We start from the raw sequence: 57,671 nt of genomic DNA on the forward strand, positions 1-57,671 counted from the left end.
ATGGACCCTCAGGAGGATTTAGAAATGGTATTTTGAAGTCTATTTCTTTGTTTGAACATGTTAAGTGTCCAATAATCTTTGATGATGTAAACAGAAAGGAGGACATGGAAATAATGAAACTGTTTTGCGAAAAACTGAATCTGGCATTTAGTATATTTAAGGGGAGAGAGAAGGACTTCTCCATATGCTTTTCGGCCACATAGGCTCTGAGTAATTAGGCTACTTGTCCTTCTCTCTAACCATTCTTACCATGATCTGTATCCCCACAGAACATCCAAAATTTACCAGAGTCTGTTTACACAAATCACCAAAAGATTAAACTACTATCGGCTAAAGACTGATAGGTTTGGTTTTGCCAAAAGGCGACTAAAGTGCATCCGAGACTTAGTGTTCTCTGTGAAAAGGTCTTCGCCTAAATGCGAGGTATTTCCCCCCAGAGTGAGGCATAAAAAGGACAATAGAAAAATAAAGCTTTGCTTGAATTATAATCAATAAAAAAACACCGAAGAAAACCCCGGTGTCTTTATTCAACTAAACTAATTAACCCTATTAACAAAACATAATTTACACTATTACCTTTGTAGTCCCCCCACCTTTGAGTGTGATATCTAATGGCTTATTGGTTTTCCATGAACCACCGGTGAAATCAGGGACATCGATGGAATTGGATCTATGTGCTACTGACCACTCACTCAATGGCGACAGTGCCGACCACAAAGCTGCATCATATACGTCCTGATCCAATGGAAGGCCATTTCTCAGGCAATCCACCAATCTCCACTCCATCATAAAATCCATCCCCCCATGACCACCAATAGTTTTGGCCAACTCCCCTACTTTCTTCACAATCTCCGGAGTGTATTTTTCCTGTAATACTTTCATTTCATCATCTTTGATCCATCCATGGCCACTGGATATTTTCTGCAAGGGATATTTCTGGGCAAACGCCTTTGTACCACTCAATGCATGTAACCTCGAATAAGGTCTTGGGGAGGTGACATCGTGCTGGATCATCATGGACTTTCCATGTTTGGTTTTTACGATGGTGGTATTCATATTCCCACCAAATTTTTTCTCTACGAAGGAAGCATAGAAATTATCTGTTTCAGCCAATTCACGAGCTTTGTCAGCCATATGGAAATCTGCGGATGACAATGAGGTCAAATAATCCATCTGATCTCCCCTATTGATGTCCATCAACTGACAGATTGGCCCCAGACCATGGGTTGCATATAGGTTCCCATCACGGAAATTTTCCTTCAATCTCCACATATCCTCGTAAGCATTTTTTGCAAAATTGAGATCCAACAAATCGTGAATGTACGCTCCTTCTGCATGTAGAATATCACCAAAGAAACCGTCTCTGGCCATATTCAAAGTCATCAACTCAAAGAAATCATAACAGCAGTTTTCGAGCATCATACAATGCTTTTGTGTCCTCTCAGAGGTCTCAACGAGCTGCCAACACTCTTCCAAGGTCTTGGCTGCCGGGACTTCTACAGCTGCATGCTTTCCTGCTTCCATCGCATACACAGCCATAGGAGTGTGCCAATCCCATGGTGTTGCGATATAGATCAAATCCAAATCATCCCGATCCACCATCTTTTTCCAAGCATATGCACTTCCAGAGTATTTTTCTGGTCTATGCTTCGTGTTTTCCAGGGATTTGGCTATTTTATCTACTTTTTCGGGCACTAGATCGCAGATTGCTACAATCTCAACACCTTCTATTTTACTCATTCTATTGACTGCCCCAGGACCTCTCATTCCTAGGCCTATAAATCCTACCCTTACTTTATCCAGTTTGGGGGCAGAGAATCCACTCATATTGAAATGCTGGATGCGTTTCCTTTTTATCATTTCAGGAAGCCTTTCCATCTCTTCGGCGGACTTGAAACTGCTCAATCCTGTCCCGATCAAACCCAATCCAGCCAAACCGGATAGCTTGAGAAAATCCCTTCTATTATTGCTCATGGTTATTTATGATATGGTTAATTTAAAATTTATACATTCGTTTTGCATTGTCGACAAGTATTTTTTCCGACACTTCTTTTGGTAGATCCAAACCCATAAACTCCCCCTGGAATTCTGGAGCAGTCATTTTATCACTTGTGGTAAAATATGCCACATGAAAATCCCATAATTCCTGAAAGCGCTCAGCAAATTCCATCTCAGGCTTTGTACCATCATCAATCACATCAGAACCATAAATAATCCGGTCTTGGTACTTGATGAAAAACTGTCTTACCCGTTCCCTATCCGACATGCTTTGAAGCTGCACATGACAGATTCTTTCTGCCAAATCAACATGGAAATGGGGATACTTGTCCAGTCTTTTCGAAACTTCGTCAAGATTCCATTCCATACTCCCAAGATGTGCCCCTACAAAGACCAATCCCCTATGTTTTTCCAGAATATTATCCCTGGCAGCTATTTGGGCCTCATGGTTGGGTACTTCTGGATTCAGATACATGTGATATTCTGGATGTTTTGAGAAATACTCCCTATCCGAATCCACTGTCATTTGTTCAAGAGGCAGCCAGCAGTTTTTTGGTTCACCCAAATGCGCTATCAGTGGCACTTTTTGATGTGCCAAGAAATCGTATATAGGATCCAATCTTTCATCATCCGCCATGACATATGAGCCATCCTCATTTTGGATAGCCATCCCGAAATTCTTCCAAATCTTGATGGCTGTGGCACCATTTGAAAGTCTTTTTTTAATCTGATCCAAAGCTTGGCCCTGCCATCTTGCAGTCCCAAACCCGGCTGATCCAAATGAGCCTATATACCGGACTTGTTCTGGAAATTGATGTTTTAATTCCAAGACTACAGCCTCTTGCCTGTCCAAAGATTCGAAGAATGGAATATCGGTATTGATGGATACAAATGCAGCTCCCCTCTCCAAGGCAAGTTTCATTTTTGCCTCGGAGCTGGTGTTCAAATGACAGTGTGCATCAATCAAATTCATCTTACCTGTTGTTTATAATGTTCAATTTGCCTTTTACCAATTCGGTAACGGCATTTGTCGCTTTTGGAAATACTTTTCTTAAATCTATTTCCTCGTTTTGGGTTAATATATCCTGAAGGGTCTTCATAAAGATGTTTTTGATCTCCGTAGCCAAATTGACTTTACAGATACCATTTTGTATAGCGGTTCGAAGTTGCTCGTCCGGCACTCCTGAACTTCCATGAAGTACAAAAGTAGCATCAGAAACCTCTTCGACGATTGCTTTCAGTAAATCTATCTGAAGCTTTGGCTCTTCTTTGTAAAAACCGTGGGCAGTACCAATGGAAATTGCCAAGGCATCCACACCTGTTTCTTCTACGAATTGCTTTGCTTCATGTGGTTGGGTAAAACCGTTGTGTGCATGTGATTGTCCCAATTTAGCTACAAATCCCAACTCGGCTTCCACATGGGCGCCATAGGATTTTGCCCTTCGGACTACTTCCTGCGTAATTTTTACATTTTCCGAAAATGGCAATTCAGATCCATCTATCATGACAGAATCAAATCCAGCATCCAAACAACGTTGGGCCAATTCCACCGAACCACCATGGTCCAAATGGATCCAGCCTTCCACGCCAAATTGCTTCAGTCCTTCTCGTCCCAATGCTACCGCAGTATCCAAGCCCATATAATCAATGGAACTCTGTGTCAATTGCAATATCAATGAATCACCTGTCTGCTGGGCTGCTCCCAAGACTCCGTGCAAGGTCTCCAAATTATAGAAATTTGTTGCCAAAAGTCCCCTTTTTTCATCAGTTTGTTGTCTTAATTTATTCTTAAGGTTCATAAATTATATTTCCTGGTTGAAAATTTCTTTTGCTATTTTAATGTAATGTTCTCTTGAATCAAATGCCCCAGTACCTCCTGCTGCGGTGGTATTGATCGCACCTATGAGATTCCCAAAGTTCAGGCAAGCTTCAAGTTTTTCCCCTGAAAGGAATTTTGAAATAAACCCGGCATTGAAACTGTCTCCTGCACCAATCGCGTCTACAAATGAATCATGCAAATACCCTTGGGCAACGGTTTTCCCTTGACCATTGTAGAGTATACTGCCCTGCTCGCCCATCTTTACGACAACTGAATTTGCAAAAGGCTTTATTATCTCCATTGCGTCATCAATGGTATCAGCCTTGGTGATACCCAGCAACTCTGATTTGTTGGGAAGGAAAATATCGACGAATGGCAAACAGGCTCTGTAATCAAAATCAAAAACACCGTCAGGATCGGTTTGGAGATCCAAGGATGTCGTCAGCCCCTTGCTTTTTGCTTTTTCAAATAAGGCTACGATATCTTTTCTAATTTTATTCTGGAGAAAGAGGTTGGAGAAATGCAAATGGCCAAACTGCCCAATATGATCCCAGGGAATATCTTGGATTCCCAACTCTTCCATAGCTCCACAATAAGTCACATTGGCCCTGTCTTGATCGTAATTCATCACTACGGTGACACCGGACTGTTTTTCTTTTAACCTCCTCAAATAAGTACAATCAACACCCTTTTCCTGCAGTTTAGACTCTATAAACCCACCAAAATAATCTTCACCCACCATTCCACAAAAAGCCGTATCGACTCCTAGAGTAGATATATTTGAGGCAAATATGGCAGAACTGCTTCCCAAGGTCAGGTTCATTTTATTGGCTACAATTTCCTCCCCAATCTTTGGGAATCCTTGTATATCATTTAAGATCAAGTCAACATTCAATTCCCCTACTACCAGTAATTTCTTTTTTTCCATCTGTCAGTTTTTAAATTCTACTTGTTCTAAGAGTCTCCCCACATCGCTTTTATACAGCATGCCCAGATCTTCCCTTAGGCAATTGGCCGCCCCACAGGCCACTCCAAATTTTGCCACATCCTGGATTTTCATTTCTTTGGCAATCGCATAACAAAGCCCTGCCGTCAGGCAATCACCACTACCGACAGTACTGATCACATCATCCAAAGTCAGCTTGGCACTGATAAACTCTTGCCGATACCTCAAATCCAACCCTTCCTTTCCCTTTGTCAAAGCCAGGCAAACTACATCTTCCAAGGCTTCAGCCCCCAAGGTTTTGATTGTTTCCTGATATTCGCTTTCGTTCAAATGAAGCCCAAACACTTTCTCTTTCAGGGCATTTTCCAACTGTACACCAGTACAATCCAAAAAGACCTTTACATGCTGTTCATTTGCCAACCTTACCAACTGCTGGCAGGCATCTTTTGGACTACCTAGCGGCCATGAACCTGAAATACAGACAATATTTGCCTTGGCCAGGGATCTTTTAAAATGAGCTTTAAATGATTGGAAATCATCTTGTGCCAGTTTCGGCCCCGGCTCCAGTATTTCTGTATGATCAGAGTTTTCCTCATCGGTGATGAAAGTGAAGCATTTTCTGCTATTCCCTTTTACATCCAGCCCAGAGACTTTCAGCCCAAAGTCAGCGCAGGAGCTTTTGATCCATTCACCAGCTGATCCAGCCCATACGCCTACCAACTCAACTTCTCCCTCCAATTCTTTGATGGCCAATGCAACATGAATCCCTTTTCCCCCTGGAAATTCCTGAATTCGTACGATCCTATTACTTTTTCCCAATTTGATCTTGGGCAAATATGCAAAGGTATCTATAGCGGGATTAGGGCAGACTGTTAGGATCATTTCAGCTCTTGTTATAGATTTTAACACCTTGTACTACTCTGGAAATAGCCCCGCTTACAGATGGACTATCTGGATGAAGTCCCAAAGAAAGGGATTTGTAGAAGCCCAGTAACTGTCCAACCAAAGTGGCTACCAAGACATTGAAATCCCCGCATGAAGTTGGGGCATTGCCATTGGAAATTGCCAAAATAGAATCAAATCCGTCATCGTTCATTGGCCCGAAACTGATCGTTGGGATTCCCCGTGGATCCGATGAAATACTTTCAGCCAAATCTTTTTCATATTGATACACATGTGGATCGTCAGAAAACAGAAAAACTACTATACTTTTCTCGTTTAGGACTGCCCTAGGACCATGCCTAAAACCCAAGAAGGAATCATGCTTACAGACAATTTGACCATCAGTCAACTCCTGTAACTTTAAATGACACTCCCTTGCTATGCCCAAAAGTGGCCCTGATCCCAAAAATATCACTCTCTCAAACATTGAGTCCGCAATTCTCTGAAAATCTTCCGGAAAGTTATTGAGGATATATTCAGCATATTTTGCAGCCGTCTGAACGTGCTTTGTCTTGGCTTCTAAACTATTCAAATCAGTAACAAGCAGTACTGAAAGCAGCATGGAGGTAAAGCTACCAGTCATGGCCAAACTTTTGTCATTGGCATCCTCAGGCAATTGCAGACAAAAAGTATTTGAACTATGATTCCTTGCATACTCAGCAAGCTGCCCCTGTTCATTGCATGTGATGATGAAATGGTAAATATGCTTGCAATAAATATCTGATAACCTTACAGTCTCTACACTTTCCGGACTATTGCCCGATCGTGCAAAAGAGATGAGCAATGTGGGTACATCCTTCATGAAAAACAACTCCGGATGGGTCACCAAGTCTGTGGTCGGCAAAGCCTGGGTTAGTTTTCCTGAATTCTTCTGTACCAAACCCTGCGCGGATTCACCGATGAATGCAGATGAACCTGCACCTGTCAGGATGATCCTTAGGTTTTCTTTTGCAAAAATCGGGTTCAGAAAAGTTGAAATCCCATTTCTATTTGTAGAGATTAAATTCAATACATCCAACCAAAGACGTGGTTGATGTGCAATCTCCCTAGCAGTTTCCTGCGCTCCAGCTCTCTCGGCTTTTTGTGGGTCTAAGTTTAAATAGGTTGTTGATATCATTATTATATAGTTATTCTTTGTCTATTAGTTTGTACATAAAAGCAAATCCGATCATTGATCCTAAAATTAAAATATATCCAAAATTGACTTCTCCCAATACGATTTTCCCAATTCCAATCAGTAACGCATAGATCGCTATCACCCCAATGGCAAATGAAAAAACAGCCTTCTGAAAACCAAATAGATTCTCATCTACAACAACACCTGTATCGTCCATAGCCTTTGCCCGAACCCTCGCCCAGCCTCTTCCTGGAACTTTGGTGGTGTTCAAGAATTTGACCAGTACTTTTTGATCTGTAGGCTTTGTTATGAAAGTTACAAAAACCCAGCTGAATGTGGTAATCGCAACACCGATAACCAATTCAATATGAGTCGCCAATGGTTCAAAATAAACCTGATGGACAAAAGAAAAATACAATGCCACCAAGAAAGACACAATCATAGCTGTCAACTCACTCGCTGCATTGATTCTCCACCAATACCATCTCAGGATATAAAGCAGCCCTGTCCCTGCACCTATCTGAAGTAAAATGCTAAAGCTCTGAAGCGCATTCTCAAGCTGCAATGCTATAAAACCTCCCAAAACCATGATGGTAGCTGTAGCAATTCTCCCTACATTCACCAATGTTTTTTGGGAGCTGTTGGGATTGATGAATCTTTTGTAAAAGTCATTGACAACGTAAGATGCTCCCCAATTCAGGTGCGTGGACAATGTAGACATATAGGCAGCGACCAGTGAAGTCACCACCAAGCCCATCAACCCTACTGGAAGGAAAGAAAGCATTGCAGGATATGCAATATCATCTTGTATGATGTGCGCGGCAGTATTTGGAAATGCTGCGCTGATATCAGACAGGTTTGGGAAAACTATGATGGAACACAATGCCACAATGATCCATGGCCATGGCCTGATGGCGTAATGGACAATGTTGAACAACAAAACAGAACTGAATGCATGTTTTTCATTTTTGGCAGCCAGCATCCTTTGTACTACATAACCACCACCGCCAGGCTCGGCACCTGGATACCAAACAGACCACCATTGTATAAACAAGGGAATAAAAAACACCATCACCGCCAATTCCATATTGCCAAAATCCGGTAGAATATTCAACCTGCTGCTTACTTCCGCATGTGCCAATAACTTTTCCATTCCCCCGACTGCAGGATGGGTTACAGCCACATATGCTGCGGCAATTGCGCCTCCCAGCGACAAGCCAAATTGCAGAAAATCTGTCAATACAACTCCCCGTAAACCTCCCAGGGAACTATAGATCACTGTCACTACCCCAGAGATCAACAGGGTCTGAAGCGGACTAATCCCCAGTAAGATCCCACCAATCTTGATCGCTGCCAATGATACTGAAGCGATGATGACTACATTGAAGAAAACTCCCAAATAAATAGCCCTAAAACCTCTTAAAAATGCGGCTATCTTCCCACTGTAGCGCATTTCATAAAACTCAATATCCGTCAACACACCTGATCTCTTCCAAAGCTTGGCAAAGAAAAAAACCGTCAGCATTCCTGTCAACAAAAAACTCCACCATACCCAGTTTCCAGAAACCCCATTTTTCCTGACTATATCCGTTACAAGATTTGGTGTATCTGTGGAGAAGGTGGTAGCAACCATAGAAATCCCCAATAACCACCAGGACATACTCCCTCCAGCATTAAAGTATTCTTCCTGACTCTTGGATGCTTTCTTGGCAGTGTACAAACCAATGGCCAGTGACACTACAAAGAAGCTTATCAATATGATCCAATCTATTTGTTGTAAAAGCATTATTCTTTCGAATCTTTATGGTTAATTCAATTTTAATATTCATGATCTTGAAATCCCATACCATACAAGTCAAGCCATTGCTCAACTCAACTTGCTTCAGACATCCTTCGGTGCCATTTCATCTATTGTATAGCCTATGAATGTAGCCACTTTAAATGAATTTCCACATTTGAAATCTAAGCAAAATACTTACGAGTTTCGGAATTTATCGAAATATAAAAACTTTCATTATTATATGAAACGAAATTAAAATATTTTCATTTTATTTTTTTGCCAAACAAAAAAAACCATGATAGGCGGTAAGCCCATCATGGTTCTCAAATTGGTATAAAAAACCCGGTTTATTCTATCTCCAAGGTGTATATCCCGCTTTCCCTATTGGCTGGAGTCACGATGATATACTTCAATTTTAGTGGGCCTTGCCCTTCGCCGGGAGAAGGCATCAAAAACTCCCCCCTATACAATTGTGAAGTCCTGTCGGCTTTATGCCCATCATAGGTATAATAGATTTTGCTACCTTTCACACTTGGGGACATGGTTACAGCCTTTTTGCCATTTTTTTCCGTCACCTCTACCTTGGCCTCCGGAATTCTGAAATTCACTTGTTGATGCTCCAATTCTGCCAATCTTTCCGGAAGCCTTGTTGTAAAAAATTCATCGTAATCTTTCTTCTCTTTTGGCAACCAGGCAACTTCGGCTAAAGCCAATGCCCTAGGAAAGACCATGTATTGCATTTTTTGGAATGATGGTACATACTCTGTCCACATATTTGCCTGAACCCCCAAAACATGCTTCTGCTGATCAGCTGAAAGCGATTCTGGTCTCGGGTAATAACTATAAACCTTCTCCAAGGGCAACAAACAGCAGATAAACAACGGCTCATCTGCCTGCTTCCCTTGGCCATGATCTATATACATATGACTGTTTGGGCTCATGATGACATCATGGTTCATCTTTGCTGCTTCGATTCCTCCCGCTTCTCCCCTCCAACTCATCACTGTCGCATTCGGTGCCAATCCACCCTCGAGAATCTCGTCCCATCCGATCAGGTTTCTGCCATTTTTATTCAAGAATTTCTCTATCCTTCTGATAAAAAAACTCTGGAGCTCGTGCTCATCTTTCAACTTGTTTTTCTTGATGAACTGCTGTGCGATGGATGAAGTTTTCCAATGGTCCTTTGGTACCTCGTCTCCTCCTATATGGATATATTCACTTGGAAAAATATCCATCACTTCAGTCAATACATCTTCCAAGAACTTGAAAGTAGCTTCTTTTGGTCCAAAAATATTGTAATGAACACCCCAATAGCCTGGCACTTTAGGATAAATCTCGTTGTTATACGTATTTCCCTTGTCATCTTTTGCAGGAATACTTCCCTGCTGTGCCTTCCCATTTATTACCTCGAAACTTCCAAATTCAGGATAGGCTGCAAGTACTGCCGAGCTATGGCCTGGCAATTCTATCTCCGGAATTACCGTTATCTTTCTCTCAGCAGCATATTGAACCAACTCTCTGGCTTCTTCCTGGGTATAATACCCCCCATGTTTGACCCCATCATAAATAAAAGGCTTGAAATTTCCATACTGACCAATGATGGTTTCATCCCTCCATGCACCGATTTCTGTCAATTTCGGATACTTTTTGATCTCCAATCTCCATCCCTGGTCATCTGTAAGGTGCCAATGCAACCTATTCAACTTGAAGTGCGCCATCAAGTCAACAATCCCCTTCATTTCGTCCAAAGTCCTGAAATGCCTGCTTACATCTATCATCAAGCCTCTATAGCCAAATTCTGGCTTATCTTGGATATTCAATACAGGGACAACCAAGCTTCCATCCCTCTCTTCTATCAATTGCAACAAGGTCTGAAAAGCATAGAATACACCGGCATCTCCACCTTTTATTTCAATCTTGTCTGGATTGATATGTAGTTGATAGGCCTCAGAATCTACATCCTTGTCAAGGGAAACTTCGATCAGGGTATTCGCATTTAACTCTGAAGAAGAGATCAAATTTATCTGATACCTGCTTTTCAATGAGGCCAGAAAGAGTGAGGTAGATTTTCTAAGCTCAGGGCTTGCTGCATAAACCAAAGCTCCATCAGAGAGGGACACTTCCCCTTTTCCAAAGCTTACATCCAATGGATGGGGGATCACAGGGATAGATTCCCGCTGTTGTCCATTGACCAATGTAGTACTGAAAAAAACAGCCAGTATTACTCCGAAATATAATTTCAATTGCATCATTATTTTTAATATTGATTAGTTTTTAAATTGATCTGCTTCCTTATACGCTTTGATAAGGGCTTTTTCCCCGTCTATTCCAGGGCTTGCATTCCCGTGTTCCATCCCTACTATTCCTTCAAAGCCCTTGGATGCTATAAATTTGAATACATTTTTATAATTGATCTCTCCAGTTCCCGGTTCTTTTCTACCAGGATTATCCCCTAACTGGATGTAAGCAATTTCATCCCAGCATTTTTCCATATTTGGTATGAGGTTACCTTCATTCCGCTGCATATGATAGACATCATATAGGATTTTGCAGGAAGGGCTTCCTACGGCCTTGCAGACAGCATAGGATTGATCTGAATACCTTAGAAACAATTCCGGAGTATCACTCAGAGGCTCCAGTACCATAGTCAATCCATGGGGTTCAAATATATCAGCACCTCTTTTGAGCGCCTCGATGACATTTCCAGTCTGAATCCCCAATGGCAGGTTCCTTTCATAAAATCCCGGCACGACAGTCATCCACTTGGCATTGACACGCTTGGCCACTTCCACGGACCTTTTACAGGTATTGATAAAATTTTCCAAAAACTCTTCTTTGCCTGTAGTCAGGGAAGTTTTCCAGTTGTCACCTCCATCTACTACAAATACACCCATGGTCATCTGAAGTCTCTCAAGGGCTTTAGCTATTTTTTTCTGTTCTTCCACAGGCCTTCCCAACATGCCATTATCCTCCAATGCCCGGAATCCTTGTGCAGCCATAAAGTCCAACTGGGAGACAAGGTCTTTGCCGGCATGATTTTGAAACATCCCAAAATGCGGCGCATAGTTCAAATTAAACCCATCTGCATGTTTTGTATTATTCTCAGCAGCAATCAGCTCAAAACCTGTCAATCCACTTATAATGGATCCCAATGAAACGTTCCTTATGAATTTTCTTCTTTTCATCATATCTTATATCACTTTGGTCTTACCAGGAACAGCAAATGGATAAAACCCATCTTCTTTTGGTAGTATTTTTGGATCTGCATCCCATGCCAATTTCTCTGGCATCAAATCTATATCAGAATTGATTGCATCTTCCCAAGAAACTGTCTTACCCGAGTAAGTGGCATAGCGCCCCATGATTGCCGTCATGGTACTTTTGGCAGCATTTTCTGCATCGGAGAATTTGTACTCACCATTGACTATTGCCGCAAAAAGTTCATCATGTTCCTTTTGGTAAGGATTTTTGTTTTCTTTTCCATCATGTTCATATATCGGGTCACCTTTGGCGTCCCAAAGCAATCCTTTGTTTCCCGCATTGAGATAGGCTCTTCCTTTGGTACCCTGAAATGACTCATCAACTCTGTTGTGCGCACCGGGGAAATGTCTGCATTCTCCCAAAATAACCGATCCATCTTCATAAGTATAAGTCACTGAATGATGGTCAAAAATCTCTCCATGGTCTTTTCCCGTCCTGATCATCCGACCTCCAGTACCTTCTGCTTTGACAGGATATCCTCTCTTCACCCAGTTTACCACATCGAGGTTATGTACATGTTGCTCAACGATATGGTCGCCACAGAGCCAATTGAAATAGTACCAGTTTCTCATTTGGTATTCCATTTCGGTCTGCCCTGCTTCCCTTGGTCTTACCCATACGCCTCCATCATTCCAATATACCTGCCCTGAAACGATATCCCCTATGGCTCCATCATGGATCCTATTGATTGTTTGGATGTAATTATCCTGGTATCTTCTCTGAAGACCAACCACCACATTGAGTTTCTTGTTATTCGCCTCCTCTGCAGCTTTCAGTACTTTTCTTATACCTACCGCATCAGTTGCTACAGGTTTTTCCATAAAAACCTGTTTGTTTTGGTTGACAGCTTCTTGAAAATGATCGGGTCGAAACCCTGGAGGTGCTGCCAGTATTACTACATCTGCTTCTTTGATGGCTTGCTTGTAAGCATCAAAGCCTACGAATTTCCTATCTTCCGGAACATCCACCTTGTCCTTCCCAAACTTATCCATAATTGGGTTGAAACTTTGATCCAGCCTATCCCTGAATGCATCTGCCATGGCTACGAGCTTGATGTTATAGCCTGTTTCGAAGGCTTGGAAAACTGCGCCAGTACCTCTTCCTCCACATCCGATCAAGGCTATTTTGATAGTATCAGTCCCTGATGCGTATGCACCGGCAAAATTGTATGGGTTTAGCAATACACCTCCTGTCAGCAATGCGGAGGTTTTTAGAAAATTTCTTCTTTGGTTCATGGTTTGATTGTTTTAATAGTCTGAAATAGGTTGCTTATTGTAATATTGATCAATTTCCTCTGGTGAAGGTGCCTTCAATGGCCTTACAAGTCTCATTCCTACAAATGGTGCTTCAGGAAACCACCATTTACTTTTGGGGATTTGAGGATCAAGCTGTTTCCAAACAGGATCTGAAATGAATCTCTTCGCCACCCTCAACTCCACATCAACACTCTCATAATGTCCTCCCCTCAAAACCTGCGGATATAATTTTTCTGGATGTTTGGTAGGATTCAGTATAACACCCTGGGTAGCCTCATAAGGTTCATACTGATCATAAGTCCATTCCATCGCATTTCCAAGGATGTCGTACAGCCCCCATGGGTTTGGTTTCTTCTTGCCTACTTCATGGGTCGTACCTCCACTGTTTTCCCCAAACCATGCATAATCTTCCAATCGGCTACTATCTTCCCCAAAAAAATACCGCTCGCTGGAGCCAGCCCTTGCCGCATATTCCCACTCTGCTTCTGTTGGTAATCTATAAAATACACCTGTCTTTTCATATAGCCAATGACAAAACTGAATCGCTCCATACTGCGTCATGGCAATAGCCGGTTTATTCTCCTTCCCCATCCCAAATGTCATATCCAAATATGGAGTACTTGGCCTACTCAGGCCATCCACATTATCGGGCAAGGGTTTTGTACTGATTGCTTTTTCATAATCCTTATCCAAAAACATTTCAAAAAGATCCCAAGTAACTTCGTGGGTTCCCATCCAGAAAGCGTCAATGTGGACTTTCCTTTCAGGTGATTCATCTTCCATATGCCCAGTTTCATTCTTTGGGCTTCCCATTATAAAATCACCTCCTGGAATGGCATTCATTCCAAACCCCAAATTCGAATGGGGTATTTCTTGAATATAGTTTTCAAATGGCTCAGTCGCAGTATTTGAGTTCCAAACTATACAAAACATAAAAAGCAACGGCAAAACAACATATTTAAAGCATGTCCTTTTGACTTGTGCCATGTAAATTTTCATCATTTCAATCCAATTAAATATTCATTTATTATGTATATCCGCTTTCTTACCAGTAGCCATTTAAATAATGTATCCATATTGTTTCCAGGGCAAGTTGACTGTCAACCGTCGACTGTTGACAATTATCCGCATGATTACATATGCATAATTTAACTACTGGTGCCATTGCGGATAATCATATCATTTATTTTTACTTAATTTTTTCCAAAATTGAAGGTGTTGTTTTTAGTTCTGACACTATCCAACTCCCGGGTCAGCCTTCGTACTTTCTTTGGATATTCCGCAGCCAAATCATGATTTTCGGCTGGGTCTATTTTAATATTGTATAGCTCTACTTGATTGGATGGGTTTTTCCCTACATCCAACCTGATAACTTTCCAATCACCTTTAAGCAGGGCTTGCTTGCCTCCAAACTCATGGAACTCCCAATATAGGTAATCATGTTTTTTTCTTTGGGAAATGCCTTTCAAGGTAGGCAAAAAAGATATACCATCTCTTTTGTCAACTTGAAATCCAATTATATCCGAAAACGTGGCATAAACATCCCAGAAAGCGGCCCTATGTAAAGTACTGGAGTTTTCCTTAACAATATTTGGCCATCTTATGATAAAGGGTTCCTTGATACCGCCTGAGTACAAATCTCTTTTGACCCCTTTGTGGACACCACTACTTTGAAAGAAATCGACATCCTCGATTCTTCTCCCTCCTTCAATATGGGTACCGTTGTCAGAAGTAAAAATCAGAATGGTATTATCCTTTTTCCCTGATTCGTCCAATGCTTTCATTATTTGGCCTACATAATCATCCACGCTGCTAATCAAAGCTGCATATGCTGCCCTAGGTTTAGATTGGGGACCATAATGCCTTCCTTCAGGCCAATCAATTTCCGAAGGGAAGATACTTTCCCCTTCAAGGTTTAAATATGGTTCCATATATCTATCCGGTACAACCAACTCTGCGTGTGGAATGGTCAAGGAAAGATAAACAAAGAAAGGTTCTTGTCTAAATTCCTCAATAAATGAAATAGCTTTTTCAGTAAACAAATCATTCGCATATGTACCTTTGGGAATTGAGACTCTAGAAAGCTTACCTTCGCTAACCATATCGAGCGTATCAGGTTTTTGGAAATGGGCAGATACATGATGTACATGGCCAAGAAAAATATCCCATCCCCTCTTCTCCGGACTACCCTCTGACCCTTCCAGCCCAAGACCCCATTTACCATACATAGCATTTGTATATCCTGCTTTTTTCAATAATTCCGGCAGGATTTCGACATCTCCAAGAAGTGGATATTCGCCATTTCCTCTAACAAATGTATTCCCTGTATGTTGGCCAGTCATCAAACTGGCTCTCGAAGGTGCACAAACCGTACTTCCGGCATAAAAATCCTCAAATTTCATCCCCTCCAAAGCAAGTTTATTCAAGTTTGGTGTTTTGATAATTTCTTGTCCATATGGTTCGATATCACCTATTCCCAAATCATCAGCCATAATGAATATAATATTTGGCAGCTCTTTTTGACCCATACATAATCTACTCAGGCTAAAAAAAATCATGAAAAACAATAATGATTTGATCTTTAACATTTTACTTTCTGCATTTTTGAAGGTATAGATTTCAATAAAACTCCAAGTTAAAAATTAATAATCCAAATAAAAACGAATTGAAATTTTAAATTTAACTAAAAAAAGCAAATGAAAGATAATTATGTGTTTCAGCTGAATTTGAGTTATCATAGGGTTATATGCCGGGTTTTTAGGAATGTTTCATGTCAAATTTCACGTTTGGATTTTAAGTATTATGATATCCGCTTTCTTACCAGTAGCCATTTAAAATAATGTATCCATATTGTTTCCGGGGCAAGTTGACTGTCAACCGTCGACACTCGTGCGCTCCACCACGGCGGACAGGCGTGGCGTAGTTGACTATTATCCGCAACATGATGGTTTGGTTATTTCAGAGGAATAGGCCAAATATCCATCTGTCTATGAAACTGGAATATGTCTTCATCCCTATACTTCAAACAAATTAAATTATATTTTTTAAAACTTAAAACATATCTCATGTACAAAAAACAATTTTTTAAGCGCTATTTTTCAATACTTTATAATTTAAATTACATTTAATTCAGACATGCTTGTAGCGTTTTGTGAAGTTCGCCCGTATAGGCTGCGTGAGCGCGCCACAAATTAATTCACAAACCAAACTAAAAAAGATTATGAAAAATCTACTAAGAAAACTCCCAACTTTATTAATCGCCGCATTTGTCGTATTCAACTTCAGTAGCTGTAGCGATGATGAGACACCTTGTACAGACCAGAGTCTAATTTCCTTCAAAGTAGTCGTAAATGATGCTGAAGGCAACAATGTATTTGGAGAAGAAAGCGAATGGAATTCTGAAAATGTAATCATCACTTACCTTGATGAAGAAAACGAATTAACGGAAGCAACATTTGAGGTTAAAACTGATTCTGACGATGCTATTTATTTCGAATCAAGTGAAATTTCAGAACTAAGCCTTGATGGGATATTGGATTTCACTTTGGTGCTAGATGAAGAAAACTCAATCAGTTTTGATTACAAAGTGACTGTAGTAAGTGGAACTGACTGTGTAGCATACGAATACGAAGCGAATGATGAAGATGGAGAAAGCTTGGAAACAACAGGATCCAATCCTGTTATCTATATTTTGACGATCGGTGAATCAGAGGAAGAAGAGGAAGAATAAGAATCCATAATCCAATGCCGTTAGAATAGGTTGACTTGCTGTACATTTCATCATTCTAACGGCATTGTTATTGCATTGCTATTTTTTAAAAGACATTCACCATGTACAAATTTATTCTAGGCTGTATAATTTTAGTATGCATTTTTTCTTCTTGCTCCCAAAAAGCCACCCAAAGCGGAAAAGCTTCCTACTACCATGACAAGTATCATGGAAAACAAACTTCAAGCGGTGAAAAATACAGAAAAAGCAAGCTGACCGCTGCACATAAAACCCTTCCTTTTGGCACAAAAGTAAAAGTAATCAACCAAAGCAATGGGAAAAGTGTAAAGGTAAGAATCAATGACAGGGGACCATTTGTAGGTGGACGGATCATTGATTTGTCAAAGCGTGCTGCCAAGCAAATCGACATGATTGATGCAGGAGTTGCTGATGTAAAAATCAAATACAAAAAATAATGCAGAAGGTTTGATTATCTTTGCCATATGACAAATCACACGGAAGCGACCCAAGAAATTCTTAATCACCTTCAAATAGATTCCCTCAATGAAATGCAGTTGGATTTCATTGAAAAAGCCAAGCACTATCAGAACCTCATGCTGTTGGCACCTACTGGTTCAGGTAAAACCTTGGCTTATCTTTTTCCCTTGTTGGAGATACTCCAATCAGACCTAAGGGCTGTTCAGGCATTGATCATTGTACCCTCCAGAGAACTTGCTATCCAGATCGAGCAGGTATTCAAAAACATGAAGACGGCCTTTAAGGTAAGTACCTGCTATGGTGGCCATGCTATGAAAATCGAACAAAACAGTCTATCTGAAGGCCCCGCAGTAGTCATTGGGACTCCCGGAAGACTCAAAGACCATATCGAAAGGGACTCTTTTGACCCTGGTTCAATAAAGGTGGTGGTGCTAGATGAATTTGACAAATCCCTTCAATTGGGCTTCCATGACCAAATCAGAAATATCCTCCGCCCATTGGATGGTGGACAAAAATACTTTTTGACTTCGGCCACTAAGATGGACAGGCTTCCTGAATTCATCCCTTTCAGTACACCCGAGACTGTCGATTACCTTGAAGATGAAAGTGAATCAAAACTGGAGCTCAAACTTGTCAATACACCAAGTATCGAGAAAGCGGAGACTTTGATGCGCCTGGTTGCTGAGTTTAACAATGAAGCCTGCATCGTATTTTGTAACCACCGAGATGCTGTAGACAGAATCAGCACACTCCTTACCGACTATGATTTTCCACATGGGATTTTGCATGGAGGTATGGAACAGATAGATAGAGAGAAAAACCTGATCAAATTCCGTTCTGAAGCACACAATTTATTGATTGCTACAGATTTGGCATCAAGGGGTCTGGATATACCCGAAATCAAGCATGTAGTACATTATCAATTGCCTCCAAAACAGGATGCATTTACACATAGAAATGGCCGTACCGCAAGGATGCATGCAGAGGGACAAGGATATCTGATTCTTGCCAACGATGAGTTGCTACCAGACTATATCGACAAAGAAGTAGAAGAAATATTCCCATCACTTAACTTTATCAGTCCGGAACTCCCTGCCTATGAATGCCTGTACATCAGTGCCGGCAAAAAAGACAAGATCAGCAAAGGGGATATCGTTGGACTTTTGACAAAAAAAGGTGGACTCGATGGGAAAGATATTGGGATGATCAGTATGCTGGATTTTTCTGCCTATGTAGCAGTAAAGCGGGAACTGGCAAGCAAAGTCGTCAAGGATGTCAATCAGGAGAAATTGAAAAAGGTGAAAGTTAAAATTGCCATCGCCAACTAAGGAAAGAGCTTGCCTTACCAAGTTGGAAAAGGAAAAAGGTCAAAGAAGTAAATCTTTGACCTTTTTTGACTTTTAACCTATAGAGTGTTGATACACAAAATGTATTATTCAGAATGAAAAGATGGCTACTTTAGCTCAGCCTCATTTTCTTTTCTGTTTACACTTCAGACTTAATTTGCCGGAAGTACTTTTGCACTTACTTCGCCAAACCCTACACGGATACCATCTTTTTCACAATAGCCCTTCATAATCACGGTATCCCCATCTTCAATAAACTTCCTCTCCTCCCCATCCTCAAGGACCAGTGGCTTGGTTCCTTTCCATGCCAATTCAAGCATGGATCCATAGCTTTGCTCATTGGGGCCAGAGATCGTTCCCGATGCGTACATGTCCCCCACATTTACATTGCAACCATTGACCGTGTGATGTGCAAGCTGCTGTGCGATATTCCAATACAGGTATTTGTAATTGGAACTACAGACTTTATTTTGGTTTTTGCCCTCAGGCTGAATATAAGCCTCTAGATTGATATCAAAAGCATGGTCTTTTTCACACTGCAAATAAGGCAAAACCTCTTGGTCTTGGACAGGACCACCCACTCTGAAATATTCCAAAGCTTCCAATGTCACTATCCAAGGTGAAATACTGGAAGCGAAATTTTTCCCCAAAAATGGTCCTAATGGAACATACTCCCAGGCCTGGATGTCTCTAGCTGACCAATCATTGAACAATACAAAACCGAATATATAGTCCTCTGCATCGGCAGTCTTGATCGAGTCTCCCATTTTAGTAGGCTTTCCTGTGATGAAAGCCAATTCCAATTCAAAATCCAATCTTCTGGTAGGGCCAAACTCAGGCATATCCATGTTTGGGTCTTTAAATTGGCCTTTTGGCCTTATAATTGGATTACCTGACGGGATGATAGAAGAAGCCCTTCCATGATATCCAACTGGTAAATGCTTCCAATTTGGCAACAAAGCATTTTCAGGATCCCTGAACATGATCCCTACATTCGTCGCATGTTCTACACTGCTATAAAAATCTGTATAATCGCCTATTCTCACAGGCAAATGCATGGTAGCTTCTTTTCTGTTTACCATGGCTTTTCCCCTGCACTGATGTTCTTTCAAATCTTCATTTTTCTCATCCAAAAGATCCTGGACACGTTCCCTTACCTTTCTGGTCACTGGCTTGCCCAAAGCAATGAAATCATTCAACGTGTCCCGTAAGAAAATATCATTGGGCAATTGGGTAATATCAGAGAAAAAACCTTCATCATGAAGGACAGAAAGGTCTACTATTTTATCTCCAATGGCTATTCCAGCCCTTGCAGAAATCCTCTTGGTTTCAAATATTCCAAAAGGCAGGTTATAAATGGTGAAATCTGAATTTTTGGGAACTGCTACCCAGCTGTTCTTGGGCTTAATATTCTGGTGACTCATTATTAAAAATTTGTTTCTGAAACAAAGTTAAGATTTAATACCACAAGTTAAAAAATGCAGTTGAAATTCGCAGGAAAATCATTTTTTCAGCCCAAGGTCTACCTCCCTTCCTGTATTTTGATATTGAAAAATAGCAAAGCCTCCTTAAGTGAAGCCAATTACCTTGTCAAGTATATCCTTACCGCTAGAATCCAAGTACCTATATCCACTCAAAAAATCTGTATTGTTTTCATTATTCGAATTACGAGGCAATTGATTTTTCGGTATATTGCATAGTAACCTGAGTTCGACTATTCTCACTTTGTCAACCTGCCTGCCGGCAGGCAGGAACGGCTTTAAATGGTGAGAACTACGAAAAGAAGGTGCGAACTTTTTTATGAAGTAATATTGGGATATTGTGGATTGAAAAAGTGAAGTAGATTGCCGTTTAAAACCGAATAGTCGGCTCAGTCAATAAAAACACCCATTTACTGCGTTAAATTTCTGAGCGATAGCTTAGGATATCCCTCAAAAATTTGCCTTGTAACTGGATATTTTTATTGATTTTGACTTTGTGATAACAATCGAACTCAGGTTAGTAGCATTTTAAAATTACTGTATGAAAAAATTTTTGAATAAAATATCTCTGACAAATTAAATCAAGAACAAAATGAAAGGTAAATCAATACAACTTGTCTTTGCTGCATTTTTTATATGCACTGTATTCACACTTCACGAAACTCTTGCCTGCACAAGAGTAGTCTATCAAGGACCAAATGGGACTATCATAACCGCCCGATCTATGGATTGGAAAGATGACATCCCTGCCAACCTATGGGTTTTTCCAAGAGGGATAGAGCGGAATGGCGAGGTGGGTACTACTTCGGTCAAATGGAAGTCAAAATTCGGAAGTGTCATAACAAGCTCTTGGGATATAGCATCATCAGATGGAATGAACGAAAAGGGGCTAGTTGGAAATCTCCTTTGGCTCGTAGAGTCCACTTACCCAAGTTTTGAGAAAAACAAAGACAAACCTGGCCTTTCCATATCGCTTTGGCTTCAGTATGTTTTGGACAATTTTTCAACTGTGGAAGAAGCCGTGGCCGAATTGGGAAAAGAAGAGTTTGTTGTTGTTTCTTCAGACATCCCAGGTACGGACAAATTCGCAACCATACATTTATCCATTTCAGACAAAACCGGAGATAACGCAATATTTGAATATATAGAAGGGAAGCTGGTAATACACCACGACAAGTCATACGTGACCATGACCAACTCCCCGGTTTTCGAAGAGCAGCTCGCCATCAACACTTATTGGAAGAATATCCCAGGCACGATTATGTTACCAGGGACAAACAGGGCTGCTGACAGGTTTGTAAGAGCTTCCTATTACATCAATGCCATCCCTAAAACTGATAACACCAGGGTTGCTATACCAAGCGTATTCAGTGTGATCAGAAACTGCTCCGTACCTTTGGGTATATCCTCCCAAACAGAACCCAACATATCTTCGACAAGATGGAGAACTGTTGCTGACCAAAAAAACCTAGTCTATTACTTTGACAATGTCCTAAACCCAAATGTAGTATGGGTAGAATTTAGTAAAATTGACTTCAGTGAAAACGGAAAAGTAAGAAAGCTGAGCTTAGACAACAACGAAAACTATTCCGGAGAATCCTCTATGAACTTCAAGAATGCCAAACCTTTCGAATTCTCAGGGCTGTAATAGCAACTTATTTGGCTAAGCAATTGGATTTGCAACACAAAGTTATCCGCTACCTTGATTGGCTTTATCTCTTTTGAGTCAATCAAGGTAGCGGATCATTGTATGAAGCTTCCCCCTATCACTTTCCATGATAGCGCATGATTATTGCCATGATTTTGGTGTAAATCTCTGTATTTTCATAGACTCCCCGAAATTCATCTGCATGTGGGCCATATGCAAATAAAGGCACCATAATCCCTGTATGGTCATCCGTACTGAATTCCAGCTCAATCTGCTTTTTCGAAATATTTCCCTGTGGCAAAGTCAGTCCCCCCGTTTCATGGTCGGCAGTTATTACTACTAAAGTCCCAGGGTTTTTATCTGCAAACTCTAGTACAACAGCCACCGCTTGGTCAAAATCTATTACTTCTTCCACTACTTTTTTTGCATCATTTTGGTGTCCACCAGTATCAATCTGTGCACCTTCCACCATCAGAAAAAAAGGCTTCTTTTTTTGGTTTAGAAATTCCAAAGCCTGTTGTGTAGCTTGGGACAAATACCCCTCCCGCCCTTTCAACACGGATGGAAGTCCATGGTTTGAAGCAAAGTACCCTATTCTCTTCGATTTGGAAGTCCCGATTTCACGCATGGAAGAGGCTATATCAAACCCTTCGGACACCAAGCTGTCCAAAGCGCCATTTTTATACCTTAAAAAATCATTTTTGCCTCCCGCGATAAACAGGTCAATGGCACTGTGGCTCAAATCAAGACCAATACAGTTGATATTATCCCTGTCCTTCTGATGGGCATAAAATGCTGCTGGGGTAGCCCCTGTAACATTATCACTGGAAACCAAGCCATTAGAAAAATTCAAGGCTGCCAGTTCTGTGGTGATATTTTTGTATGGGATTGTATCGTTTTGACCAATTCCCCGATTATGGGTTTTTCTCCCTGTGGCAATGGCAGTACCCCCTGCTGCTGAATCGGTTGTAAAATCATCAGATGCCTGGGTTTTGACCAAGCCGATATTTTTTAGGTTAAAAATATTCAAATGGTTCCCATTCCCGACCATTCCCGCATGTAGTTGGGCCAATCCAGTCCCATCCCCTATCAACAGTATAACCCTGTCCACTTTGGAATGAATTCCATCTGAACTGAAATCGGGAGTATAAATCTCACTGATGGTCTCACCTGTCACCAACCTCTCATTTAGGTTACTTAGATATTTGTTGGCTTCATAAGGCAGATCTGTGTTGATATAGTCTACACCCAGATCATGAAGCGCTTTCCAACCTGATTTGGAATCGGGAGTTGCCCAAAAACGGATAGGTTTCCCTACTTTATGTACCTCTTCGATCACTTGAATCAATTTTTGTCTCTCCTCTTCGACTATTCGACCCTTTCCATTCCATTTGGAATAATTGCCAAATGGAAGACTGATCATGGCGATTTTCCCCAAATCCAACTGCCCTAAACCAGTGAGGTCTTGGTGATCAAACATCATATAGCTTGGGTAATCCTTGTATTGCTTAGCAGGAGGTCTATTGCCGGAAATGACCAACTTAATTCCATCTGGGTTTTGATGGCTGTAAAGGATGTCCCGATATTCCCCACAGATTTCCACCAATCTTCGCAGGGTGGGCTCAGCTTTGGTTTTGATGTCTACCAAGAGGAAATAGGGCTTATGTTCTAGTCCCAGAAGAATGGACTGCCTGATACTTTCCAGATACAGACTTTGAAAGGTCCTGTTGGGATCTATAGATTCCTGTTCATGGGCGACATACAAACTGTCGTTCATCAAAATCAGGTCAACTTCTATGGAAGCTGCCCCGTTGGCAAATGCATTCCAGAAAGGCACAGCTTGTTTGTAGTCATTGTGGCTGTGGATATTGGTTCTCTGTGCCAATGTTGGCAAAGATAAATGAACAAAAAAGCAACAAATAAGAGCGCTTATAATGAGTTTTTTTATATCAAACATTTAAAGGGAATTTAGTAAAATAAATGAACAGGCCAAAGTAGAATCTTTGCCTGTTCATTTCTGTAAAAGGGAAGGTTGAATTATTTCTTATCCTTACCAACCTTGGTTTTGGGCTATCCCTGATACCGACAAAGTATTTGGGGGAATAGGCCATACATGATGGACTGCCGGATTGAAATCCCTCGCTGGCCAAGTCTCATAAACATCAAACCCAGAATCCGGATTGGTTTTGTTGGAATGGTTTCTTCCAGTAGCAGGACGGCTATAGGCTGCCTGTGCATCTTTCCATCTTACCAAATCCAAGTGTCTATCTGCGTATTCACCCGCAAGTTCCACTCTTCTTTCCTGCTTCAAATCAGCCAATGTAGCCCCTGCTTTGGGAGAAAGTCCGGCACGGGCACGAACCAAGTTGATTGGTTCATCTCCATTCTGTCCCTGCATGATAAGTGCTTCTGCTTTCATTAAGAGAACTTCTGCAAATCGGATCAAGGGAGTATTCAGGTCTGTGGTAGGATAATCCCCATTTGGGTTTAGGTGGACATCTTGCGGGAAGCTGTATGGATGCATGTATTTATTGAATTGGATTCCAGTCCAAGAGTTTCCTGAATAATACCTTCTTTCATTACCCAAAAAGCTGAATTCATCACCAAACTCAAGCAAGGTTGCTTTCTTGCGGGCATCCCCTGGCTCAAAGGCATTATAGAGCTCAAGTGTTGGTGAAAATGTCCCCCAACCATTGTACAAGCCCCAACCAGTATTTTCCAACATGACACCGGGCAAAATCTGTCCTCTTTCCTTACTGGATACTGTGGAATACACATATTCAGAAGAGAAATTATTGTTTACATAAAATACACTTGCAAAGTCCTCGCTTGGGTTACCTGTGTTGATCAACTTTCTGTCTGTTGGGGAGTTGATCACCATGTCTGCGTAAGTCACCACGTCTGCCCATTTGTTGTTTTCATGAGCTGCCCAGTACATCGCATTTTTTGCCAGATAAGCATAAGCGGCATCTTTGTGTGCCCTTCCCAATTCATTGGCTGCATAGCTGGTGAAATATGGAAGCATCTCTACAGCCTTCAGAAGATCTTGTTCGATCAATCTGTAGTTATCCAATACATGGGGAGGTCTGGTAAATCGGACATCATCCATATTTTCTACTGTCACTATCGGTATCCCAGCCCTGTGGTCTCCAAATCTCGGCGCCAACCAAATATAGGCATGTGCCCTCGCAAAATATGCCTCTCCCAGCACCCTGTTTTTGATTTCAGGGTTGATGTCCATCGCTGGAACATACCTGAGTATGGTATTGGCTCTTTGGATGACTGTGTAGAACAAAGGATAGATCTGTGCAATTCTCCCCTCTTGTCCTGTAGCTTGGAAATTTCGGATGGCACTTGCTGCGGCATCTATCCTTCCCTGGTGAAAATCATCACTGGCAGCTATTAGGTACATGATCCCCCTGCCAAATAGGTGGTCGCTGTCCCAGTGTTGATAGAGTCCGTTGGCAGCATTTATGGCATCTTCTTCGGTTTGCCAATAGTTTCCAGTAGTGATACCTCCCAATGGAGTAAGGTCAGTGAAATCCCCATTACATGCACTGCCGATGAAAAACAGTGCGATCCATAAATATTTTATATTTTTCATATAGTTTGATTTGAGAGATTAAAGGTTAAGATTCAGTCCCAATGTAAAAGTTCTTGGCACAGGAAAAGTCCCGTTGTCGATCACTGCACCTGTACCGACTTCAGGATCCAAGCCTGAGTACTTGGTGATTGTAAATAGATTCTCTGCCGCTAGATACACTCTTAGGTTTGTCCCAGGCTTGATTTTTCCCAACATTGTTTCCGGGAAGGTATAGCCAAGTGAAAGGTTTTTGATTCGGAAGTAATCTCCACTTTCAAGATACCAGTCAGATGCCTGCCCAAAATTGGCATTGGGATCTTGCGTAGAAAGTACCGGGATAGTGGCATTTGGATTGTTTGGAGTCCAAGCATCCAACACCCTTCTGTCCAGGTTGTATCCCTGCAATCCCGCATTGTAAGCAGAAAACTTGTAACCGTTGAACAACTTCACTCCGGCAACTCCCTGCCCCAATATCTGAAGGTCGAAATTGTTGTATTCCAAACTGATGTTCAATCCATAACTGAAATCTGGCATGGCATTCCCCATAAAGACCCTATCGTCATCACTGATTCTTCCGTCACCATTTGTATCTTGAAAGATCAAGTCTCCCGGTCGGGCATTTGGCTGTATTTTCACCCCATCTGCATTGACATGTTGCTCAATCTGTTCTTGGTTTTGGAATATCCCCAGGTGAGGAACCAAGTGATAAGAGTACAAAGGCTGTCCCGGTTCACTTCTATAAGGATAAATGATACCTCTCACATTTTGGGTATGTGGGATAAAATCGTTCGTAAATCCATCCAAATCCTTTAGGTTGTTTTTGATCGTTGCCAAATTGCCACCAATATTATAATTCACCCTACCTCTTTGACCTGCATAATTCAAGCTAAGCTCAATCCCTTTGTTGGACACCGTACCCACATTGGCAAAAGCACCTGTTGACACACCAGAATGTGGATCTGGTGTAAGTCTATGGATCAAACCTCTGGTATATTTTTCATAATATTCGGCTGCTAGGGTCAGTTTGTTGGAAAACAAAGAAGCATCAATCCCCACATTGATAGTTTCTGAACGTTCCCATAACAGGTTGGAATTGGTCATTTCATTGATCGATAAGTGTCTGTTTCTTAATCCCGGATCGCCCAGAATCACATTGTTTCCAGATGACATAGGCACGTTGAAAGCATAGACATCCAAAGTATTGATATTGCCTATCTGACCCCAAGATCCTCTCAATTTCAACAGATCAATAAAAGAAACATCAAAGAAAGACTCTGAGGATATTTTCCAAGCTGCGGAGGCAGCATAAAAGACATCGGATTTTGTAGCTGATGACAGTCTGGATGATTCATCCCTCCTGAGACTCCCCATCACAAAATACCTGTCATCATAATCGTACATCAGCCTGCCGATCGCCGAAGTAAGGACATCTTCAAAAGCACCACTGTTGGGTATATTCAAAATTGTGCCTGCATTTCCTGCATATTGAAACCAATCATCTTCCCGGTCAAAGTTCTGAACCTGAAAGCTGAATGATTCTTCTTTTCTGTATTGGGCCGTATACACACCAGTCAAGGCGAAGTTGTGGCTTCCAAATGATTTGTTGTAATTGACTTGTTGATCCCAGATCCAACGGCTGCTGTTGCCTGCACCCTGATCCAAGAAATTCATACCGCTTGGCCTTCCTATTTCCGGAGCTCTGGGAGAAAACCTTTTGTCAGTCCAAGACCAAAGATCGATGGAAAAACTAGATCTAAAGGTCAAATCATTGAGGATATCATACTCCCCATAAGCAATGGCATTCAAGTTTAGCCTTGGAGAATTGACCGTAGGTCTCAGCAATAGGGAAACAGGGTTGTAGGTATCTCCATAAGCTCCCGCAAATTGGGATAGGTTGAATGGTACTGTCCCATGAAAATTACCTGCTTCATCATAGACTGGTGCGGCAGGATTCATATATACCGCATTGATGATAGCTCCACTGTAGCTACTTCCAGTGTTCGTTCCCCTGGACAATCCCCTGTTGAAATAGACGTTCTGACCAACCCTAAATTTGTTGGTGATATCATATTCGGATTTCAACCTAAAAGAAAACAGTTCGTAATCTGTGTTCAACAAAAGCCCCTCCTTCTTGTGGTAACCGAATGAAGAACTGTATCTGCCTTTATCCGATCCACCGCTGATCTGTAAATTCAGGTTTGAAACCGCAGCAGTTCTGAATATTTCATCCATCCAATTGGTTCGGGTCACCTGGCCCCAAGGATTTTGTTCTGGATCATGGGCAGCATTTGGGATAGTTCCGGCATGTGTAGCCGCATTTCTGTAGGCTGTTGCGTATTCTACAGCATTAAGTGCTTCTGGTGTCTTGTAGGCAGATTGTACACCTCGATAAACATCCAATGATATTTTCGGTGCTCCCGATTTCCCACTTTTGGTAGTGATTACAATGACACCTGAAGCTGCTTGGGCACCATAAATGGCTGCAGCAGCGGCATCTTTGAGTACAGCAATAGTCTCAATATCGTTTGGATTGATCCTACCACCATAATAAGGCATGCCATCTACCACATACAAAGGAGACTCATCCCCAAGGGTTCCCATCCCTCTTATCATTACCTGGGGTGTACTCCCGGGTTCTCCAGACCCAGATACTACACTGACCCCGGCTATCTGCCCCTGCAGCATTTGGTTTACACTGGATACAGGTCTGTCAACAGTCCTTGCGACATTCTCCAGTTGACCGACTGAAGTGGTTAGATCAGCTCTTTTTGCAGTACCATAGCCAATCACCATAAACTCATCCAGATTGTTCATCATTTCTGAAAGTGTAATGGTAATAAATTCTGCCACGTTATACTTTACTATTTGTGTCTGCATCCCAATAAATGAAACCGTAAGTTCTCCTGTCTCCGAAGGAACATCTAGGGAGAAAGTACCATCTATATCCGAAACAGCCCCCCGATTGGTATTGCCATTGGCAATTATTGTAGCCCCAATGAACGGCTCTTTATCTGAGTCCGAGACTACGACGCCACGGATTGTGTGTTGGGCATGTAGCTCCATTCCTGCGAAAACACACAGAAAAAGGATGATGTAAAATTTGAATTTCATGTGATTTTTAGCTTTTGATTTGAGTGCAATTTGAACACTTCGGCTAAAAAAAAGGTGGGCTAATGATGCAGAAAAAGTGGGGTATTCTTTCAAATTAGTGGTTTGAACTATCGGAAATTAGCTACTTTTATATCAGTAATAATGCCTTAATAATAGCTTAAAGACTGCTTAATAAAATCTTGTTCTTAGCCATCTGATAACTTTTGGGATTCATCCCAAAATGCTTTTTGAAAAGCTTGCTGAAATGCTTCGGGTCATTAAATCCACAGTTATAGCTGACTTCGGATATGTTCATATGGCTATGTTCCAACAGCTGGCTTGCCTTATCCATCCTCAACTGTATGATGATGTCAGAAGGCGCCTTTCCGGTACTTTCCTTAAATATCCTATAAAGCTTCATTTTGGAAATCCCCATTTCTTCACAGAGCGTTTCCAATTTAAAATCCGTAGCGGTGTAATTGGTTTTGATTCTGGTGAAAGCCTCTTGCATCAGTTTTTCATTCGGACTGAGTGAGTATGCAAGTTCTTCCGCATTAAAAATCTTATCCATGATGGTAATCCTTTCGGTCTCTCTTCTCTCTTTCAGTAGATGCTTTATGGTTTTGTTTATAAATGCACGGCTGGTTGGCATTTTGACAAATGTATTGACCCCCATATCCATCAACTTTTCCTGAAAAGGCTGGGAAATAAACTCATAGATATACAACAAAGGGATCGCGGCATAGCTGTCCTTGGATTTGATGCTGTTTAGAAGTAAGGCAACATTTTCCGTCAGTTTTTCATTATAGATGACCAACAGGTCTATTTTCACAGCATGAAGGGCTGAGGTCATCATTTCTATTTCATGCTCCGTGATCAAAAAGAACAGGTTGGGATCAAGGATTTTAACCAGACTATCTGCCTCATGTCTTTTCCCAAACAACAAAACAATCTTTTTCCCTTCTGGTACATGCTCTTTTAGATCCAGATGTTTCCAGTGCCTGTTGTCCAATACCTGCTGATTTTCGGGAAGTAATTCAAATGGAATATCTATCTTCATCTGGATCTCTTCTTCTTTCTTTTCAAGGGACATATTTCCATGCAGCTCCGAAAGAATCGTTCTTGCCGACTTGAGGGAAATATTAAATTGTTCAAATTCAGAAAATGAATCTTTCAGTGAAAGGCTATCTGTGCTGACTTGCAATCCCAAATTATCCTGATAGGAAGAGACCTTTATTTTTAGCAAAGATCCCTGGTCCAAAAACTTCACCAAACCCTTAAAGAGGTATTGCAGATAGAGTTTCAATCGTACAACATCCAGGGAAACCCAGTCAGTACAGAGATTTTGCGAATATTGGTATTGGATTTTGTATTTTCCCAAAGTTGGTTCGAATTCCCTGTTGAGTGAAAGAAATAGGTCTGGCAAAAGGGTAAGCGAAGGGGAAGTTGGTTCTAACTGATAGATCGAAGTATTGTTTTCCAAATCTTCGGTAAATTCCAAAATGGGGGAAATTGTATTCAGGGCATTTGCTTTGGTGGCAGGATCCCTAAATGTAGCTTCATCCAAGATTACTTTAAGCTCTGTCAGGGGTGATTTTATTTTTCTCAACAGATAAGCTACAAACTCATCCATTTCAAAATCAGGATTTTGCTGTCTGTTGTGAAGCTGGAGCAACCTTCCTCTTTGTTCTTCAATTTCTTTGTTTTTAAGATCTAAGGATAGATTTTTCTCCTCTAAAATCTGCTTTTGCTGTGCTATTTTTTCGGTTCTTTGGGCAATTTTGGCTTCCAGCTTTTGCTGTATCTTCTTGGATTGGTATTGACGGTAAAATAAAATCCCGGCAGCGATTACCAAACACAAGAGGATGTAGATATACTTTTTGGTATACCAGGGAGATGTGATAGAAAAGGAAGTAGAGACAGCGGATGCATCAAAACTCGGGCTTGTTTTCACCTCCAATAAGTAATCTCCATCTTTTAAATGATCGATGCTCAACAAATTCGATTCCGGCAAAACCTTCCATCTTGGATCATTGGGCAAAACCCTGTATACAATCGTGTCTTTGGCGACATCCCCGATACCTATTTGCTTTACAGCTACTTCAAATATATTGGCACTGCCATTTTCAAGGATTTGCAAGTCTAGTCTAGGACTAATCTGGCTGAGATCCAAATCATTGGGGTGAAAGTAATTTAAGCCATTGATCCCGCCAAAATACATAGCTCCACTCCCGGTTTTAAAAGAGGCTCCTTCAGAATATTCAGCTGATTGCCAACCTTCTTCCGGCAGCAACACCCTGACGCTCAAGTCGGATTTTTTTATAAACCCAAGCCCTTTTGTGGTACTGATCCAGACTTTATCATCATGACTATGAAGACTATATACCAAATCACTCAAAAGTCCATTTCCCTGGGTAATGTACTTAGTTTCACCAGTGCCTTCATCCCAAATGGTAATCCCCCCATGTGTCCCTATCCAAACAAAACCAGTGTCATCATCCTTATAAATGGCATAGGTGCTGTTGTCCAAGAGACCTTGTTGGTTGTCAAAAGTGGAGACATGGCCATTTTCCCAAACCAAGACTCCGTTCTTTTCTGTTGCCAAATACAGCTTTCCGGAATGGAAATATACACTTCTGATGTGCTTATCTTTCAGTAAATCCTGTCCTTCAAAGGGAATAAAGCGTTCACTGGATTGATCGAATAGCATTGCGCCACCCCAGCAGGCAACCCATAGCTGTTGGTTGGCCAAATCTTCCGCAAAACCATAGTTTCTCTTGATAAACATGGGTTGGTTTGACTCATGATATACTTTGTCAATCTTGTGGTCTCTAATTGTAAATATCCCTTCGTAGGTCCCCACCCAGATTGTACCTTTGCTATCTTCAAAGATTGCCCTTATCCTTTTCCAATTATCACCAGCAAGCTCTTGGGGATAATCCAGAACCTTAAACTCCTTCTGTCCATTTTTTCTGTAATAAACACCTGAAGAATAATATCCCAGCCATAAGGTTCCGTCCGACTGTCTGGATACTGCCCTCACTGTTTCGTTCACCAACTCTGGATGCTCTACGGGATGGGCAAATACATGGTTGATCTGTGCAGAATTTTTGATAACCCTCGAAATCCCTCCATCTTTCAGACCCAACCAAATATTGCCAAAAGCATCTTCCAATATGACTGTAACCTCATTGCTTCTCAAGCCATAAGGATTATAAGAGTCTGATTTATATTGCTGAAGCTTATCAGTCCCTTCCTCATTTAGGCTATAGGGAGAATAAAAAAGCCCTTCCGAAAGAGTCCCCCACCATTGGTTGCCTGTTTTATCCTTGTAGCTACACAGCAGCTTTTCCTTGGATATTGTTTTGGGAATTGGTTTCTTTTGATCGGGCTGTGGTAGTTGGCAGTTATCACATTGAACAAAACCATCTTCTCTGAAACTGTACTTCTTCCCATCAGTAAGTAGAATGAGTATTTCTCCATTTTTATCCAGATTCAAGCTACTAATCCGGTTTTGAAAATGAAAATTTGTAAACCCTTCCTGCTCTGATTTTAAGCTTATGGTTTCCGAATCTGCCCAAACCCACAAGCGGTTGAGTTTGTCTAATTTGATATCGTTGATATAATTGCCTGCCAAGCTGTTTGGATTGCCCAACTGATGGCCATAGACTTTAAATTTTTTGCCATCAAAAAAATTCAGTCCATCCCAAGTCCCAATCCAGATGCCACCGGAAGGATCATTCGCCATTGCGTTTACGGAATTGTTGGAAATTCCCTGTTCTACCTGGTAGGTTTTGAATTTAAGGTTTTGGCTAAAAAGTGGATGGCAAAGAAAACTGGAAATATAAAAAAGAACGAAAGAAAGTGACTTTACATGAATCATATGCAAAGCTACAGAGAAGCACATGATTTAAAATTAAGCTAATATTAAGAATTCCCCTGATCCATAAACATTGGTTAAAATAAGCTTGGCACAAAACATTTTTGCTACTTTGAAAAATAGCTCACCAAGCTTACTCTTGGATAAAACCACAAACTACTTTGACAATTTCCTTGGATCTCAGGTTATGACCCAAACCTTCTGTGGTGATTAGTTTTGAATTTTCCCAAGCATTGGACATTTCCAACGCATTGGTATATGGGGTATCGGGATCATCCTTATCATGGATGATCAAACCAGGCATATCGAGGTACTTCATGAAATGCATCAGGGATATTTCCTCTACCCTGTGCCTAATCTGCATCTGAAATTCATTGGTGATATTTTCAATAGCGTATTTTTTCAACCTCAAGGTGGCGGTGTAAAATGAGAAAAAATCGGATGCCTTGCCCGGTGAAGCCATGGAAACAAATTTCCCTATTTGCCTGATATCGTAATGTGCTATAGCATAAATAACAGAGAAGCAACCAATGGAATGGCCTACAACTGTATCAAATCCACCAAATTTTTCTACAAACATGCTGATCAAAAAAGCATTCATGGGAACATGAAACTGGTTACCTTCGCTCTGCCCATGTCCAGGACCATCATAGGCAATGACGGTATATTCACTCTTGGGAAGTGCTTCGATATAGTGCTTCCAACGGTAGCTGTGACTTTGCCAACCATGTACAAAAAGAACTTTTTTTGGACCATTGCCCCATTTGTAAAGTCTTATATTCACTCCATTAAAGTCAAAATCCTCCTGCTCTGAAGTTTTGAAAAAATCCAAATGTTGTTTTTTCAATTTGGACCGGACAGGTTTACAAAACAACCTAAAACCTACTTCCCCACCCTTTTTCGGACTGATTTTGTTGAGTGTATTGATATACAAACCAATTGATTGATAGATTAACTGTTTCATGCTTTTAAGTTCTAGTAGATACCAATTGGTATCATTTTTGGCAAATTTTTTAGAGTGCTATAGTTTTTATCCTTTGTTTCAGATCATCAATAGCCCAAAGCAGATCTTGAGGATTCTTGCGGATTTTGCTCAACAAAACCCCTCCTTCCAAGGATGATATAAACAACGAGGCGAAACGATCAACTTCCAAATCTTCTTTGATCTGGCCGTAAGCAATCCCTTTTTCTATAATGTGCACAACAGACGACTGTAGTGTATCCAACAACATCCTCACCCTGTCATTGAGTAGCGGTCGGGTATCATCTGTCTCTACTCCCACATTGATTACCGGACAACCACCTGCTATCACGGGATCGAAAACATAAGTTTGGAAAAAGTCAGAAATTGCTTCCAACTTTTGCGGTGCTGTTTCTTTTTCCTTGATTACTTTGACAAATTCATTTTTAATCTTTTCAGCCATAAAATAAAATGCGCTTTCCTCCAAATCTTCTTTATCTGTAAAATGCCGATAAATCGCCCCTTTGGTCAGTCCTGTAGCCTTGGTAATATCACTGATGGATGTCGCTTTGAATCCCTGTGTATTAAACAACCCAGAGGACACACTGATGATCCTTTCCTTTGTGAATTCAGAATTACGCATAATCAAAGATACCGATTGGTATCTTAATTTCCAAAAATCACTTCCAATAAGTATTTGACAATTTTACTTGGGTATTATGGATACCGGAGAAATCGTTTTGTTGAATTATATAATTATCAGCATTAACACCAGAAACTAAACTACTATCGGCTAAAGACCGATAGGTTTGGCTTCGCCTAAAAGTGACCAAAGTGCATTCGAGGCTTAGTGTTCTTTGTGAAAAACTTGGTGATCTTTGTGGTTATAATTTTTACTACAAGAACCACATAGTAAAAACACCAAGTTCCCAAAGAATAAGACACTAAAGTCTTCGTCTAAAGGCGAGGGATTTTCCCCCAGAGTGAGGCATTAAAATACTGGTTCAAGAGGATAATTGCTACTGTTTATTAGTCATAGAGTTATCAGTACATCAATTGATTTAAAACACATCATTTTCTATGGTAAGTGGTAAGAAAGTGGATACTCATATTCAATTTTAAATATGAGTAATATTCCAGTTTTGCATAAACTTAGCCACATGAATTTTTATTCAAGCCAGGCTACCGAAGCAAAAACTTGCCCGTAGACGGACGTTTTTGTTCGATCTGAAATTTAAATATTGGTTAATAGATGCTTAATGAATCGAAAATGAAGATTTTGGATGGCATGGAAGTTGAAAACTAAAATCATATCTGAATCAATGTCGTTTAGCTCATATGTGATAGGTTTTCGATCAATATAAAAACTGGATCTTATTTGGCAAGGAAGACCAATGGAAAGATTTAAACCTGCCAGGTATCGCTTCTTAACTAAACGGCATTGATATTTGAATATATAATAAATGCATTTGTCTAGATTTATAGCCAACACCTGTTCTTAATTTTGAAATTATGTGGAAAAACTATCTGAAAATTGCTTTTCGAAATCTCAAAAGAAACAAGTTTTTTTCCATCATCAATGTAATGGGATTAGCAGTAGGTATGGGAGTCTGCCTTTTGATTTTACAATACATTCAATTTGAATTGAGCTATGATGAATTTCATCCCAAGTCAGGACAGATTTACCGGGTGATCCAAACAGTTGAAAAACGTGGAGAAATCATTTCCCATAGCCCTCTTACAACTTACGGAGTTGCAGCCAATGCAAAAACAAATCTACCTGAAATCGAAGAAATAGTCAGGACTAATCTCTTAGATATTAGTTTGGTGGTATTAAATCCAGAGAAACAGATTTCCCACCAAGAAGACAAGCTTTTGTTTGTGGATGCTGCGTTTTTGGATCTATTTCATTTCGCATTGAAATATGGAAATAAAGCCTCTGTATTTCAAGAAAATCACGGTATGGTAATCACCGAACAAATTGCTTCCAAATACTTTGGAGATGCAAATCCAATTGGAAGAACACTTGAAACCAAAGGTGGGGTTTTGGGAGGAAGTTTTGTGGTAACGGGTGTACTGGAAACCTTACCGGAAAATACCCACTTACAATTTGACTTTCTACTTCCCGTGGATTTTCTGATCAATAACTATGGCAAATACAAAAGTGGTGAAGGTTGGGATTGGGATGACTTTGCTACCTATGTATTACTTCCAGAGAATGTAATCCTTTCGGAAACAGCACAGAAAATTGAAAATCTCATCATCCAACACAAGGGTGATGTATTGGAGACTAACCAAGAGAAATGGAAGATAGGATTGCAAGCCCTTGAAGACATTCATCTGAATTCCAATTACACGAGGAGTTTTGAATCCAACAATGGAAACTTGAAGCATTTGGGATTTTTTTCTATCGTAGGAATATTTATCCTGCTGATGGCTTGGGTTAATTATGTCAACCTATCGACTTCCCAAGCAATGTTGCGGTCAAAGGAAGTTGGCATCAGAAAATCTATTGGAGCTGCCAAAAACCAATTGATCAGTCAGTTTATGCTGGAATCAGTTTTGGTCAATTTCATTGCTGCTGCCTTTGCGCTTGCACTTTCTTCCGCATTGCTTCCTTTCCTCCAAGAATTGGTTGGGAAAAACATTCAATTTATAATAGTCAATGACTGGTACTTTTGGATTGGTTTTTCATTGGCAGTTATCATTGGAACAATAATTTCAGGTCTCTATCCAGCTTTTGTTCTCTCCTCATTCAGACCTGTCAACCTTATAAAAACCGGAGTGTTCAATCCAACTGGCAATTGGAGTTTACGGAAAAGCCTAATAGTATTCCAGTTTTTCGTTTCTGTATTGCTTATTGCTGGCACCTATCTTGTCTACCAGCAGGTTTCATATATGAAAAATCAGGATTTGGGAATGGATGCAGATGAAATACTCGTCATCAACGGCCCCAGGGCAATCATTGAAACTGTCATCAGAAATGGTACAACCCTCGCTGAGCATTATGATGGGTTTAAAAACCTGGCAACTTCCCAACACACTGTGTCAACTGTTACAGGTAGTAGTTCTGTGCCTGGGAAAGGATATTCTTTTGAAAGCATGGTTCGAAAAACCGTCAACCCAGATGAAAACGTAGCATTGGGAAATATTGTGATGATGGACAGGGATTTTATCCATTCTTATGGATTGGAACTCATTGCACAATCGGAGATTCCCGAAAACATCCCTGATTGGTCTTATGTTTTGATCAACGAGACCGCCTTGGAGAAACTGGGATTCGAATCTGCAGATGAAGCTCTCGGGCAAGAATTGGAATTCTTCAGTTACAAGGTAAAAATTCTCGGAATAGTCAGGAATTTCCACTGGGACTCTCTCAAAGACTCCCAATCACCTACTTTTTATGTTTTGGACAATGCATATGGAGTATATTTTTCGGTAAAATTGAGTAAGACCGATATTCAAGAAACCATTGTCCATCTTCAAGAGTCATTTCAAAAGGTTTTCCCGGAAGACCCATTTGACTATTTCTTTTTGGATGAGCAATTCAACCGACAATACCAGGCTGACCTGCAATTTGGAAAGTTGTTTTCCACTTTTTCACTTTTGGCTATTTTTATGGCATGCCTCGGTCTATTTGCCCTTGTGTCTTTTTCGGCGTCTATGCGAACAAAAGAAATCGGTATTAGAAAGGTCTTGGGAGCGACAAGTGGAAATCTTATTGGCTTACTGACAAAAGAATACCTATACCTTCTCGCCTTGGCGGTATCAATGACTATCCCCGTTATTTACTATTGGGGAAATTCATGGTTGGAAAACTACGCATATAGAATTGACATTGGCGTGGAATTCTTTGTTTTACCTGGTTTAATCATGCTTCTGATTGCCATGGCTACAGTGTTGGGCAGGATATACAATACAGCAACCGATACACCTTCAAAGGCCCTCAAGACCGAGTAAACAAACCTCTTTCAAAACTAAGAATAGGAGTTCTAATGTTTGCCCTGCTATATTTCAATTATGTCCATAATTATTGAAGGTCAGCCCACATATTCCTACCTACTATCCAAACTAACAAATGGGAATTTAGAAAACCCCGATACATTTCAAGCTGGATTTTGTTTCTGTTTTTTCATAAAGTAAACAGAGCTCCCTGTACTATTCTTTGATTGGTAATTCGTAGATTTGGGTTTGAATGGAGCAATAGACTACAACATGCCAGTCCAAAAACGGGCTATTTATGGTCTTTTCTCTTTTGTTAAATTTTATATTTCCTGATATCTTTCTGGAGCTTATACTATTTGAGAAACCACCCAACCAAACACTTTAAAGATAAAATGAGCGATTCAATAGGCATTTTTGATTCCGGAGTTGGAGGGATGACTTTATTGGTCAAACTGCTAAAAGCACTTCCGGGTGAATCTTTTGAATATTATGCCGATAGTGGCAATTGTCCGTACGGAGAGAAGAGTGTCGAAGAGATATTAAGCCATACCATCCAAATCATGGATTACCTGACACAGAAGAACTGTAAGCTAATCATTGTGGCATGCAACACAATCTCTACCAACATAATTGACAAGCTAAGGGCTATATACCCCGTTCCAATCGTAGGAATGGAACCTGGGACTAAACCTGCATATAAGATTTCCAAAAATAAAAGAATTGGGATTCTAGCCACAAAAGGAACCTTAAGCGGACTTTTGTACAACAAGACGTTGGACAGTTTCAAAGACAAGGCAATTTTCATAAGCGAAATTGGTCATGGCTTGGTAGAACTGATTGAAAATGACAAAATCGAAAGCCTTGCCATGAGAGAGAGATTAACGATGCTCCTAAAACCAATGGTTGAGCAACAGGTAGACACCCTTGTTTTGGGATGTACCCACTACAATTACCTTACATCCATCATCCATGACATCGTACCCTACCCTATTGAAGTGATAGATACAACAGATGCTGTAAGCAATCACGTAGTGAGGATTCTATACAAAAAAGGAATGGTCTCGACTGATCAGAAAAGACTTGTAAACATTGTAACTACGGGTGATTTGGAGATATTGGGCAAAATGGTTGAAAGACTGAAAATCCACGAACCAAATTTATCCATAGACAAATTACCTGCCCCAAAAACAGGAATATAGTCCCTTCGATACTACTACCCCAATGTACAACAGACAGAACTCTGAACTGAAAATCGCAAGTAAAAACGGTATATCCATGTATCCCAAAAAGAAGAAATCAAGGATTCAAAATACATGTTAATATAGTATGGCTGTTGGCTAAAATAGACTTACAGTTCCAAGTATATTTTTAATAGTTTTACAATGTCCTATCTACAATGGAATTTCTGTTTAAGAATGCTTGGACAGAAATGAAATGTTATTGTTGAAAACTAATATACTATGAAAATGTACAGATTACGCTTGTTTCTCACCCTTGCCACAATTGTTCTGACACTAGGCAACAACCTTGTACAAGCACAAAGTGGAGATCAGATTTTGGATGGGATTGGCGAAACAGGTATGATTTCCCGCTATGTTTTTGATGGAGATATCAAGGATTGGTCTCGAAATAACCTACATGCTAAGTTTCATGGCGAAGAAGCAAAATTTGTAAATGACAGTAGATTTGGAAAGGTCCTATCCCTCAATGGTGAGGACGACTCCTATATTACCATTCCGGCAGATGGCTTGACTGACATCGAATCAATCAGCGTATCAGGCTGGATTTACCTGCGTTCCAAGCAATCGGGACAACGTTTTTTTGATTTTGGAAAAGATATTTTCAAAAATTTCTATGCTGCCCCTTCAGGAACAAAAAAACAAGAAAGTTTCCAAGTGACCATAACTTCACTTAATGGCGAAAATAAAAGCGCCAATTCAAAGGAAATTGAGTTAAACAAGTGGGTTCATATAGCTGTTGTCGTAGATGTTCCTGCAAAATCATTGCTGACATATGTCAATGGAAAGCCAGTGGGAGAAGCCAAGAATGTCCCAATCGACCTTTCAGCAATCTTCGGTCAGCAATCTGAAAACAAAAAACCACTCTACATCGGAAAATCACAAGTAGCGGGAGATCCAAACCTAAATGCCCTAATCCATGATTTTCGAGTTTATCGCATTTCACTGAGCAGCAACCAGGTTGCAGGAATCTATAAAAACGCATCCCAAAACCTCAATGAGGGAGCTGTAAATGTTACTAAAGCTGAGGATGATCTACCTGCTTTCCCCGACTCCCATCCACAACTATATACAGAATTTCTAACAAGTGTATCTGATGTGGAAGTGGAAACAGAAGTTGGCAATTTGCCTAGATTGCCCAGCTACGTAGAGGGAACTTACAGGAACCAGATGAATGGACCTAAAGTACGGGTATTATGGCCTTCTGATACGGACAACAGCGCAGTGATTAACCCAGGTACATATACCATCACAGGACGCGTAGCAGGTACGGATTTTGAACCAAAGGCAACCGTCACCGTAAAGAAACCGGGCAAATCTTCAAGTCCAACACTAAAGCTGGAGACCTTTGATTTGGGTCAGGTGTCTCTAAAAATGGATGCCAGTGGCGAAGAAACAAAGTTTATAGAAAATCGAGATAAGTTTATCACAACTTTGGCAGAAACTGATCCGGATTCCTTTCTCTATATGTTCCGCAATGCATTTGGGCAGAAACAACCAGATGGAGCAATGCCTCTGGGTGTTTGGGATAGCCAGGAAACTAAACTACGGGGACATGCCACTGGGCATTACCTGACTGCCATCGCACAAGCCTATGCAGGCACTGGATACGACAAAAAGCTTCAGGCCAACTTCTTCGAAAAGATGGAGTACATGGTCAACACATTATATGAATTGTCACAATTATCAGGAAAGCAAAAAGCATCTGGTGTCCCATTTGTGTCTGATCCTACTGCTGTACCCCCAGGATCTGGGAAAACAGGCTATGACTCAGACCTGAGTGAAGATGGCATTAGAACCGATTATTGGAACTGGGGAAAAGGATATATCAGTGCATATCCACCGGATCAATTCATCATGTTGGAACAGGGTGCTACATACGGTGGACAGGTTACACAAGTTTGGGCACCATACTATACACTGCATAAAATATTGGCAGGACTCATCGATATTTACACCGTAAGTGGCAATGAAAAGGCCCTTGAAATCGCTGCTGACATGAGTGATTGGGTACATGCCCGACTAAGCCAAGTACCAACTGAGCAGCTTGTCAAAGTATGGAACACATACATTGCCGGAGAGTTTGGAGGAATGAATGAATCCATGGCGCGCTTGTATAGGATTACAGGCAAATCCGATTATCTGGAGACTGCACAGTTATTTGATAATATCAGGATGTTCTTCGGGGACACATCACATACACATGGCTTGGCCAAGAATGTTGATGTTTTCCGTGGCCTGCATGCCAACCAACACATCCCCCAAGTGGTGGGAAGTATCGAAACATACCGTGCATCCAACAACCCGGAGTATTTCAAGGTAGCGGATAACTTCTGGTACAAGACAGTCAATGACTACATGTATAGCATAGGTGGCGTAGCAGGCGCAAGAAACCCAGCAAATGCGGAGTGTTTTATAGCACAACCAGCTACACTCTATGAAAATGGTTTCTCTTCCGGTGGACAAAACGAAACCTGTGCAACATACAACATGCTGAAGTTAACCAATGACCTGTTTCTCTTTGACCAAAGGGGTGAGTTGATGGACTATTACGAGCGTGGCTTATACAACCATATCTTGGCATCTATCGCCAAAGACAGCCCTGCCAACACCTATCACGTGCCCCTTAGGCCCGGATCTATCAAGCATTTTGGAAATGCTAAAATGACAGGATTTACCTGCTGCAATGGGACTGCTATAGAAAGCAGCACCAAGTTACAAAGTGCGATTTACTACAAAAGCAAGGATGATAAAGCACTGTATGTGAATCTATATATCCCTTCGACCTTGGATTGGAAAGAACGTGATGTCAGGATAGAACAAACTACCAATTTCCCGAAAGAAGACCACACACTCTTGACCATCACTGGCAGTGGTCAATTTGATATCAATGTACGTGTACCAGGTTGGGCTACAGAAGGCTTCTTTGTAAAAATCAACGGTAAGGAACAAAAAGTTCAAGCAAAACCCGGTACCTATCTAAAAATCAGCAGAAAATGGAAAAATGGAGATACCATAGAGCTGAAGATGCCTTTCCATTTCTACCTTGACCCGGTAATGGATCAGCAGAATATTGCCAGTTTGTTTTATGGCCCTGTATTGCTGGCTGCACAGGAACCCGAAGCTAGAAAAGATTGGAGAAAGATAGCACTGGATGCCGAAGACATCAGCCAGTCAATCAAAAGCAATGGACAGCCACTGGAATTCATTATTGAGGATGTGGTTTTCAAACCATTCTACGAATCCTACGGTCGTCATTCAGTTTACCTGGATTTCTCCTTGAAATAAAAAGCATAGCTTTATACATGAATAATAGATGAAGCAAATAAATTGTCCAGGAAGATTAACCTTTTCAAAACCAAAGGATTGCAAGACAAACAATAAAAGAATAAAGGCGAAGTCTGTTGAATCGATGTGTTATGCTTTAAAAATTAGAATATTTAGTTAAAATTAGCTGCATGAAAAAAGTATGGTTAAAGATGTTGCTTGTAATGGCGGTAATGAGTAGTTGCGACAATGCAACAACTGACAAAACTGAAAGCTCATATGAAGTTACAGTAGGAGAAGCCTGCTCTGTGAAAGTTTCTGGTATTGAATTTACCAAATCCATTAATGGAGCCAGGGAAGCGACTACCCATGAAAGCGACAAACTGATCATCAAAAGCAGTGCAGAGCAGGATAATTTCAATGATCCTGACGGAAAGCTTTCGAACAACAGTGCACCTGTCTTGCTTACAAAAATAGACAACACCAAGCCTTTTACATTCACTGCCAAAGTTACCCCAACATTCAATGATGTCTATGATGCAGGTACTTTGTATATATACCAAAACCCAAAGTCTTGGCTTAAATTTGCATTTGAGAAAGACGAGCGTATGAAAACACGGATCGTGACAGTAAGGACGATTGGCACCTCTGATGACAACAACCATGATATCGTAGAAAGCGAAAACGTGTATATGAAAATTTCCTCTGATGGTAAAACCATGGGCTTTTACTATTCATTGGACAAGGAAAACTGGCAGTTGGTCCGCTTATTCCGCAATGACTACCCCGAAGAGACTTGGATAGGATTGGGAAGCCAATCACCTATTGGCGATGGTTCAAGTGTGGCATTTGAGGAATGCTCTTTGACATCGAAGAGTGTAGAAGACTTTAGAATGGGAATTTGATAATGCAAAAAATTGGACGTACATAAAGGAAAAAATCAACGACACCTTTCCGAAACTATAAAACGAAAAATTTGGATAAATTGATCAACAGAAAAAAGTCTATAAAAGCCTCCAAGGTGGAAATAAAAAAAGCCGAAACAACAGATCTGGAAAGCTCATTTAGCGTAATCAACCAATGCGCCATTGATCTAAGAAAAAAGGGAATGAATAACTGGGATCGATATACAAAAGACAAAGTTCTTGATATAATTCGGTCCAATGAAATGTTTCTCCTACTAGTCGACAATGAAGTGGTTGGGACAATTAACATATCACAAGTACCACCAAGTTTTTTCGATGCCAGTGACATGGAAAAATGGGAAAGCCCCGATAGCAAAGCATATTATTTTACCCTTTTGGCGACATCACCCAATCATCAGGGAAAAGGCTATGGTAGTTGTCTCATTGGTTTTGCAGAAGAATTCGCCAAAAATGAAAACGCCGAATATCTAAGATTGACAATGTTTCCCAATAACAAGCCATTAAAAGATTACTACCTAAACAAATCCTTTGTTTTCAGACATGAAAGGGTGGTAGATGGGTTGAATTTGAAATTATCGTTTGGGGAGAAAAAGTTGGTTTGATATTTAAAATCATTCCTTAAAATCAAGGATAACAGGGAAATTGCTTTTAACAATTTCAAACTGATAAACTTCGAGAGTTGTCCAATTTGGTGGAATGATCTGTGCGGACACATACCAAGGTGATTAAGTTCAAACCTTCGAAGAATTTTTTGGAAAGGAGCGGTTTTACGGCCAGGTATACCCAAGGTAGATTTATTCTAAAAAAAGCAGCTGGAACATTCCAGCTGCCTTTCACCTATCGTTAAACTATATTTGGGTTATACATTACTGAAATTAGCTATCCCACTTTGCAAATAATCACGGTAGCCTCCCACATCATAAATCGCACCTACGGGATCCACCAGCACCTTTTTCCCTTTGGGATCCATCAGCACATAGTAAGGCTGGGAGTTGGAATTGAATTTCTGGGCTTGCACATCGCTCCACTTTTTGCCGATGCTGTTGATCTTCTTGCCGCTGAAGGCAGACACATAATGCTCCTCTTCCGGCAGGCTGGTTTTGTCATCCACATATAGCTGGATCAATACATACTCATCCCTGATAAGCTTTAGCACCTGCGGATCAGGCCAGATGCTGGCCTCCATCTTCCGGCAGTTGACACAGGCATGGCCTGTAAAGTCAATCAATACAGGTTTGCCCACCTGCCTGGCATATTCCATCCCCTCCTCATAGTCAAAGAATGGCTCCAGGTTCAGCGGGGCATGAAACAGCCCTGCATATTTTCTCTGGGGACCAGATGTCCCCGAATGTGCCTGGCCCGCAGGGATCCCCCCTACCGTCGGCGTATACAGGTCAAAGTCCTGTGTATGCTGGGGTGGCAAAAATGCCGATATGGACTTGAGCGGTGCTCCCCAGAGCCCGGGAACCATATAGATCGTAAATGCGACTACTATGATACCCAGAAATATCCTGGGCGTAGAGACATACTCCACCGGGCTGTCATGTGCAAACCTGATCTTGCCCAACAGGTACATGCCCAACAATCCGAAAATCGAAATCCAAAGTACCAAAAACACCTCCCTATCGAACCAGTCCCAATGGTAGGCCAAGTCCACATTGGAGAGGAACTTCAGCGCTAGCGCCAACTCCAGAAAACCCAAAACAACCTTGACACTGTTCAGCCATCCCCCAGACTTGGGGAGGGATTGCAGCCAGGAGGGAAATAGGGCAAACAATGCAAAAGGTGCTGCCAAAGCCACCGAAAATCCCAACATCCCCACTGCTGGGCCAAGGTATTCCCCCATGCTTGCGGCTTGCACCAGCAATGTCCCGATGATGGGGCCGGTACAGGAAAATGATACAATCGCCAAGGTTGCCGCCATAAAGAACAGCCCCGCCAAACCGCTTTTATCGGATTTTTGGTCCAGTTTATTGCCCCAGGAATGTGGCAGGGTCAACTCAAATGCCCCGAAGAAGGATGCCGCAAACACAACCAAAAGCAGGAAAAAGAAGAAATTGAATACCCCATTGGTCGACAGTGCATTCAGGGCGTCCGCTCCGAATACCACCGTGATCGCCAGCCCCAAAAGCACATAGATCACCACGATCGACGCCCCATAGATCAGGGCTTTGCCTACAGCGGAGCCCTTGTCATTGCTTTTGGTAAAATAACTTACCGTCAAGGGCAACATCGGAAAGATACAGGGCATCAGCAATGCCGCAAGTCCTCCCAAAAAGCCCGCTATCAAGATGCTCAACAGTGATCTTTTAGCATCTTTCTTACTTTCATCATTACTAAGTGTCTGCGATTCAACTATCGTTTCTGCATCTGCCACAAATACACTGGATGAATCCAGTTCTTGTGTATTTTCTATTGGTTCTGATAGCTTTTCTGAATGATCAGGATCTTCTTCATGTTTTGGAGAACTTTCAACCCCTACAGCTGCTTCTTGCGGCATTTTCAAATCAAAACTATAAGACACTTGGTTTGGAGGAAGGCAATTTTCATCATTGCAGACCATAAACTCCACGAACCCTTCTACCTTCACTTGGTTTCCCAGCAACTTGATCTCCTGTTCGAAAAGGGCCTCACCATCAAAGTAGCTGATTTCCATGCCAAAGAGATCTTCAAACTTAGTCACCGCCTTACTTTTTTCCTTTACTTTTCCCTGCAGCTTAAATTGGGTACTTTCCTTGAATCGGAAATTGGTAGGTACTGGGCCACCCTTTTCTATGTTTTGGGAATATATATGCCATCCATCTTCCAATGATGCCTTGAATCTCAAGACTGCAATTCCCTCCTGAATCTTGCTTTCGTCCACTTCATAGTCCCATTTTACAGGATTGTGCATTTGGGCATAAAGATTTCCCGGACATATTGCCCAAGCAACCAAAATCACCAATATATTTTTTATATACTTCATATGTTTACTGCTTAAAGGTTTTCTATCAAAGTATCTGAATACTGGCTGGAAACAGGCCTTCTTTCCACACTGGAATAACCAACAAAGGATAGTTCTTTGCTTAAGTATCCAGAAATTGCCGGTTCGGTTTTCATCAGATCTGTGCTGAGGTATTTTTTATTACAATCGGGAAACACAGTAACTACAGTAGCATCATTTCCCAGAAATTCTTGTACTTTCAGTGCTCCTATAAAATTGGCCCCGGAAGAAATACCCACTGCAAGACCTAACTGAGAAGCCAACATCTGTGACACAATGATGGCATCCCCATCATGGGCGCTGATGGCAGACTCCAGATCATCCAGTTGGACAATAGATGGAATAAACTCATCGGATATACCTTGTATTCTATGGCTGCCAACCTTGTAGCCAGTTGATAAAGTGGGAGACTCAGCAGGCTCCAATGGATAGACCTTTGCTTCTGGGTTAGCTTCCTTCAGGCTTTTTCCAACCCCCATGACCGTCCCTCCAGTACCCACACCTGCGACAAAGGCATCCGCTATCTTTCCAATTCCTTCCAACTGTCCTAAAATCTCCAAACCTGTAGTTCGTTGATGGGCTTCCACATTGTATCTGTTTTCAAATTGTTTGGGAAGAAATACGCCTGGACGGTTTTTATGGTCATCTTCTGCCATAGAGATAGATCCCAAAAAACCTCCATCTTCCTTACTTACCAAGCGGATTCTTGCCCCTAAACTCTTGATGATATCGATCCTCTCTTTGCTGAGCCAATCCGGCATAATGATCTCCACCTGATGTCCAAGTGCTTTTCCGATGGCTGCAAAAGCGATTCCTGTATTTCCAGATGTGGCTTCGATAATCACATCCCATGGGGAAATTTGGCAGGTATTGTAAGATTGGTGAAGTGTGTAAAGTGCCATCCTGTCTTTGATGCTTCCTGTCAGGTTATACTGCTCGCACTTCACATATATATTTCTCGTTTTTCCTTTGTACACGCATTGGATTTCCAGCATAGGTGTGTTGCCCACCAACTTCCAGAGGTGGGAAAATTTGGATTTGAGTCTATCATCAAGACAGACTGAGCTCGATATTTCTCGTGAAATCATGGCATAATTATTCTAGGCCACCTTTTTTAATGAAAAATGGCTTGTTTATTCTAATGTTATAAATGTTGATTATGTATATCCGCTTTCTTACCAGTAGCCATTTAAAATAATGTATCCATATTGTTTCCAGCGCAAGTTGACTGTCAACCGTCGACTGTTGACAATTATCCGCATGATTACATATGCATAATTTAAACTACTGGTGCCATTGCGGATAATCATAATGTTGATTTTATTAGAAGCCAGAAACTTGGACTTCCGATAATCGAATCCTGGTAATTTTAATAGGGTAATATAACGGTGAGCTCCATGCTCGTTGCTCACCGTTATATGGATTTAACCTATCAAATCTATCATCATGGCGATCTCCTCCACTGCAGCATCTTCTCCTCCAGAAAATCCAGACACCTTAAACCTGATATTCCCTTCCTTATCTAGGATGATTTTTGTTGGAATCCCGCTGATTCCAAATGCGCTGACTACTTCATTTTTCCCATCTTCATTCTTAAGATCCATCAATACATGGAATGGATAATCATTATCGCTGACAAATTGCTTCACACTATTGATAGGGTCTTTATCTGTTTCCCAAGTATGAACAAACAAAAATGCAACATCAGGATTCTCTGCAAATCTGTTTACGGCTTTTTTCATAGATGGAAATGATTTTATACATGGACCACACCAAGTTGCCCAAAAATCAATGATCACTACCTTTCCCTTCAAAGAAGCCAGAGAAACAGTATTGCCATCCAAATCTTTCAAAGAGAATTGCGGTGCTGGCTCATCCATCATTATCTCGGCCAGCTCAACCTGCAGTTTGCTTTTTAACTGCTTACCCAAATTTTCAATATAAGCTGCATAATCACCATTTTCATGGTATGTGAAATACAAAGCCTTCATGTCTTCTTTCATCTCTTCAGTTGCCAACCCATGGCTATAGGACTCTGCAAGTTTTTCAAATGCTTCTTTTTCCCTTCCAAGTGCAGTCAAGACTTTGGCATACCTCCCGTTCAGATTCACCTTTCCTTTCTCATCACTAATTTCATGGGCTTTTTCCAAATATGTCAATGCCTTTTCCGCATTGCCATCTTCCAGCAAAATCCCCGCATACTTATCCATAAAACCAGCCAATCCCATTTTGACATATGCAAACTCTTCATTATTTGGATCAGCTTTATCCACATAATCCTTTGTCTTTTCTATTGTCTCCACGTAAAGTTCTGTTGCCAGTTCCCTTTGACCATTGGTCATAAGAATGTCTGCAACCTGAACAAATGTATTACTGCTCATCATCGGATGCTCAACCATTCGTGCATATTTGATTGCTTTATCACTGTTCTTTGCTGAAGCTAAAGTTGTGGCAAGTGAGTTGAGACCATAATCATAAATCATACTTCCATCCTTGAAATTCTCAGGAGGAAAAGTTTCCATAAACGTTTGGAACAAAGCTTCTTTGCTTTGAGCATCTTTTTCCCCCATGATCTTCCTGAGATCTTGGTTTCTCGCCATTATGCCCAAAGGAAATTTCTCTACCATTGCAACATTGATGGAATCAGCAACCTTTCTATCGTCAAGTTTATGGAAATATTGGAATGCGGTAATCCAGTTTTCCTCTTCCTCGCTATCCAACAACTGGTAAAGCTCTTTTTTCAATTGCTTTTTATCGGATTCATTTTCCGAGTTTAACAAAGCTTCATAATGGTTGTTTTCCTCTTGTGCAAAGACAGGAGAGCAGAAAAGGAGTAATAATATCAAGATATATTTCATGGTGATTGCTATTTGATTTTTTTGAATTGAGTTCAATGAGTTTGGCATTGTTTTGAAAACAGGTGTTCATGGTGTCCAAAACGGAATCTATGGTCATGCTTCGAATATTTCTTCCAATAACTTGTCCAATTCTTCTTCTTCGCTACCAAATCTTCCGATGATGATTCCTTGGGGATCTATCAGTATTTTGGTAGGAAGAAAATGGATGTCATACCCTTCAGAGATAGCATCTTCCAATATTTTAAACCCCTCGGTTCTATCTATTTTCAAGCCCCTCAACGCATGCTTCCAAATCCCAATTTTATCAACTTCAATAGCCTTTTTCCAAGCATCATGGTTGCTGTCATCATCGGAAATACCAATGATTTCAAATCCCTTATCGTGGTATTTTTGATGTAATTGGATCAAGTGCGGATTTCCTTTCCTGCAAGGCACACACCAACTTGCCCAAAAATCCAATAAGACATATTGCCCTCTAAAATCTATTAAGCGTAACTCTTCACCATTGATATCTGTAGTCTCAAATAGTGAGGCTTCTGCACCTGGGGAAGCCTTTTTCAACTTTTCAAGCTGTTTTTCAATTGATTTTCCGTAAAACCCTCCTTTTACATCCTCTGGCATCCTGCCAAACAAATCCACTGATCTGTCAAGCTTATAGCTTGATATTTTTGTGGACATCAAAAAGGCTGAAACTTGGTTTCCTAAATCATTTTCAATAAAATGGTTGGTTACCGAATCGATTTTTTCCCTGAATGGCTCCATTTCCAATTTCACTTGCTCCATTTCTTCCTTATACAACTCTTCTTCCTCACTGTTTTCGAGCTTTTTGGCAGTTCTGTACTTTTCACCCAACTCATCATAGGTACTCGATAGTTTATACAGATCTTTTTTAAATGGTTCGATCAAAGCTTCATATGATTCATAGTCCTCGTGGAATTTTGAACCTTTCACTTTAGGTGTAAGCAAGATAAAACTCCCTGATTTCCGATCATATTTAGCAGTATCCAATGTTATCTCCATGATGCTTTTGTCTGCCTTCACATTGGCATAATAGGTCATTCCATCAGTGACAATCAGCATATTCAAGTCCCTCGGAGAATCCATATCCCCTTTCAGGGTGAATTTCCCATTGACAATCATGGTCGAATCCAAGGTAGTCGAAGATCTCTCAATCATATCATTGGAGACAATCTTCACTTCCGCACTATCCAATCCAGCGACACTTCCTTCTATCAAGAAGGTGTTTTCTGGAATTTGTTCTTTGCCAGGATGACAACTTGCCAGAGCGGCCAGGAACAACGCACTTAAAACACTTTTTATATCCTTCATAATCATTTATTTAGATTTACTTCTTCTTAGTTTGAAATTTCAGTTTTCCCTTTGGAAAATCAATAACCTGGATTTTGTTCCACGACATTGCCACCTGATTCGATATTGACCACATCAATCGGCAAAATGTACTTGTTTGGATTTGTAGCAGTAGACTTCACTTTAGTAACATCAAAGCCATCGACAAAATGGTAGCGTACCAAATCATACCATTCCTCTCCAGTTTCCAAGCCCAACTCGGCCCATTTTTCTTTCCGAACAGCTTCGAGAAACTGCTCATAAGAAATTGTAGCTGGATAGGTCTCAAAACCATCACCACCCGTTGACGTAGCTCCTGCCCTGATCCTAATTGCATTGAGAGCATCCAAGGCATCTTGAGTCACACTATTATTGCTACGGGCATTGGCCTCAGCATATATCAGATACACTTCCGACATTCTCAAATGGTAAATCATCTCATACAGCTGACCGCTAGCAGCATCACTATACTTGTAGGTATCTAGCGTGCCGTTATTATCGAAAGTCAATGAAGGTATCCTTCCTCCATCAAGATCAATACTTTGCGTCCCAATTGTGGTAGACACCTGTGCATCAGCTAGATAAGAAGGATCTATCGCAGCCCAATATCCACCTATGAAATTCCCAATTCCAAGTCCACCTTGAGGTTCACCTTTGGAGCCAAAAATCACTTCTGGACTTTCAAATAATGAAGGGGTTTGACCTTGAAATATCCCAGCATAATCAGTCGCCAGACGAAAAGTATCCCCTGTGCCATCAATCACTTCCTTGGCAAGCATAGCTGCTTGTTGATAGTCCCCTTTGTACAGCATTACTTTTGCCTTCAAGCCTTTTGCATAGGTCTTGTTGGTAAAAAACCTCGTCCTCAAATCCGGAGCATCTGCAATTGCCTCATCCAGATCCGAAAGTATTGCATCATAAACTTCCCCAACAGTATTTCTTGGAAAGGCTTCGCTGGAGCGGGCAGGCTCCAATCTTAAGGTAATTCCATACTTGGAGCCAACATCATAAAACTGTCCAAAAAGACGCAACAAATAAAAATTGGCAGTTGCCCTTACTGCTTTGGCCTCTGCTATAATCTGAGTCTTTCGACCTGGAGTCACAAACACATCTTCCGGCAACGGCGAAACTTTTTCAATAAGCCAATTGCATCGGTTGATTATATCATACATGCGAGCATATGCCCCCAAGGACGTACTGGCATTCACAGGTATGGGTTCGTTGTTTATAAAACCCAATGCTTCCTGTCCTGTATTGAAGAGCGTATTTGTCAGTACTCCACTCATCAAGGATGGAATCAAATATATTTCTGGATTTCCAGATCCACTACTCCTTTGTCGAAAACCAGAATAAACGCCAATTAGGGCCAATTCGGCACTGGCTTCATTTACTATCGCCTCATCGGCATCCAAAGCAAAATTTGGATTAAAACTTTCCAGGTCCCTTGCCAAATCGCAGGAAGATAAACAGATGGATAACAAACCCACCAAACAGATATATGTATATAATTTGATTTTCATAGTCAACAATGTTTAAAGATTTGTTACAGACTCAATTTAGCACCTATAGAAAAGTTTCGCATTTGGGGATAGGCAAAACCACCATCCCTGACCAGATCTACAGTTGAACCTCCACGTTGGGCATTTACACTTTCGGGGTCAAGTCCAGGATATTTCGTGATGACGAACAGATTGTTTCCACTTAGGGAGATTTGTGCCCGATGAATCTTCGTTTTAGACAGCCATCTATCGGGAATGTTATAGGCTATTGACATAGCTCTCAGCTTGATATAGGAAGCATCCATGACATTTCTACTGGTTGGCACAGAAGTACCATGGGTAGCAGAGCCCATCCGTGCAAATTGGGCATCCACATTCTCTGGGGTCCAAGTGTCATTTACATGTGTGGTTACATTATTGAAAGGGTTAACAAATGCAAATTGGTTTGCACCTCTTTCCCATAATCGGTCAACCCCCTTAACAAAGTTAAAGTTGAATATAAAATCAAAGCTTTTATACCTTACAGTATTGTTCCAGCCTCCAAAAAAATCAGGGTTGATGTCTCCCAGTGGTATACGGTCATCGTTGGTAATCTTGCCATCACCATTGATATCCCTGTATATATAATCTCCAGGTTGGTTCAGTCCATTTTGATATCTGCCATCGGAAGCACCTGCATTCAAGGCATTGATCTCTTCGCTACTTTGAGCTATAGAAACCACATCATAGCCAATGATTACCCCCATAGGTTGTCCCTCCAATATGCCAGCACTTCCAAATGCTGTGGTAGTGCCCCCATGGAGCGCTACTACTTTGTTTTCTATAAAAGAAATATTGAAGGATGAATTCCACCTAAATCCCGGCTTACTGATTATATCACTACCAACGCCTATTTCCCATCCCCTATTGGTGACATCTGCAATATTGGCATTCCAACGGGAAGAACCAGTCTGGGCTGGAAGTGGCACCATCAAGATGATACCATTGGTGTTTTTTTGAAAATAGACCACCTCACCGTAAATCCTATTGTTGAACAATCCAAATTCCAAACCCAAGTCCAACTGCTCTGTTTGCTCCCATCTTATGGCTGAATTTGGTACACCTTCCACTACGATCCCATTGATATTGTTATACCTCGAATCACCATTTCCCAAGGCCCTGTAGTATGCCAAATAGGAAAAAGAAGGTAAATTATCAGATCCCGTACGTCCCATACTTGCCCTTAACTTGAATTGATCCAAGAAGCTGACATCCTTCAAAAACCCTTCATTGTGAACATTCCAGGCAACTGCTCCAGATGGAAAGAAACCCCATTGGTTTTCAGGTCCAAATTTCACAGAACCATCGTAACGGGCTGTCAATGTAGCCAAAATCCTGTCTTGAAAATTGTAGTTGACCCTTCCAAAGAGTGAATTCAAGGCCATTTCATTCACATCACTAGTTGCCCGGACAAATTGGTTGGCAGATCTGATATCGACCAAAATCTCATCATCCGGAAAGTCTGAGTATTCTTGGGATTCGAGGTCAAGCCTTGAATGATCCCAGGAGATCCCTGCTACAGCGTCAATGGTATGATTCCCCCCAAAATTTTTGTTGTAGTTCAACGTGTTTGCCCAGGATTTATTGAACCCAAAATTATGCTGTACATCCATCAAAGCCCCATTTGTCCCATAAAACATGCTTCTAAACAAAGCTGTGGTAGTGAACGAAGGGTTGAAGATCGAACTTCTGTCATTGTTAAGATTCAGACTCAATTGTGACCTAAAGCGCAAGCCCTCAATTATCTTGTACTCTCCATAAACATTTCCCAAAACATTCCTGGAAACCGCATGGTTTCTTACTTTTCCCTGGTCTCCAACTGGATTTCTTATTGCAAAACCATAAACACTTGGTGAGGATGAATATTGTCCACTTTCATTGAATACTGGGAGGTCTGGCCTATAAAATGCCCCAGTTGCGATTGAAGCTAAACCAGATTGTCTGTTGACTGAATAGTTGTAACTAAAATTAAAACCAATTCTAAGCTCTTCTGTGATGTCCGCATCAAGGCTGCTGGAAAGGTTGTATCTGGAAAATTTATTTCCTAGCATCACCCCTTCTTGGTCTGATACATTTCCGGAAACCAAATAATTGATATCTGAAGTCCCACCTGAAATGCTCAAGTTATGCTGTGTCCAAATGGCATTGTGGTTCACAATCTCCCGCTGCCAATCAGTATCTGCATTGCCAAAATCAACCGCTTGATCCTGACCTTGGGCAACAAGAAAATCCCTGTATTGACTCGCATTTAAGACATCATACGTATTCAAGGGGTTTTGTACGGTCGTCATAGTTGAGAAATCCAATTTTGGTTTCTGGTTACGCTTCCCTCTTTTGGTGGTCACAAGAACAACGCCATTGGCTGCCCTAGAGCCATAGATAGCGGCAGAAGATGCATCCTTCAATACATCTACACGCTCTATATCATCCGGATTGATAGACAACAAGGGGTTTTCACGGTCTCCAAAAACACCGATACTCCCCACATCTCCAAACCTTGGGTTAATGACTACAGGTACCCCATCGATCACATACAGTGGTTGGTTATCACCGATAAGTTGGCTCAGTCCCCTGACATGGACAATCGCACCACTTCCCGGCCCACCTGATTGGGATGATACATGTACACCGGATATTTTCCCTATCAATGCCTGATCTACAGTTTGTACCCTGAGTTGCTGGATGTCTTTCGAATCTACCGATCCTACAGAACCTGTAAGGTCTGAGCGTTTGGTTTCACCATAGCCGACGACCACAAACTCCCCGAGTTCATTTTCGGCTTCCTTCAGTATTATATCTAACTGGCTTTGATCTCCCACCAATACTTCCTGCTTTTCAAAACCAATGAATGAAAAGATCAAGACATCATTGGAATTGGCATTTATCCTAAAGCTTCCATCATTACCTGAAACGACACCTTTGCTGGATCCCTTGATGATGATAGTCACACCTATCAATGGGATTCCCTTTTCATCCCGGACGACCCCGGTAATATTTTTCCTTACAACAGGAGTCTTTTGTACCTCTTTTTCCCTTACGTCCTTTACAGTCAAGACTATTTGCCTACCTATAAGTGCATATTGGATATTGGTATCAAGGAAGACTTCATCGAGTACTTTGTCCAAAGGTTTTCCATTGGCTTGTACGTCGATTTTTCTGTCTAGGTCTAAATCCCCAAGGTGGTAAAGGAACTTATAATGTGTAATCTCCTCTACGGAAGCAAACAGTTCCTCTAAGCTTGCTTGGCTGAGATTTAAAACAATTTTTGTGTCTTGGGAATATGAATACACTTGGATTCTTACCAAAAACAGAAGAAAAAATAATACTGTATACTTGATTTTTGGTTTTAGTTTATGGGCATTAGAATAATACCTCAATAATTTGTCGAGATTTTTCATACTTTTGTAATGGTTGAATGGTGTCTTGAAGAAATTTAAGATTCGTTCTGTCTTCATCGGGAAATGTTGCACCATTTCCCGATTTCTTTTTTATTCCGGTGGAGAATTCATATTGGTTGATTTTCGTTGAACATTTGTTTTCCGCTTACTTTGTAATGACTATTTTATTTTTGCCAATAATCTTATAGTTGAATGGGTAACTTGCCTGTAATGATTCCAGAATTTGGTCAAGGGATTCTTCCTTGAATTTTGCCACAAACTTCTGCTGGCTCAATCGCTCATCTTTGAGGTCTATTTCCACAGCATATTTCCTTTCAAGCACTTGGGTAATTTTGGAGAAGGTTTCGCTTTGGAAAATCAGCTCTCCTTCAAGCCAAGCGGTATAAGGTTTTACATTTACCTTATCAACCACAAAGCTGCCATTTCCAACATTGCTTCTACCTCTCATGCCCGGCAGCAAGACTACAGTGCTTTCTTCCGAATAACCCTCATCGTTCATATACAAACCCACCTTCCCTTCTACCAAAATGGTTTCAATTGAATTATTCCCGTTATAGGAATTGACATTAAAATGAGTCCCCAAGACCCTTATATTCACATTGTCAGCGTTCACAATGAAAGGTCTGGAACTATCCTCCGACACTTTAAAGAAAGCCTCTCCTGTTAGATAAACCTCCCTATTTCCCCCCTTTCGGAAATTCTCGGGGAATCTCAAACTAGACCCTGAATTCAAGATGATTTCACTACCATCACTCAATTGAAGTGCAGCTGTCTTACCATGTGGCACAAGCAAGTCATGATAGACAACTTCAGTTGCTTCGAATGCACTGGAATATTTGATCGTATCCCCAACTTGACTTATAGCTACACCTGTGTTGGTTTGAAAAGCCAAATTGTCTCCGTCATCTATAGTCTTGACCAATTCGTCGGACATTCGAAGTGTTATCACCTCTTGGCTATCGAAAACCCCATGAACCGAAACTTTGGAGTACCAGCCATAACCAGCCATCAAGACTATCAAAAATACAGCTGCATATCTCAGCAATACTTTTGGATCAAAAATCCTGTTTTTAGGTTGTTTACCTACCAACCTTTCAAACACAGCCTCTTTATCCGTATTTTGGTCGTGTAGAAGTTCATGTGTTTTTTTGTTCAACAGGGCAAGTTTGGCAAACTCTTCTTGGTTTTTTTTGTCCAATAGAAATTCATCCAACTGTTTGCGTTCAGATCCGGTTAAATCTGACGAGAAAAACTTAATCAACAGTGTATAAAATTTATCTTCTTTCATAATTCGCTTTTGCCTGATTTTAATAGGTTTATTTTTTAATTGACAATTGATTTTATACGCCTAAGACAAAAAACTTAGAAAAAAGCCCATTCTGATTTTTATTTTTTTTTATTTTGTTATTCACAGATCACCCAATCTTTATAAAAATATTCAATCTAGCCCTTGTATGGATTATTCCCTTAACAATACTTTCATATTAGTAGGTGATATAAAAAAAGGCAATGAAAAGGCTTTCAGATTTGTCTTTGACAATTTGTATGACCAACTGGTAATCTACGTATTGGGTTTGACAAATGACAAGGGGAAAGCCGAAGATATCGTTCAGGGGGTATTTGTGAAGGTATGGGAAAAAAGATCCAATTTGGGGATTACCACATCCATCAAAAGCTATTTTTACCGGGCATGCTACAATGATTTCGTGAACCAATACCGGGTCGAGAAAGATCACATTTCTTTATCAGATAGTCTATTTACCCAAATATATGAAAATGATACAGACGATGACCGGCACGAAGACCTACTCCAAGAGCTGAAAAAAGCCATGGACAATCTTCCTGAAAAAAGAAAAGAAATACTCATCCTCCACAAAATAAAAGGCTATAAATACCAAGAAATTGCCAGCCAACTGAATCTCTCCATCAAAACAGTCAAGAACCAATTATTCAGGGCATACAACCAGATTAGAGATGCTATGTCAGATGGGTTCAAGTAATACTGCCAAAACCTAAAACAGTCTGGCTTGAGTGGCTACGGGGAAGCTATCCCATTTTCAAAAATCCATGAGATAGAAGCAATGCTTCAATAATAAAAAGGCCTGGTTAGAATCCGGAAATGACACCCATCCATCAATCTTGCCAAGCTTTGGAAAGCAGCATCAAATCACCCCCCGACCACTTCACCCCCGTTGATATGCAGTACCTGGCCTGTGACATAACTGCTGTCTTCCGAACCCAAAAAGATAAAAGCAGGGCCTACTTCCGAAGGCTGACCAGCGCGTTTCATTGGTGTGTCCTGACCAAAATCCTCTATATCATCAAATGTAGCAACTATCAATGGTGTCCATATTGGTCCTGGAGCTATTGCGTTCACCCTAATCCCTTTGTCTGCCAGGTTTTTGGCCAATGATCTTGTAAAGGCAACAATGGCTCCTTTGGTACTCGCATAATCAACAAGATGGTCGCTTCCCCGGTAGGCTGTGATGGAAGTCGTATTGATAATGCTGTCGCCTACCTCCATATACGGAAGCAACTCCTGTACCATGTAAAAAAACGAATATATGTTGGTTTCAAAAGTGTCTTTCAGCTGGTCCTCCCCAATCTCCTGTATTGAGTTTTTGGGATATTGGACAGCTGCGTTGTTTACCAATACATTGATTTTACCCAATGTATCTATTGCCTCTTTTGAAGCTGATTTGCAAAATCCACGATCCCTGATATCCCCTTTCAAAAGCAGGCACCCCGCACCTTCCATTTCTACCAATCTTTTCGTCTCTTGCGCATCTTCCTCTTCACTTAGGTATATGATTGCAATGTTTGCACCTTCCCGTGCAGCATGTACTGCAACACTTC

Annotated in this window: 38 protein-coding genes (2 of these 38 only partly in view); 11 read left to right on the forward strand and 27 right to left on the reverse strand. The window is 41.0% G+C overall.

Going from position 1 to position 57,671, the window contains the following annotated elements:
- Positions 1-203: the 3' portion of an O-methyltransferase gene (locus ACFSKL_RS15700; protein WP_376887392.1), read on the forward strand. The gene continues 511 nt to the left of window position 1, outside the view; 203 of the gene's 714 nt are visible here — the last part of the coding sequence; the start codon falls outside the window, past its left edge; it ends in the stop codon at positions 201-203.
- A 361-nt stretch (positions 204-564) separates the two neighbouring features.
- Here ACFSKL_RS15700 and ACFSKL_RS15705 read toward each other — a convergent pair whose 3' ends face one another.
- The 12 genes from ACFSKL_RS15705 to ACFSKL_RS15760 all read right to left on the reverse strand — a co-directional run bounded on the left by ACFSKL_RS15705 (position 565) and on the right by ACFSKL_RS15760 (position 15,707).
- Entirely contained in the window at positions 565-1,974 is a 1,410-nt protein-coding gene (locus tag ACFSKL_RS15705) for a Gfo/Idh/MocA family protein (protein ID WP_376887275.1), read from the reverse strand.
- A gap of 22 nt (positions 1,975-1,996) precedes the next feature.
- The gene (locus ACFSKL_RS15710; protein WP_376887276.1) at positions 1,997-2,971 is read right to left on the reverse strand and encodes an amidohydrolase family protein; all 975 of its coding nucleotides are present in this window, start codon (positions 2,969-2,971) and stop codon (positions 1,997-1,999) included.
- A gap of 1 nt (position 2,972) precedes the next feature.
- Positions 2,973-3,797 (reverse strand): class II fructose-bisphosphate aldolase, encoded by an 825-nt coding sequence (locus tag ACFSKL_RS15715; RefSeq protein ID WP_376887277.1) that lies wholly within the window; start codon positions 3,795-3,797, stop codon positions 2,973-2,975.
- 3 nt (positions 3,798-3,800) lie between these two features.
- On the reverse strand, positions 3,801-4,745 hold the full coding sequence (locus tag ACFSKL_RS15720; protein WP_376887278.1) for a carbohydrate kinase family protein: 945 nt from the start codon (positions 4,743-4,745) through the stop codon (positions 3,801-3,803).
- A 3-nt stretch (positions 4,746-4,748) separates the two neighbouring features.
- Positions 4,749-5,645 carry a 1-phosphofructokinase family hexose kinase gene (locus ACFSKL_RS15725; RefSeq protein ID WP_376887279.1) on the reverse strand — a complete coding sequence of 299 codons (897 nt, stop codon included), beginning with the start codon at positions 5,643-5,645 and terminating at the stop codon, positions 4,749-4,751.
- Between the two features lies 1 nt (position 5,646).
- Positions 5,647-6,822, reverse strand: a complete 1,176-nt coding sequence (locus ACFSKL_RS15730; protein ID WP_376887280.1) for an SIS domain-containing protein — start codon at positions 6,820-6,822, stop codon at positions 5,647-5,649.
- Between the two features lie 10 nt (positions 6,823-6,832).
- A complete protein-coding gene (locus ACFSKL_RS15735) occupies positions 6,833-8,608 on the reverse strand; it encodes a sodium:solute symporter family protein (RefSeq protein ID WP_376887281.1) in 1,776 nt (591 codons plus the stop codon).
- A 341-nt stretch (positions 8,609-8,949) separates the two neighbouring features.
- The gene (locus ACFSKL_RS15740) at positions 8,950-10,854 is read right to left on the reverse strand and encodes a beta-N-acetylhexosaminidase (RefSeq protein WP_376887282.1); all 1,905 of its coding nucleotides are present in this window, start codon (positions 10,852-10,854) and stop codon (positions 8,950-8,952) included.
- A 15-nt stretch (positions 10,855-10,869) separates the two neighbouring features.
- Positions 10,870-11,787: a hydroxypyruvate isomerase family protein gene (locus ACFSKL_RS15745; RefSeq protein ID WP_376887388.1), complete on the reverse strand. Its 918-nt coding sequence runs from the start codon at positions 11,785-11,787 to the stop codon at positions 10,870-10,872.
- A 6-nt stretch (positions 11,788-11,793) separates the two neighbouring features.
- Positions 11,794-13,098, reverse strand: a complete 1,305-nt coding sequence (locus tag ACFSKL_RS15750; protein WP_376887283.1) for a Gfo/Idh/MocA family protein — start codon at positions 13,096-13,098, stop codon at positions 11,794-11,796.
- Positions 13,099-13,110: 12 nt separating this feature from the next.
- The gene (locus ACFSKL_RS15755; RefSeq protein ID WP_376887284.1) at positions 13,111-14,121 is read right to left on the reverse strand and encodes a formylglycine-generating enzyme family protein; all 1,011 of its coding nucleotides are present in this window, start codon (positions 14,119-14,121) and stop codon (positions 13,111-13,113) included.
- A 191-nt stretch (positions 14,122-14,312) separates the two neighbouring features.
- Positions 14,313-15,707 (reverse strand): arylsulfatase, encoded by a 1,395-nt coding sequence (locus ACFSKL_RS15760; RefSeq protein WP_376887285.1) that lies wholly within the window; start codon positions 15,705-15,707, stop codon positions 14,313-14,315.
- A gap of 632 nt (positions 15,708-16,339) precedes the next feature.
- Here ACFSKL_RS15760 and ACFSKL_RS15765 point away from each other — a divergent pair.
- The 3 genes from ACFSKL_RS15765 to ACFSKL_RS15775 all read left to right on the forward strand — a co-directional run bounded on the left by ACFSKL_RS15765 (position 16,340) and on the right by ACFSKL_RS15775 (position 18,654).
- Complete coding sequence (locus ACFSKL_RS15765) at positions 16,340-16,849, forward strand: hypothetical protein (RefSeq protein WP_376887286.1); 510 nt, start codon at positions 16,340-16,342, stop codon at positions 16,847-16,849.
- Between the two features lie 101 nt (positions 16,850-16,950).
- Complete coding sequence (locus ACFSKL_RS15770) at positions 16,951-17,304, forward strand: septal ring lytic transglycosylase RlpA family protein (RefSeq protein ID WP_376887287.1); 354 nt, start codon at positions 16,951-16,953, stop codon at positions 17,302-17,304.
- 27 nt (positions 17,305-17,331) lie between these two features.
- Positions 17,332-18,654 (forward strand): DEAD/DEAH box helicase, encoded by a 1,323-nt coding sequence (locus tag ACFSKL_RS15775; RefSeq protein ID WP_376887288.1) that lies wholly within the window; start codon positions 17,332-17,334, stop codon positions 18,652-18,654.
- Between the two features lie 170 nt (positions 18,655-18,824).
- Here the strand turns inward: ACFSKL_RS15775 and fahA are convergent, their stop codons facing one another.
- A complete protein-coding gene (gene fahA, locus ACFSKL_RS15780) occupies positions 18,825-20,096 on the reverse strand; it encodes a fumarylacetoacetase (RefSeq protein ID WP_376887289.1) in 1,272 nt (423 codons plus the stop codon).
- Between the two features lie 649 nt (positions 20,097-20,745).
- On the opposite strand from fahA, the gene ACFSKL_RS15785 reads away from it, so the two are divergent.
- Positions 20,746-21,801, forward strand: a complete 1,056-nt coding sequence (locus tag ACFSKL_RS15785) for a linear amide C-N hydrolase (protein ID WP_376887290.1) — start codon at positions 20,746-20,748, stop codon at positions 21,799-21,801.
- A 118-nt stretch (positions 21,802-21,919) separates the two neighbouring features.
- Here ACFSKL_RS15785 and ACFSKL_RS15790 read toward each other — a convergent pair whose 3' ends face one another.
- From ACFSKL_RS15790 to ACFSKL_RS15815, 6 genes are all read right to left on the reverse strand, one after another.
- Entirely contained in the window at positions 21,920-23,686 is a 1,767-nt protein-coding gene (locus ACFSKL_RS15790) for an alkaline phosphatase (RefSeq protein ID WP_376887291.1), read from the reverse strand.
- Positions 23,687-23,851: 165 nt separating this feature from the next.
- On the reverse strand, positions 23,852-25,405 hold the full coding sequence (locus tag ACFSKL_RS15795; RefSeq protein WP_376887292.1) for a RagB/SusD family nutrient uptake outer membrane protein: 1,554 nt from the start codon (positions 25,403-25,405) through the stop codon (positions 23,852-23,854).
- An 18-nt stretch (positions 25,406-25,423) separates the two neighbouring features.
- Positions 25,424-28,495 carry a SusC/RagA family TonB-linked outer membrane protein gene (locus ACFSKL_RS15800; RefSeq protein WP_376887293.1) on the reverse strand — a complete coding sequence of 1,024 codons (3,072 nt, stop codon included), beginning with the start codon at positions 28,493-28,495 and terminating at the stop codon, positions 25,424-25,426.
- A gap of 157 nt (positions 28,496-28,652) precedes the next feature.
- The gene (locus ACFSKL_RS15805) at positions 28,653-32,381 is read right to left on the reverse strand and encodes an AraC family transcriptional regulator (RefSeq protein WP_376887294.1); all 3,729 of its coding nucleotides are present in this window, start codon (positions 32,379-32,381) and stop codon (positions 28,653-28,655) included.
- Positions 32,382-32,487: 106 nt separating this feature from the next.
- Positions 32,488-33,318 (reverse strand): alpha/beta fold hydrolase, encoded by an 831-nt coding sequence (locus tag ACFSKL_RS15810; RefSeq protein ID WP_376887295.1) that lies wholly within the window; start codon positions 33,316-33,318, stop codon positions 32,488-32,490.
- A 49-nt stretch (positions 33,319-33,367) separates the two neighbouring features.
- Positions 33,368-33,958, reverse strand: a complete 591-nt coding sequence (locus ACFSKL_RS15815; RefSeq protein ID WP_376887296.1) for a TetR/AcrR family transcriptional regulator — start codon at positions 33,956-33,958, stop codon at positions 33,368-33,370.
- Positions 33,959-34,827: 869 nt separating this feature from the next.
- Here ACFSKL_RS15815 and ACFSKL_RS15820 point away from each other — a divergent pair.
- The 5 genes from ACFSKL_RS15820 to ACFSKL_RS15840 all read left to right on the forward strand — a co-directional run bounded on the left by ACFSKL_RS15820 (position 34,828) and on the right by ACFSKL_RS15840 (position 43,293).
- The gene (locus ACFSKL_RS15820; RefSeq protein WP_376887297.1) at positions 34,828-37,275 is read left to right on the forward strand and encodes an ABC transporter permease; all 2,448 of its coding nucleotides are present in this window, start codon (positions 34,828-34,830) and stop codon (positions 37,273-37,275) included.
- A gap of 377 nt (positions 37,276-37,652) precedes the next feature.
- Complete coding sequence (murI, locus tag ACFSKL_RS15825; RefSeq protein ID WP_376887298.1) at positions 37,653-38,459, forward strand: glutamate racemase; 807 nt, start codon at positions 37,653-37,655, stop codon at positions 38,457-38,459.
- A gap of 261 nt (positions 38,460-38,720) precedes the next feature.
- Complete coding sequence (locus tag ACFSKL_RS15830; protein ID WP_376887299.1) at positions 38,721-41,786, forward strand: beta-L-arabinofuranosidase domain-containing protein; 3,066 nt, start codon at positions 38,721-38,723, stop codon at positions 41,784-41,786.
- A gap of 170 nt (positions 41,787-41,956) precedes the next feature.
- Complete coding sequence (locus tag ACFSKL_RS15835) at positions 41,957-42,670, forward strand: DUF1349 domain-containing protein (protein WP_376887300.1); 714 nt, start codon at positions 41,957-41,959, stop codon at positions 42,668-42,670.
- A 116-nt stretch (positions 42,671-42,786) separates the two neighbouring features.
- Positions 42,787-43,293, forward strand: a complete 507-nt coding sequence (locus ACFSKL_RS15840) for a GNAT family N-acetyltransferase (protein ID WP_376887301.1) — start codon at positions 42,787-42,789, stop codon at positions 43,291-43,293.
- Positions 43,294-43,550: 257 nt separating this feature from the next.
- Here the strand turns inward: ACFSKL_RS15840 and ACFSKL_RS15845 are convergent, their stop codons facing one another.
- From ACFSKL_RS15845 to ACFSKL_RS15875, 7 genes are all read right to left on the reverse strand, one after another.
- Complete coding sequence (locus ACFSKL_RS15845) at positions 43,551-45,656, reverse strand: protein-disulfide reductase DsbD family protein (RefSeq protein ID WP_376887302.1); 2,106 nt, start codon at positions 45,654-45,656, stop codon at positions 43,551-43,553.
- Between the two features lie 11 nt (positions 45,657-45,667).
- A complete protein-coding gene (locus ACFSKL_RS15850; RefSeq protein ID WP_376887303.1) occupies positions 45,668-46,762 on the reverse strand; it encodes a PLP-dependent cysteine synthase family protein in 1,095 nt (364 codons plus the stop codon).
- 336 nt (positions 46,763-47,098) lie between these two features.
- On the reverse strand, positions 47,099-48,532 hold the full coding sequence (locus tag ACFSKL_RS15855) for a redoxin family protein (protein WP_376887304.1): 1,434 nt from the start codon (positions 48,530-48,532) through the stop codon (positions 47,099-47,101).
- A 93-nt stretch (positions 48,533-48,625) separates the two neighbouring features.
- A complete protein-coding gene (locus tag ACFSKL_RS15860; protein WP_376887305.1) occupies positions 48,626-49,861 on the reverse strand; it encodes a TlpA disulfide reductase family protein in 1,236 nt (411 codons plus the stop codon).
- A gap of 59 nt (positions 49,862-49,920) precedes the next feature.
- Entirely contained in the window at positions 49,921-51,399 is a 1,479-nt protein-coding gene (locus ACFSKL_RS15865) for a RagB/SusD family nutrient uptake outer membrane protein (protein ID WP_376887306.1), read from the reverse strand.
- A gap of 23 nt (positions 51,400-51,422) precedes the next feature.
- Positions 51,423-54,815, reverse strand: coding sequence for a TonB-dependent receptor (locus tag ACFSKL_RS15870; RefSeq protein WP_376887307.1), 3,393 nt, complete (start codon positions 54,813-54,815; stop codon positions 51,423-51,425).
- A gap of 145 nt (positions 54,816-54,960) precedes the next feature.
- Positions 54,961-56,103, reverse strand: a complete 1,143-nt coding sequence (locus ACFSKL_RS15875) for a FecR family protein (protein WP_376887308.1) — start codon at positions 56,101-56,103, stop codon at positions 54,961-54,963.
- 166 nt (positions 56,104-56,269) lie between these two features.
- Between ACFSKL_RS15875 and ACFSKL_RS15880 the strand changes: the two genes are divergently transcribed.
- Complete coding sequence (locus ACFSKL_RS15880; protein WP_376887309.1) at positions 56,270-56,815, forward strand: RNA polymerase sigma factor; 546 nt, start codon at positions 56,270-56,272, stop codon at positions 56,813-56,815.
- A gap of 167 nt (positions 56,816-56,982) precedes the next feature.
- On the opposite strand, the gene ACFSKL_RS15885 is transcribed toward ACFSKL_RS15880, so the two are convergent.
- Positions 56,983-57,671: the 3' portion of an SDR family oxidoreductase gene (locus ACFSKL_RS15885; protein WP_376887310.1), read on the reverse strand. Its footprint extends 160 nt past the window's final position; only the last 689 of its 849 coding nucleotides appear in the window; the start codon falls outside the window, past its right edge — the gene reads right to left on this strand; it ends in the stop codon at positions 56,983-56,985.

The organism is Belliella marina, from assembly GCF_042682445.1.
GTDB lineage: Bacteria > Bacteroidota > Bacteroidia > Cytophagales > Cyclobacteriaceae > Belliella > Belliella marina.

Excerpts from the sequence above, each read along its gene's own strand:
- ACFSKL_RS15705 (WP_376887275.1), bottom strand. The coding sequence starts at position 1,974 with ATGAGCAATAATAGAAGGGATTTTCTCAAGCTATCCGGTTTGGCTGGA.
- ACFSKL_RS15710 (WP_376887276.1), bottom strand. The coding sequence starts at position 2,971 with ATGAATTTGATTGATGCACACTGTCATTTGAACACCAGCTCCGAGGCA.
- ACFSKL_RS15715 (WP_376887277.1), bottom strand. The coding sequence starts at position 3,797 with ATGAACCTTAAGAATAAATTAAGACAACAAACTGATGAAAAAAGGGGA.
- ACFSKL_RS15720 (WP_376887278.1), bottom strand. The coding sequence starts at position 4,745 with ATGGAAAAAAAGAAATTACTGGTAGTAGGGGAATTGAATGTTGACTTG.
- ACFSKL_RS15725 (WP_376887279.1), bottom strand. The coding sequence starts at position 5,645 with ATGATCCTAACAGTCTGCCCTAATCCCGCTATAGATACCTTTGCATAT.
- ACFSKL_RS15730 (WP_376887280.1), bottom strand. The coding sequence starts at position 6,822 with ATGATATCAACAACCTATTTAAACTTAGACCCACAAAAAGCCGAGAGA.
- ACFSKL_RS15735 (WP_376887281.1), bottom strand. The coding sequence starts at position 8,608 with ATGCTTTTACAACAAATAGATTGGATCATATTGATAAGCTTCTTTGTA.
- ACFSKL_RS15740 (WP_376887282.1), bottom strand. The coding sequence starts at position 10,854 with ATGATGCAATTGAAATTATATTTCGGAGTAATACTGGCTGTTTTTTTC.
- ACFSKL_RS15745 (WP_376887388.1), bottom strand. The coding sequence starts at position 11,787 with ATGAAAAGAAGAAAATTCATAAGGAACGTTTCATTGGGATCCATTATA.
- ACFSKL_RS15750 (WP_376887283.1), bottom strand. The coding sequence starts at position 13,098 with ATGAACCAAAGAAGAAATTTTCTAAAAACCTCCGCATTGCTGACAGGA.
- ACFSKL_RS15755 (WP_376887284.1), bottom strand. The coding sequence starts at position 14,121 with ATGATGAAAATTTACATGGCACAAGTCAAAAGGACATGCTTTAAATAT.
- ACFSKL_RS15760 (WP_376887285.1), bottom strand. The coding sequence starts at position 15,707 with ATGTTAAAGATCAAATCATTATTGTTTTTCATGATTTTTTTTAGCCTG.
- ACFSKL_RS15765 (WP_376887286.1), top strand. The coding sequence starts at position 16,340 with ATGAAAAATCTACTAAGAAAACTCCCAACTTTATTAATCGCCGCATTT.
- ACFSKL_RS15770 (WP_376887287.1), top strand. The coding sequence starts at position 16,951 with ATGTACAAATTTATTCTAGGCTGTATAATTTTAGTATGCATTTTTTCT.
- ACFSKL_RS15775 (WP_376887288.1), top strand. The coding sequence starts at position 17,332 with ATGACAAATCACACGGAAGCGACCCAAGAAATTCTTAATCACCTTCAA.
- fahA (WP_376887289.1), bottom strand. The coding sequence starts at position 20,096 with ATGAGTCACCAGAATATTAAGCCCAAGAACAGCTGGGTAGCAGTTCCC.
- ACFSKL_RS15785 (WP_376887290.1), top strand. The coding sequence starts at position 20,746 with ATGAAAGGTAAATCAATACAACTTGTCTTTGCTGCATTTTTTATATGC.
- ACFSKL_RS15795 (WP_376887292.1), bottom strand. The coding sequence starts at position 25,405 with ATGAAAAATATAAAATATTTATGGATCGCACTGTTTTTCATCGGCAGT.
- ACFSKL_RS15800 (WP_376887293.1), bottom strand. The coding sequence starts at position 28,495 with ATGAAATTCAAATTTTACATCATCCTTTTTCTGTGTGTTTTCGCAGGA.
- ACFSKL_RS15805 (WP_376887294.1), bottom strand. The coding sequence starts at position 32,381 with ATGTGCTTCTCTGTAGCTTTGCATATGATTCATGTAAAGTCACTTTCT.
- ACFSKL_RS15810 (WP_376887295.1), bottom strand. The coding sequence starts at position 33,318 with ATGAAACAGTTAATCTATCAATCAATTGGTTTGTATATCAATACACTC.
- ACFSKL_RS15815 (WP_376887296.1), bottom strand. The coding sequence starts at position 33,958 with ATGCGTAATTCTGAATTCACAAAGGAAAGGATCATCAGTGTGTCCTCT.
- ACFSKL_RS15820 (WP_376887297.1), top strand. The coding sequence starts at position 34,828 with ATGTGGAAAAACTATCTGAAAATTGCTTTTCGAAATCTCAAAAGAAAC.
- murI (WP_376887298.1), top strand. The coding sequence starts at position 37,653 with ATGAGCGATTCAATAGGCATTTTTGATTCCGGAGTTGGAGGGATGACT.
- ACFSKL_RS15830 (WP_376887299.1), top strand. The coding sequence starts at position 38,721 with ATGAAAATGTACAGATTACGCTTGTTTCTCACCCTTGCCACAATTGTT.
- ACFSKL_RS15835 (WP_376887300.1), top strand. The coding sequence starts at position 41,957 with ATGAAAAAAGTATGGTTAAAGATGTTGCTTGTAATGGCGGTAATGAGT.
- ACFSKL_RS15845 (WP_376887302.1), bottom strand. The coding sequence starts at position 45,656 with ATGAAGTATATAAAAAATATATTGGTGATTTTGGTTGCTTGGGCAATA.
- ACFSKL_RS15850 (WP_376887303.1), bottom strand. The coding sequence starts at position 46,762 with ATGATTTCACGAGAAATATCGAGCTCAGTCTGTCTTGATGATAGACTC.
- ACFSKL_RS15855 (WP_376887304.1), bottom strand. The coding sequence starts at position 48,532 with ATGAAATATATCTTGATATTATTACTCCTTTTCTGCTCTCCTGTCTTT.
- ACFSKL_RS15860 (WP_376887305.1), bottom strand. The coding sequence starts at position 49,861 with ATGAAGGATATAAAAAGTGTTTTAAGTGCGTTGTTCCTGGCCGCTCTG.
- ACFSKL_RS15865 (WP_376887306.1), bottom strand. The coding sequence starts at position 51,399 with ATGAAAATCAAATTATATACATATATCTGTTTGGTGGGTTTGTTATCC.
- ACFSKL_RS15870 (WP_376887307.1), bottom strand. The coding sequence starts at position 54,815 with ATGAAAAATCTCGACAAATTATTGAGGTATTATTCTAATGCCCATAAA.
- ACFSKL_RS15875 (WP_376887308.1), bottom strand. The coding sequence starts at position 56,103 with ATGAAAGAAGATAAATTTTATACACTGTTGATTAAGTTTTTCTCGTCA.
- ACFSKL_RS15880 (WP_376887309.1), top strand. The coding sequence starts at position 56,270 with ATGGATTATTCCCTTAACAATACTTTCATATTAGTAGGTGATATAAAA.